Consider the following 56,291-nt stretch of genomic DNA (forward strand, 5'->3'; position numbering starts at 1 on the left):
TCCCCATCGTCTAGAGGCCTAGGACACCGCCCTTTCACGGCGATAACCGGGGTTCGAATCCCCGTGGGGACGCCAAGACAAAAGCCCGCTGCTACCGCAGCGGGCTTTTTGCATTTCGCCAGCCACGCATTGCCCATCCACCCCGCCTGCCGCTAAGCTGCAGCCCTATCCTTTCGTTTCGATAAGCCACCACCATGCAGGGCGTGCCGCAGCAGTTTGAGTTTGCCAGCGACCGCGCGGAGTTCTTCCACCCGCCGGCGCGGCCGGGTATCGAGCTGTACCGGGCGCACATCGTGCGCCATGCCTTCGAGCCGCACACCCACGCCGCCTACGGCTTTGGCGCAGTGGCCAGCGGTGTGGAGCGCTTTCGTTACCGTGGCAGCGAGCACCTGGCGGCGCCGGGCGGCATCGTCACCATGAACCCGGACGTGCTGCACACCGGCCGCGCCGAAAGCGATGGCGGCTGGCAGTACCGCATGATCTACATCGAGCCGCAGGTGCTGGACGACATTGCCGGCCAGCGCGGCTGGTGGTTTGCCGACGCGGTACAGCAGCAGCCGGCGCGGGCGCAGCAGCTGTCGCAGCTGTTGGCCGCGCTGTGGCAGGCCGACGACGCGCTGGCGTTCGATTGCCTGCTGGCGCAGCTGGTGGCCCTGCTGACTCCGCTGGCCGGCAGCCGCCCGCCCCACACTGCCACGCAGCGCTTCGACACGGTGATCGATTACATGCAGGCCCATCTGGCGCAGCGCATTGCCCTGGAGCAGCTGGCCGCCGTGGCCGGGCTGAGCCCGTTCCACTTTTTGCGCCAGTTCCAGGCGCAGCACCACGCCACGCCGCAGCAGATGCTGATGGCGCTGCGGCTACACCGCGCCAAACAGCTGCTCACCGCCGGGCTGGCGCCAGCACAAGTGGCCGCCGACTGCGGCCTGAGCGACCAGTCGCACCTGAACCGCTGCTTCGTCAAACGCTACGGCACCACGCCGGCACGCTACCAGAAGGCGGTGCGCGGCTAGCCTCCGTCCCTCAGACCCAGTAAGCCCCCCTGCGGCCAACCTTGCCGCACCGCAAGCTGGTACAAGACGCCGCCTGCACCGCACCGCATACTGGCCGGCCACCCTATGGAGACACCCATGCTGACCGGTATTGCCTTTGCCCTGGCCGCCGGCACGCTGTGGGGGCTGGTTTTCATCGCCCCGCTGCTGCTGCCCGACTACCCCGCCGCCCTGCTCAGCGTTGGCCGCTATCTGGCGTTTGGCCTGATTGCGCTGCCGCTGGCCTGGCTGGACCGCCGCGAGCTGGCCCACCTGACCCGTGCCGACTGGCGCGAGGCGCTGCAGCTGTCGCTGGTGGGCAATGTGCTGTACTACCTGTTTCTGGCCAGCGCCATCCAGCGCACCGGCGGGCCGCTGCCCACCATGCTGATCGGCACGCTGCCGGTGGTGATTGCCATCAGCGCCAACCTGTTCAACCACCAGCGCGACGGCCGCCTGCCGTGGGGCCAGCTGCTGCCGCCACTGCTGGTGATGCTGGCCGGCATTGCCTGCGTCAACCAGGCCGAGCTGGCCAGCCTGGCGCAGCAGCCGGGGCGCGACATGGCGCGCTACGCCAGCGGCGCGTTGATGGCACTGCTGGCGGTGGCGTGCTGGACCTGGTACCCGATTCGCAACGGCAACTGGTTGCGCGCCCACCCGCAGCGCAAGCCGCGCGCCTGGGCCACGGCGCAGGGCCTGGCCACGCTGCCGCTGGCGGTGCTGGGCTACGCGCTATTCTGGGCCTGGCAACACTACCAAGCACCGGCGTTTGCCATGCCGCTGGGCCCGCGCCCGCAAACTTTCATGCTGATGATGCTGGCGGTGGCGGTGTTGGCGTCGTGGCTGGGCACGCTGTGCTGGAACGAGGCCAGCCAGCGCCTGCCCACCAGCCTGGCCGGGCAGCTGATCGTGTTCGAAACCCTGGCCGCGCTGACTTTTGCCTACCTGCTGCGCGGGCAATGGCCGGACGGGCTGACGCTGCTGGGCATTGGCCTGCTGTTGGCCGGCGTACTGCGCGCCATGCACATTCGCCCGGTACACGCTGGCGACGAAAAAAAGTTGGCCGAGGCGTAAGCAGCGCTTCTATAAAAATCAGTCACTTGCAAAAAAGGTGCATTTTTCTTTGCAAAAAGTGCTGCAAAGCGCTTGACGCCCCCAGGGTGGCTTGTTAAAGTGCGCACCTCTTCAGCGCTACAGCGATGCAGCAAACGAAGAAACCTGTGGGGGTATAGCTCAGTTGGGAGAGCGCTTGCATGGCATGCAAGAGGTCAGCGGTTCGATCCCGCTTACCTCCACCAGGACTAGGTCCCCATCGTCTAGAGGCCTAGGACACCGCCCTTTCACGGCGATAACCGGGGTTCGAATCCCCGTGGGGACGCCACCACAGCGTGGGGGTATAGCTCAGTTGGGAGAGCGCTTGCATGGCATGCAAGAGGTCAGCGGTTCGATCCCGCTTACCTCCACCACCGATCAGAAAAAACCGGCCTTTTGGCCGGTTTTTTCGTTTCTGCCGCCTGCCAAGCGCAGCCGCGCTGCCAGCCCCCGGTAGGCTACCCTACCCCGCATTGCCGCATCCGCGGCACACCCAACTCAATGAAAAACTGCTCTCGCGGCCTACAGTGGCAGCAGCAACGCCGCCTCGTGCTCGGCCCACAGCCGGCTTTGCGCCTGCCAGTCCACCGGCTCGGCGCTGTGCGCCAGTACGCGCAGCAGGAAGTGCACGGTGCCGAACAGCAGCCGCAGGCGGTCGCCGGCCTGGCGGCACACCTCGGGCATTTCCTGATGCAGCCGTTGCCACAGGTGGCGCAGCCGCGCCACCACGTCGCTGATTTGCACCAGTTCGTTGAACAGGCCGTGCGAAGGTTGGCCGCCAGCCATCAGCGCGCGCTCGCGCATGTCGGCCAGCCGCTCTTCCAGCAAGGCCAGCAGCTGCCACAGCGCTTGCGCCAGCTGCTGCGGCGTGGCTTTGTCGCCGGCTTCGCCGTCCGGGTCCAGCTGCAGCGCGTGCTGGCTAAGCAGGCTGGCGCTGAAGGTGGTACCGGCGTCGGCCGCCGCATGGCCGTGCGGGTGGCCGTGGCCGGGTAGCTGCTGCGGCAGGTGCTGGCTGATGGCATCCGGGCCGCCTACCGGCGCAATCTTGATCATGGCGGGGTCCTTGTGGCGGGCGATCGTGCCCTACCCGTTTTATCGCCCGCCATAGCGGCGGGCTTGAGGGCGGCGGGCTAGAAACCGAACAGATGGCCCAGCTTGGCGCGCTTGGTGTTCAGGTAGTGGTCGTTGAACTCGTTGCGGCCAACCTGCAGCGGCACGCGCTCAGCCACGCGAATGCCGGCCTGTTCCAGGGTGGCGATCTTGCGCGGGTTGTTGGTCATGATGCGCACCGCGTCCACGCCCAGCAGCGCCAGCATCTCACGGGCGATGCGGAAGTCGCGCATGTCGGCGGGAAAGCCCAGCTGTTCGTTGGCTTCCACGGTATCAGCACCGCCGTCCTGCAGCTTGTAGGCGCGTATCTTGTTGATCAGGCCAATGCCGCGGCCTTCCTGGCGCAGGTACAGCAGTACGCCACGGCCTTCGCGGGAGATGGCTTCCAGCGCGGCTTCCAGCTGAAAGCCGCAGTCGCAACGCAGCGAAAACAGCGCGTCACCGGTGAGGCATTCGGAATGCACGCGCGCCAGCGGCGCGTCGCCGGCGGCGACCTCGCCCAGCGTCAGCGCCACGTGCTCGCGGCCGCCGTGTTCTTCAAAGCCATGCATCTGGAACACACCCCACGGCGTGGGCAGCTTGCAGCTGGCGACCAGGTCTACGCGAGGTTGGGTGTCGGCTTGACTCAAAATAAACTCCGATTCAGTTAGCAGGGCGTGGCCAGCTTAGCCGGCCATGCCCGCAGGGAAAAGTGCAAAGCGGCGAACAGCTTGCTCAGTTTTTTTCAACAACACCCGACAGCGCGCTGAACGGCGCCGACAGCGCCAGCGCCAGGGCGGCCAACGTGGCTTGCTCGGCGGCGCCAAAGAAACCGGGGCGCGCGTCTTCGGCGTCCAGAATGCCTACCACGCGGCCGTCGGCGGCCAGTACCGGCAGGCACACTTCGCTTTGCACCTTGGGGTCGCACTCGTAGTAGGCGCCGCCGGCAGCCTGCCAGGCGGCCACGTCGGCCACGATGGCGGCACGGCCGCTAAGGCCGACGCGGCTGTTATTGCTGAACAGCGCAAAGTCTTCGGTCAGCGGGAATTCCGCGCGGCTGGGCAGGCCCCGGTAGGCCAGTTTCACCAGCCGCGGCAGGCCGTCTTGTTCAAAGCGGCAGTACACCCCCAACCAGTCGGCCGGCACCGTCTGCAGCGTGGCCTCTACCAGCGCGTTGAGCTGGCGCAGCGCCGCGTCGGCAGCCGGGCTTTTACCACCCAGCCACGGCGACACGTCGTACGGCTGCTCCTCCAGCTCGTCCACCAGCGAACAGCTGCCGCCCTCGCCCAGCTTGGGCACGCGGTAGCGGTACAGGTCGTCGGGGGCGGCCTTGGGCAGGCCGGGCAGGTTGGCGTGCAGCACGGCGCTGGCGGCGGCGACGGCAGTGGCGGGCAGGTCTAGGCCGGTGGCAGCCAGATAGGCCTGAGGCATGGGGCAAACTCCGGGGTGGTTAATAAAGTAATTTAGTCGGGTATTATTACCCTTTTATTCCGGACACTCCAGCCATGACCGCCATTATCGTGCGCCACGGCCCGTTGCTGACGCTGCGTGCCGGCGCCGGTGCCCGCCACCACCTGCAGCAGCACGGCCTGCACGCCCGCGACATCACCGCCCTGCCCGGCGCCGCCGGCGGGCCGAAGGCGCTGGGCCTGGCCGGACTGGACCAGGCCGTGTTCCAGTGGCTGGCCGGCAGCCCGCAAGTGCGCGATCTGGTGGGCGCGTCGATCGGCGGCTGGCGCTTTGCCTGCGCCATGCAGCCCGACCCGGTGGCCACGCTGCAGCGCTTTGCGGCCAACTACGTGGCGCAGGATTACAGCCGGCAGACCACGCGCCAGCTGATCTGGCAAAACTGGCAGGCGCTACTGCACGACACGCTGGGGCCGCACGGCCAACAGGCCATCCTGCAGCACCCGCACTACCGGCTGAGCCTGATTCTGGTACGCAGCCGCGGCCTGCTGCGCCGCGAACAGCGCGCGCCACTGCTGGCGGGGCTGGGGCTGGCGGCGGCCTGCAACGCCGCCGGGCGTCGCCAGCTGCGCCACGTGTTCGAGCGACTGATCTGCCACGACGCACGCAGCGCACTGGCGTTTGTGCCACAGGACGGCCTGCCCACGCAGCGGGTAGCGCTGGATGCGGCCAACCTGGAGGCGGCGTTGCTGGGCACCACCGGTGTGCCGGGGCTGTTTGACGGCGTGGCAATACCGGGCGCCACCCCAGGCGTGTACCGCGACGGCGGACTGCTGGACTACCACCTGGACTACCCGTGGCAGCGCCAGCCGGGCATCACGCTGTTCCTGCATTACCAGCCGCGCATCGTGCCGGGCTGGTTCGACAAGCTGCTGCCGTGGCGGCAGGCGCAGGCCAGCCACCACCACAATACGCTGCTGGTCACGCCCAGCCCGGCCTACCTGGCCACGCTGGGGCTGGGCCGGCTACCCGACCGTGGCGACCCGAAACGCTTTGCCGGCCGCGATGCAGAACGGCGCCGGCTGTGGGCCGACGCCGTGGCGGCCAGCCAACGGCTGGGCGACGAATGGCACGAGCGGCTGCTGCGCCAGCAGTGGCACGACGTCAGCGCGCTATGAGACCGGCAGTTGGCAAGCGTCCAGCGCTTTCAGTAGCGCCTTCATGCTGACCTCCACGTCCACGCCCTGCTCGCTGAGCAGCGTGCACTCCTCGGTCGCCGAGGCCAGCAGCTGCGCGATCATGCGCTCCTGGCCCTCGGTAAGGCCCAATCGCACGAAGGCGCGGTCAATGTTCTCGCGCAGGCGCAGCATGATGTCGCCGCTGGCCCACTGCTGGTAACGGAAGCGTTCGTCCACCACGCGCAGCGTGTCACGGGTACAGGCCACCAGCTCGGCCAGCACCGCCGCCTGCTGTTGCTGCTGCCAGGCCGCGTCCAGCGCGGCCAACCTGGCGGCGGCGCCTTCGGTCAGAAACGCCAGGTTGTCGCGCAGGCGGCCGTTGCGCTCCTCATCTTCGCGCGGCATGTTTTTCACCGCCAGCGATACCTGGCCGTAGCTGAACACCGTCACCCGGCCGGCGTCCACGATATGGCCGCGCCGCGCCAGCGTCTCGATCAGGCCGATTTCCAGTTGGCCGCACGGCCCTTCGGCGTTGACGGTACTGACCCCGCGCAGCGAGCGCAGCTGGATGCTGGCGTCCAACCCCAGGTCCTGCAGTGCCTGCAGCATGCTGTGCTGCAAGGCCGGGTTGTCCTGCAGCGCAAAGCTGCCCTTCATGAACTGCAACACCACGCCGATCTCGCTGGCGCTGCTCATCGCACTAAACGCCGCCTGCATGGCGTTGGCTACCTGGCCCTGCAGCTCGTGCTGCGCGTGCCGGGTCTGGCCGTTGCGCAAGGCCACGCCGATCTTGCTGAGCAGTTCGGCATTGACGTAGGGCTTGGCGATGTAGTCTTCGGCGCCGGCTTCGTAACCGGCCATGCGGTCTTCCAGCTCCACGCGGCCGGACAAGAAAATCACCGGCACGTGCAGCAAGCGCGGGTCTTGCAGCACATGGCGGCAAATCTCGTAGCCTTCCATATCGGGCAGCCCCACATCCAGCAACACCAGCTGCGGGCGCTGCGCCGGGCTGGCGGCCAGTGCCTCCAGCCGCGCCAGCGCGCTGGTGCCGTCGGCGGCCTCTTCAACTGCGTAGCCCTCCAGCTCCAGCAGCTGGCGCAGATTGCTGCGCAGCGTGGGCTGGTCTTCCACGATGAAGATGCGGGTAGGCTCGATGGCCGGCGCGTAGTCAGCCACGTCCGGCAGGGCGATGGTGTCCTCGTCAAACAGCATGATGTTCCCCTTTGCAAGCGACTTGCCAGTCGCCGATTTGCTGAACCACTTCCAATGCACTCAATGGCTGGCTGAACAGATAGCCCTGATAGGCGTCGCACCCCATTTCTTGCAGCAGGGTTTTCTGCGCCTCGGTTTCCACCCCTTCGGCAATCACCGCCATGCCGAAACTGCGCGCCAGCGAAATCACCGCCTGGGTAATGGCGCGGTCGCCGCCGGAGCCGAGAATGTTACGCACGAACGACTGGTCGATCTTCAACACGTCCAGCGGAAAGCGCTTCAGGTAGGACAGGCTGGAGTAGCCGGTGCCGAAGTCGTCCAGCGCCAGCTTGATGCCCAGGTCTTTCAGCCGCCGCAGCGTATCCACCGTGCGTTCGGCATCCACCATGGCGGTGCCTTCGGTAATTTCCACCTCCAGCTGCTCTGGCGGCAGGCCGCTGAAATCCAGCGCCGCTTCGATGCTGTACAGCAGCCCGGGCGAGGCAAACTGCCGCGCCGACAGGTTCACCGCCACGCGCAGGCCGGGTGCCATGCGTTGCCAGTCGGCCAGGCGCTGGCAGGCTTCGGCCAGCACCCAGCAGCCGATGGCGATGATCTGGCCGTTTTCTTCGGCCAGCGGAATGAAACGCAGCGGCGACACCCGCCCCAGCCGCGGATGATTCCAGCGCAGCAGCGCCTCGAAACCCACCACGCTGCCATCGTGCAGACACACCTGCGGCTGGTAATACACCTCGAACTCGTGGCGTTCCAGCGCACGGAACAGGTCGTTATTGAGGCGCAGGCGTTCGCCGGCTTCGGCGTTCATCTGCGCGGTATAGGCCAGCACCTGGCTGCCGCCCAGGTTTTGCGCCTGGTGCAGCGCCACCTCGGCCCGCCCCAGCAGCTGCTGCGCATCGTCGGCGTCGGCCGGGTACAGGCAATAGCCAATACTGACCGGAATGAACATCTCCTCGCCCAGCACCGTCATCGGTTGTAGCCAGGCCTGGTGCAACTGCTGCGCCAGCGCCTGCGCCTGTTCGCGGCCCGGCACCCGCGCCAGTACGGCAAAATTGGGGCCGATCAGGCGGTAGGCGCGGCCGGCGTCGCCCAGCACCTGCTCCAGACGTTGGCCGCATTCGCGCAGCGCGGCGTCGCCGGCCTGGTAGCCCAGCGAGTCGTTGATGCGCGAGAAGTGGTCCACGCCCAGCACCAGTACCAGCACCTGTTCGTGGTGCTGCTCGCCCAGTACGCCCTGGCCGGACAGCGCCTCCAGCAGCGCCATGCGGCTACCCAGGCCGGTTAGCTGGTCGAGGTAGCGCAAGCGGTGCGCCTCGCTTTGCAAACGCTGCGTTTCGGCCTGCTGCTGCGCCAGCCGCCCCAGCCGTGCCTCTACCGCCTTCAGCAGCTCTTCGCGCTGGAAGGGCTTGGTGAGGTAGTCGTCGGCACCCAGGTTCATGCCGTGCCGGTGGTCGTGCTTTTCGGCCAGCGCGGTCAGCAGGATCACCGGCAGCTGCACCGTGGCCGGCTGGCTGCGCAGTTGCTGCAGCAGCTGGTGGCCGTCCATGCGCGGCATCATCACGTCGCTGATCAGCAGCGAGTAACTGCCGGCGCGCAAGTATTCCAGCGCTTCCACGCCGTCGCCGGCGGCGTCGGCGTCGTAACCTTCCAGCCGCAGCAGGGCCATGATGTTGTTGCGGATGGCCAGGTCGTCTTCCACCACCAGGATGCGTCTCATGCCCCTCCCCCCTTCTGCGGTGCCAATAGCGGCAGCTGCACCCGGAAGTGCGTACCGGCACCCGGCTGGCTGGTGACCGAAATCTCGCCGTGGTGCAGCTCTACAGACTTGCGCACAATGCACAGCCCCAGCCCGGTGCCGGGAATGGCGCCCACGTTCTGCGCGCGGTGAAAGGCGTCAAACAGCTGCGGCAGGTCTTCCGGCGGAATACCGATGCCCTGGTCCTGTACGTCGAACACCACCTTGGCGTCTTGCTGGCGGGCGGCAAAGCGGATCACGCCGCCGTCCGGCGAGTACTTGAAGGCGTTGCTCAGCAGGTTGCCCAGAATCTCGCGCAGCAGCTTTTCGTCCAGCGGCAGGCACGGCTGCGCCAGGTCGATATCCATCTCCACACTGGCCAGCACCACGTCGCCACGCGCCTGCGAGGCCTGCGACACCTCTTGCACCAGGTTGCGGCAAAAGCGCGCCACGTCAAGCGGCTGGGGCACGAACTCCACCCGCTCGGCCTCCACGCGGCCGATCAGCAGGATGTTGTCCAGCATGTCGGTCATGCGCTGTACCGAAATCTGGATGGTGTCCAGCAGCTCGTCGCGCCGCTCCGGCGTCAGGCGGTCGCGGTAATGGCGCAGCAGCTCGGCCGACGACAGCACCGTGGCCAGCGGGGTGCGGAATTCGTGCGAGGTCATCGACACGAAACGCGACTTCAGCACGTTCAGCTCTTGCTGCTTGGCCAGCGCATCGCGGATTTCCTGCTCGGCAAAGTGGCGTTCCGAGACGTCCACCAGCGTCCAGATGGTGCCTTTGTCCGGCTGGCCCTTGACGATGCTGGTGCCGTTCATCTGCACCCAGATCTGCTTGCCGCTCTTGGTTTGCAACTGGCGCTCGGTGGTAAAGATGTTGCCGGCGGCCAGGCTGCCGTAAGCGTCGCGGCCGAAGTTGTCGAAGTCTTCGTCGCTGCGGAAGTATATGCGGCTGCTCTTGCCGATCAGCTCTTCCTCGCTGTAGCCCAGCAGGGTGGAAAAGGTGCGGTTGATCCACAGCAGGCGGCGGTTGGTGACAAAGGCCATGCCCACCAGCGCCGACTGCAGGATGGCTTCGCGCTCGGTATGGGTTCGCATCAGCTCGAACTCCAGCTCCTTGCGGCGGCTGATGTCCATCATCACCCAGACCGTACCCTGGCCGGGCTGCTCCGGGTTGATCGGCTTGCCCGACAGCTGCACCCACAGCAGTTGGCCGCAAGCGGTGCGCATGCGCATCTCGCTGGCAAAAGCACGGCCGGAAGCAAAAGCCTGCCGTGCATCGCGCGTGGTGCGCAGGAAGTCTTGCTGGATATCGTAGTAACGCTCCAGGCTGCCGCCCTGCATGCGCTCCGGTGTGGTCTGGAACAGCTCGGCGGCGGTGCGGTTCACCCAGCGCACAAAGCCCTGGCCATCCACAAACGCCATGCCGGCAATGCTGTTGTCGAGGATGGATTCGCGCTCGCGCAGGGTGCGGGTCAGGTCGTCTTCCAGCCGCTTGCGGCGGGTGATATCGGTAAAGAACACCAGCGCGGCGGTGCGGCCGTGCCATTCGATCATCACCACGCCGCTGTCCACCCAGCGCTCTTCACCCTGCTTGGTCAGCACCCGCAAGTCGTCGCGGGCATCCACCTGCTCGCCCTGGCTACGGCGTTGGTGCGCGCCCAGCACCCGGTCGCGGTCGTCGGGGTGGATCAGGCTGGCAAAGTCCAGCGCGGCCAACTCGTCGGCTTGGTAGCCGCTGATCTCGCAGGCACGGGGGTTACTGAGCACGATGCGCATGCCCTGCACCACCACGATGCCGTCGCGAACGTTATCGATCACCAGCCGGTAGTGCTCCTCCGATTCGCGCAGCGCATTGACCGCGGTCTTGCGGGCGGTGACATCGCGAAAGAAGGCACCAATAAACCCTTGCTGGCTGGACGAGAACGGCCAGAACGACGCGTCCACGTGCTGCGGGCCGTCAGCGCGCTGCAGCACGAACTCCAGCGACGCCTCCGCCGCCAGCTGCAGGCCGTTATCGCCCACGCTCAGGCCGGGCGGCAGCTGGTCCGGCCCCAGCTGCAGCACGTCCAGCAACGGGCGGCCAACCGCATTTTCGCCGCGCAGGCCGAAGATCTGCTCGGCGTGGATGTTCCAGTCGATGATGGTGCCGGTATGGTCCAGTACCACCATGGCGATGCTGGCAAACTCGAACAGCATGCGCGCCCGTTCCATGTGCTCGTACAGCACCTGCTCGGCCACGTGCTGGCGCGTCATGTCGCGCAGCGTGATGCCACGGTACGGCAGGCCGGACAGCACAAACTGCCAGCCGGACAGCTCCAGCGGCACCCGGCTGCCGTTGGCGTGCACCGCCGGCATTTCCAGCGGCCGCATGGTGTGCGCCAAGGCGTCGCTGCCGTCGGCAAACAGCCAGTCGTGGAAACGGTTTTGCAGCTGGGGCGGCACGATCAGTGCCGACAGCGGCCGCCCCAGCGCGGCATTGTCGCGCCAGCCCAGCAGGCGTTCGGCTTCGGCGTTCCATTCGCAAACGTAACCCTCGGCGTCCAGCACGATGACGGCGATGGCCGAGTGGGCAAACAGGTGGCGCAGGTTGTCGTCGTTGGTAATGCTGCGCTGGTACAGCTCGGCCAGTTCGTCCACGATGCCCTCCTTGCCGGCCAGCCAGTCGCCGCCCAGCGTCGCGTCGTTGTCCGGCAGCGCAAAGGCTACGCCAGCCAGACGCGGCTCGCCGCCGAACGGGGAAATCATGGTGAAGGTGCATTCGCCGATACGGCGGTAGCTGCCATCCGGCTGCCGCACGCGAAAGCAACGTTGCTGCCGGCCGCCAGCCAACGGCTGGCCATGGCCGAACACGGCAAGATCGTCGGGATGAATGGCCTGCAGGTAGCGTGCCGGCTGCTCGTGCAGTGACGCCAGCGAACACCCCCACAAAGCCTCGAAACCCGGCGACATGAACAGGAAACGGCTGCGCCCCATATCGGCCAGCCAGTAGGCGGTATCCGTGACCAGCGCTGCCGGCAACAGTGCAGGGGAAGACAGCGGGGACTCAAGCGGCATGAATGACTCCAAGCAAACGGGGTTGCCAGGTTCATTCTTTCTTCATGCAGATGGGGTTTTCAAGTACAGATTTATTAATATAACCAGCTATTTAACAATCAAAACTTATTGCAACCTGCTAATAAGGGCGCTAAGCCGCCTCGGTGCGGCCGCCGTACTCCACACGGTCGCGCCCGGCGGCCTTGGCCTGGTACATGCGCGCATCGGCCACGGCCAGCAATTGGCGCCAGTCGCCGGCGGCGTCCTGCTGCCACTCCGCCACCCCCATGCTGGCAGTCAGCGGCTGCTTGTCCGGGCGCTCGCCCAGCCCCAGCCGCCGCAAGCGGCGCAACAGCGCCCGCGCCTGTACCAGGCTGGTATTGGGCAGCAACAGCAGGAACTCCTCGCCCCCCCAGCGGCACAGGATGTCGCTATGGCGCAGCAAAGCGTCCAGGTGGCTGGCCAGCCGTTTCAGCGTCTGGTCGCCGGCGGCGTGGCCGAAACGGTCGTTGATGGTTTTGAAATGATCGAGGTCGATGAACACTACGGTCAGCGGCATGGCATTGCGCGCAGCCTGGCCGGCCAGCAGCTCCAGCATTTCCTCGCCGCTGCGGCGCGAGAACACGCCGGTGAGCGGGTCGCGCACCGCCTGCTGCACCAGCGCCATCATGAAAGCCAACTGGGTGGTACAGGCCAGCGCCGCCACCGCGGCAATCAGCACCTGCAACCAGAATGCGCCCCAGAACGACGGCGCCAGCAACGGCTGCCACAGCAGGTAACCGGACAGCAGATGTGCCAGCAAGGCAGGCAAGGCAAAGGCCGCACATTCCAGCAGCGTCAACGGAAAAATGGCCAGCCCGGCCAGCAGCACAAAGGGCAGGAAGCTGTAGCCGGCACTGATGATGCCGGGCACGCCAGCCAGCGAATACTGCATCAGCAACAGGTGCGAGCACAGATAGAACAGCGACGGGATGGCAAACAGCAAGGCCATGCCACGCCACGCTTGCCACAGGGTGCCGTCCGGTTTCAGGCGGCGGGTCAGCGCCAGGAAGGCAGCCGAAGTGGCCAGCCGCAACGCGGCCAGCTGCCACCACAGCGGTGATGGCAGCGTGTAGCAATCCACCACGATCCACAGCGGCGTGAGGATGGAAAACAGGCAGGCAAACAAGCGCACGCGCCCGACCAGCATGTGCGCACGGCGGCTGGCCAGCAGCGACATATGATAGCCGGGCGACAGCAGGCTGGCGGCGTCGGCGTGGCTCACCTCCCCCGGCAGCATTCCCAGCACCTTCACCCAGAACAGGGTGGATAGTCGGCTCATGGTTTCCCTAGATTCATCGGCAAGGCGCGTATTATCAAAAGTCGGCGCCTGGTGCGGCTTGTGAAAAATCAAGCTCCTGCGGCATTTTGTCACAAAAAAAGCGGCAAGCCATTGCTTGCCGCTTCATGCCATACGAATTGAATCTTACTCGTAGCGGAAATGCGCCCGCTTGACGTTGCACAGCACCTCGTAACCGATGGTGCCAGCGTGGGCGGCCACGTCGTTGACGCTGATAGTGTCGCCCCACAGCTCGACGGTACTGCCTACGCCAGCCTGCGGGATGTCGGTGAGGTCTACCGTCATCATGTCCATCGACACGCGGCCGATGACGCGGCTCTTGACGCCGTCGATCAGCACCGGGCTGCCGGTAGACGCCAGCCGCGGGTAGCCGTCGGCGTAGCCACACGCCATCAGGCCAACGCGGGTGGGGCGCTCGGTATGGAACGACGCGCCGTAGCCTACCGGCTCGCCCGCGCCCAGCTCGCGCACGCCAAAAATGCGCGTGGTCAGCTGCATCACCGCTTTGAGGCCAACGTTGGCCGCATGGTCGGCCGGTAGCGGCGTGGCGCCGTACAGCATGATGCCGGGACGGCCCCAGTCGCGGCGGGCGTCGGCGTGGATCATGATGCCAGCCGAGTTGGCCAGGCTGGTGTCGCCGCCCAGGCCGGCGGTGGCGGCATCGAACGCAGCAATCTGCGCGTCGGTGGCCGGGCAACCCGGCTCGTCGGCACGGGCAAAGTGCGTCATCTTGACGATGGCGTCCACTTTGCCGCTGGCTGCCAGCTCGCGGTAGGCGGCGGCGTAATCGGCCGGGAAGAAGCCGGCACGGTGCATGCCGGAATCCATCTTCAGCCACACACGGAACGGTTTGGCGGCCGGTGCGGCCAACAGCATGGCCAGCTGCTCGCGGTTCTGCACCACCAGCCACAGATCGTGCGCCTGCACTTCGGCCAGCTCGGCCGGCTCGAACACGCCTTCCAGCAGCAGGATGGGCAGGCTGATGCCGGCGGCACGCAGTTGCAGCGCCTCTTCCAGGCAGGCCACGGCGTAACCGTCGGCCACGTCGGCCACTGCCTGGGCGCAGCGCACCGCGCCGTGGCCGTAGGCGTTGGCCTTCACCACGGCCAGCGCACGGCCACCGTGCTGCTGGCGCGCCAGCAGGTAGTTATGTCGGAAGTGATCCAGGCGGATCGAAGCAATCAATGGGCGCATGGCAGTCTCAGGCTTTGGCCGCAGCGGGCTGGAACATCGGCACCACCAGGGTTTCGCCTTGCTTGGCGTAACGCTGCATCGACAGGCCGTCTACCAGGATTTCCGGCTGCGTACCGGTAATCAGGTCGGCCAGCACCTTGCCGGAACCGGCGCACATCGTCCAGCCCAGCGTGCCGTGGCCGGTGTTCAGCGACAGGTTGGCAAAGCGGGTACCACCGATGATCGGCGTGCCGTCCGGGGTCATCGGGCGCAGGCCAGTCCAGAACTCGGCACGCGACACGTCGCCGCCGTCCGGGTACAGGTCGGTTACGACCATTTCCAGCGTGGCGCGGCGTTTCGGGTTCAGGCTGAGGTCGAAACCGGCCAGCTCGGCCATGCCGCCAACGCGGATGCGGTTATCGAAACGGGTAATGGCAATCTTGTAGGTCTCGTCCAGCACGGTGGACACCGGCGCGCCCTTGGCGTTGGTGATCGGTACCGTCAGCGAGTAGCCTTTTACCGGGTACACCGGAATGTCGATACCGATGGCCTTCACCATTTCGCGCGAGTAGCTGCCGGTGGCAACCACGTAGTGGTCGGCGCTCAGCAGTTCGCCTTCCACCACCACGCCGGTCACTTTGTCGCCGTAGGTCTGGATGCTGTCGATGCTCTTGCCCCACAGGAACTTCACGCCCAGGCCAGCGCACATCTCGGCCAGGCGGGTGGTGAACATCTGGCAATCGCCGGTATCGTCGTTGGGCAGGCGCAGGCCGCCCTTCAGCTTGTGCTTGGTCTTTTTCAGCGCCGGCTCGATGCGGGCGCAACCGTCGGCGTCCAGCACTTCGTAAGCCACGCCGCACTCTTTCAGCACCTCGATGTCCTTGCCCATGGCGTCCACTTGCTGCTGGCTGCGGAACAGCTGCAGCGTGCCGCCTTCGCGGCCTTCAAAGCCGAGGCCGGTTTCGGCTTTCAGCTCGCGGATCTTGTCGCGGCTGTACTCGGCCAGGCGCATCATGCGGCCTTTGTTGACGTTGTAGGCCTGCGGGTTGCAGTTGGCGAACATACGCGCCATCCATTCCCACTGGTAGGTGCTGCCGTCCACGCGGATGGCCAGCGGGGCGTGCTTCTGGAACAGCCACTTCACCGCCTTGGCCGGGATGCCGGGCGCCGCCCACGGCGCCGCATAGCCCGGGGAGATCTGGCCGGCATTGGCAAAGCTGGTTTCCAGCGCCGGGCCGGGCTGACGTTCCACCACGGTAACGTCGACGCCGGCTTTGGCCAGATACCATGCAGTGGAAATACCGATGACCCCACCACCAAGAACGATGACTTTCATGTTTACCTCCAGGCTACCCTGTTGAAACAGGACAGCGCGGGCTGTCCTGTCGTGTGTGCAATCGGCGGCTATTACCGCTCAGTGAATTTGCGTAGTATATTGATTAAAACGCAGTTTTTTTCACTTATATTTAATAACAACGCAGTGCATACCACTGCAAAAAAAGGCCAAAACAGTGAAACCGCAACGCACAATGGACAGAATGCGCCAGCTGGACAAAGTGGACGTCAAGATCCTGCAGCAACTGCAGGCCAACGCACGCATCGCCATGACCGAACTGGCCGAAAAAGTGGGCCTGTCCACCACCCCCTGTACCGAGCGCGTGCGCCGCCTGGAACGCGAAGGCGTGATCGAGGGCTACCACGCGCGCCTGAACCCGCAGGCGCTGGGCGCCAGCCTGCTGGTATTCGTGGAGATCAAGCTGTCGGCCAAGTCCGGCGACATTTTCGACGCCTTCCGCCGTGAGGTGCAGAAGCTGCCCGACGTGCAGGAGTGCCACCTGGTGTCCGGCGAGTACGACTACTTATTAAAGGTGCGGCTGCCGGACATGTCGATGTACCGCAAGATTCTGGGCGACATCCTGCTGAAACTGCCGCAGGCCAACGAGTCGCGCAGCTATGTGGTAATGGAAGAAGTAAAAGAAACGCTGCTGCTGAATCTGGATAGCTGAAAGCGTGATGCCGCGTGACTTGACGGCCATTCCTGACTAAGCTGCCGGCAATGACAACCGACTCCAACAGCCCGTTATGAATACCCTGATCCTGCTGGACCGACTGCCAGACCCGTTACCGCAAGACGGCTTTGCCCAGCGCGAAGCGCTGAAAACCCTGGGCCGCCAGCTAGCGCTGCAAGCGGCGTCGCAACTGATGTCGCTGCCCTTGCGCCACTTTGCCATGGATAGCGACAAGCCGCCGTGCCTGCTGCTGGAAGGCAGCCCGGCGCCGCTGGGCCTGTCGATCAGCCACAGCGGCCCGTGGGTGGCCGCCGCCGTGTCGGCTTGCCGCCCGCTGGGGCTGGACATCGAACAGGCCGACGCCGCGTGCAACCCCGACGAGCTGGCCGAACTGCTAACCCCGGACGAGGCCGCCTGGCTGGCCGCACTACCCGAAGGCAGCCTCAGCGGCCACCCGTTCTGGACGGTGTGGACGCTGAAAGAAGCGCTGGGCAAGTACCAAGGCCGGCGCTGGGAAACCCCGCAACAAACTCGCAGCATCCACCAACTGGACCACTACGCCGCCCACCTGGCGTTGCCGGACTGCGGTCTGCTGTTGGCCATTACCGCCCCGGCGCCGCTGGATGCCTCGCTGCAACGCGCCGGTGGCAAGGCTAGCCGCGTCACGCTGCAGCCGTGGCCCGGCAGCCGGCGCTAGCCACAGCCCCGCAGCCAGGCCGGTGGCAGGCTGCGGCCAACCATCGCGGTGCAATCTGGCACAATATCAGTGCATTTCAGGCATTGCGCACCAAACACTTGCACCACTTCGCACCGCAATCGACAACACCATGCGCATAAAGCCATCTTCCGCCTTAGCTGCACCGCGATAGCGCAATCAACCCTTTGCTTGGCACTGTTATTGCTCACCCTGCACCATAATATTTATCAGGGAATAAGAGATGCCTGCCACCACCCCCAACGACGTACTGTTTCTGCTGCTGGGCGCCGTGATGATCCTGGCCATGCACGCCGGCTTTGCCTTTCTGGAGCTGGGCACCGTGCGCAAGAAAAACCAGGTCAACGCGCTGGTCAAGATCCTGACCGACTTTGCCGTCTCTACCATCGCCTACTTTTTCATTGGCTACAGCATCGCCTACGGCGTCAACTTTCTGGCGGACGTGAAGCACATCAGCCAGGCCAACGGCTATGAGCTGGTGAAGTTCTTCTTCCTGCTCACCTTCGCCGCCGCCATTCCGGCCATCGTGTCCGGCGGCATTGCCGAGCGCGCCAAGTTTCACCCGCAGTCTGCCGCCACCTTCCTGCTGGTGGGCCTGGTGTACCCGTTCTTTGAAGGCATTGCCTGGAACGGCCACTTCGGCGTGCAGGACTGGCTGGCGGCCAACCTGGGCGCGCCGTTCCACGACTTTGCCGGCTCGGTGGTGGTACACGCGGTAGGCGGCTGGATCGGCCTGGCTGCCGTGCTGCACCTGGGCGCACGTCGCGGCCGCTACAGCAAGGAAGGCCGCATTGCGGCGCACCCGCCGTCGTCCATCCCCTTTCTGGCACTGGGGGCGTGGATCCTGATCGTGGGCTGGTTCGGCTTCAACGTGATGAGCGCACAGAAAGTGGCCGGCATCTCTGGCCTGGTGGCGATGAACTCGCTGATGGCAATGGTGGGCGGCACGCTGACCGCCATGTGGCTGGGCAAAAACGACCCGGGCTTCATCCATAACGGCCCGCTGGCCGGCCTGGTGGCAGTGTGTGCCGGCTCCGACATCATGCACCCGGTGGGTGCACTGGTAGTCGGCGGCGTGGCCGGTGCCATGTTCGTGTGGCTGTTCACCCTCACGCAAAACCGCTGGAAGATCGACGACGTGCTGGGTGTGTGGCCGTTGCACGGCCTGTGCGGCGCCTGGGGCGGCATTGCGGCCGGCATCTTCGGGCTGGAAGCGCTGGGCGGCGCCGGCGGCGTGACGCTGCTGTCGCAACTGGCCGGCACCGTGGCCGGTGTGGTGGTGGGTTTTGGCGGCGGCTATATCGTGTACGGCGTGCTGAAGAAAACCGTGGGCATCCGCCTGAGTGACGAAGAGGAATTCAACGGCGCCGACCTGTCCATCCACCAGATTACCGCCACGCCGGAACGCGAGAGCAACTGGTAAGGTTGGCCGCAGGGCAGCACGCCCGGTGCTATCAAAAACCGCCCGCCGGCGCTGCCGGACGGGCGGTTTCTTTACGGTGCGTGCCACCTCAGAACGCCAGCGACGCCTTCACCAGCAGCTCGCGCGGGTCGCCCACGCGGACGGTGAGGTTGCTGCCGGCCGTGGAGGTGTAGTAGGTCTTGTCGAACACGTTTTTCAGGTTGGCCTGGATGTCCAGCTTGCGACCCTGCAAGCGGGTCTGCCAGCCGACAAACAGGTCGGCCACGGTGTAGGCCGGCAGGGTGAAACTGTTGGCGCGATCGCCCTGGCGCTCGCCCACATAGCGCACGCCGCCGCCAGTACGCCAGGCGTTACCGAAACCGTCCACCCCCAGATCGTACGCCAGCGAGGCGCTGCCACTGTGGCGGGCCACGTTATACAGCTGCTTGCCTACGTAGGCAGCGGCGTCTTCCTTGACCACAGCGTCGGTGTAGGCCAAGGCCAGCGCTACCGACAAGCGGCGGCTCAGCGCGCCCGATACGTCCAGCTCCACGCCTTGCGAGCGCACCTTGCCGACGGCGCTGCTGACGCTGTTTTCGGTCACCAGCACGTTGCGCTTGTGCATGTCGAACAGCGCCAGCGTGGCGGCCAAGCCGCTACCGCCCCACTTCAGCCCCAGCTCGTAGGCCTTGCCGGTTTCCGGAGCAAAGCTGGTGCCATCGCTGGCGGCATTCGGCTCGAACGATTCGCTGTAACTGCCGTAGGCCGACAGCGACGGCGTCAGCTTGTACAGCAGGGCCAGCTGCGGCAGGCTGGTGCTACCGCTGGCACGGGTGCTGACCGCGTACGGGCGGCCAACCCCGTCTTCCTGGCGATAGTGCTGGTAGCGCACGCCCAGGCTGCTGCTCAGGCGCGGCGTCAGTGCCCAGTCGTCCATCAGCAGCAGCGCGGCGCTGTCAATCTGGCTACGGTTGTCGCTGACGCTGTTGCTGAGCGTGGTATTGGCCAGCGACACGCGGCCGTACACCGGCGCATAGGCGTTCAGCTGGGTCTGGCTGCTGGCGCTGCCACGGTAGGTATTCTCGCGCGCCTCGAGCGAACGGCTCAGGTCGATACCGGCCGTCAGGCGGTGCGCCTGGCCCCACAGCGCCAGCTCGCCACCCAGCTGGCTGCTGAGGCCGGCCTGACGGTTGTGCACCACGTTGCCGTCCAGGCGACGGGTCAGCACGCCAGTGCTGGCATTAAAGGCCGTTACCCGGGTTTCGTAGTTGCTGTACTGGATATCGCTCCACGCCAGTTGCGTTTTCCATTGCCAGCGCGCGTCCAGCTGGCGGGTATACACCGCGCTGGCCGACTGGGTGGTGCCTTCGGCCTGGTCCAGCAGGTCGCCCAGCCGGGTCTCGCGCGCCACATTGATGGCCTGGCCGCCGCTGAACACGGTGCCACGGTCCCACGGCTGCAGAAAGTCGGTGTACTGGTAGGCCAGCAGCAGACGGTTGTCACCGTCGTCCCACAGCAGCGACGGCGCCACCATGCTGCGGCGGATGCTGCCGAAATTGCGCCAGTAGTCGTTGTCCTGGTATTCGGCCACCAGGCGGTAGGCCAGGTTGCCTTCGCCCAGCGGGCCGGTCAGGTCCAGCGTACTGCTGCTGCCGCCCACGCTACTGGCTTGCACGCTGACGCTGCCCTGCGGCGTGAATTGCGGCTTCTTGCTGACCACGTTGATCACGCCGCCCGGCTCCTGGATACCGTACAGCAGCGAGGCCGGCCCCTTCAGCACCTCCACCGTCTCGGTGGTGGCGTCGAAGTTTTTCATCAGGAAGGAGCGCGCACCGTCGCGCAGCACGCTGCCGTCGTTACGCTCGCCAAAGCCACGGCGGGTAAAGCTGTCCTGCAGGCCGGCCAGGGTATTGCTTTCCTGCACCCCGCTGACGCTGCTCACCACCTCGGCCAGGCTCTGCGCCTGTTTGTCGCGAATCTGCTGCGCCCCTACCTGCTGCACGGCACGCGGGATATCCAGCACGTCCTGCTCCCGGCCGGCCACGCTGCTGCGACCAGGCTGGTAGCCGTCGGCGGCTGGGCTGGCCGTCACGGTGACGGTATCCAGCGTGGGTTCTTCTGCGGCAACAGCCGACAACGGCGCGGCTAACAGCACGGAGACACAAACTTGGCGCGGCAAAAACATGATCAACCTTATTGATAATAATTATCAGTATTATCAATATTGATAGCCACTGCCGTCAACGCCAGCGCCCTGCATCGCAACAATCCACCCTTATCCGCGCTGTTACCGCTATCAAGCCGGTGCTGTCTGCCACCCCGGGGCAGCTTTGTCTTGTTATCGGCTGTTGCCACAAAAGCAAATGCGAATTATTATCATCACAGGGGGTGACATCATGACGCCCACACCCGCAGCGCAAGCCAAACCGGCCGCCGACAAGCAACCGTACACGGTACTGGATACCCGCACGCTGTTCGTGCGCGACCGCCAGCTGCTGATCTGCCATCGCGGCGAGTACTACCGCCTGCAACTGACGCAGAACGACAAACTGATACTGGTGAAGTAACACCGCACCGCAACCACCCCACCGAGCCAGCCATCGCCAGCCACGGTGCCACGCATACAGGAGAAGATCCGTGTCCAAGGATCGCATTACCCTGGCGGGCATCTGTCTGACGACAGCGGCCCTGCCCGTCTTTGCCGACAGCCCCACCGTGCTGGAAACCACCACGGTCACCGCCAACCGCATCAGCGAGCAGCTGGCCGACACCGCGCCCAATATCTCGGCGGTTGGCCGCAAACAGCTGGACCGCCAGCACGCCAGCGACCTCGACAGCCTGCTCGCGCAAGAACCCGGCGTGTCGGTGTCTGGCGACCAGGGCCGGCGCGGCAACGCTGGCGTCACCATCCGCGGCATCGAAACCAACCGCATCCTGATGCAGGTAGACGGCACCCGCCTGCCCGAAGCGTACATGAGTGGCGGCGGCGCCATCTCCGGCCGTGACCTGGTAGAGCCGGACACCCTGCGCCAGATCGACATCATCAAGGGGCCGGCGTCGGCGCTGTTCGGCAGCGACGCCATCGGCGGCGTGATCAGCCAGCACACCTTCGAGCCGGCCGATTTCGTCGACCGCGACAAACCGCTGCACTTCGGCCTGAAGCAATCGTACGATGGCGCCCGCCACGGCAGCGCCACCACCGCCAGCGTGGCGGCGGCCGGCGACAATACCGCCGCGCTGCTGATGCTGACCCAGCGCCGTGCCCACCAGCTGGACACCCCGGCTAGCCGCGACATCGAAGGCGGCCAGCGCACGGTGGCCGACCCGCAGCTGACCGACACCCGCAACGTGCTGGCCAAAGTGGCGCTGGGCCAGGACGGCCCGCACCAGCTGCTGCTGGGCGTGGAAAGCTTCGACCGCCAGCGCCAGACCGAGCTGCTCAGCGCCCGCGGCGCCGCCACCGGCTATACCGTGCGCGACCGCGACAGTGACGACGACACCCGTCGCCAGCGTTACAGCGCCGAATACCGCTACCAGGGCGACGGCAGCCTGGCGGCGGCCAACCTCAAGCTGTACCAGCAAACGCTGCGCAACGAAGACAAGGCAGTAGAAGTGCGCAGCACCGGTACCCGCTACGAAAACCACCGCTTCGACCAGGACATCAGCGGGCTGGACGGCCAGCTGGAATGGCGCCTGGGCGAGCACCGCGTGCTGACCGGCGTTGAAGCCACCCGCACCGACACCAGCCGCCTGACGCGCACTACCAGCGGCAGCACCACCACCAGCAGCAAGACCTTCCCCGATAACCGCAGCGAGCGCCTGGGCCTGTTCGTGCAGGACCAGTTCCGCCTGGGCAGCCTCACCGTTACCCCGGCGCTGCGCTACGACCGCTACACCATGACGCCGCAAAGCGACGCCATCTACCAGGCCAGCAGCGGCGGCGCGGTACCGGTCAGCCGCTTCCAGGACAGCGCGTGGTCGCCCCGACTGGGCCTGAGCCTGCCGCTGGCAGACGGCATTACCGGCTTTGCCAACCTCAGCACCGGCTTCCGCGCACCGCCGTTCGACAGCTCGTTCATGACCTTCAACAACGCGCAGGCCGGCTACCGCATCATCCCCAACGCCAACCTGAAGTCGGAAACCTCGCGCGGCATCGAGCTGGGCAGCAAATACCAGCGCGGTAGCGTCAGCGGCCAACTCACCGCCTTCTACAACCGCTACAGCAACTTCATCGATACCGTCACCCTGGGCACCGACACCGCCTCGCCGCGCGGCATCTTCCAGTACCAGAACCTGGACAGCGTGCAAACCCACGGCGTGGAAGCCCGCGCCGGCTGGCAAGCCAGCGACGCGCTGCTACTGGACAGCAGCCTGGCCTGGGCACACGGCAGCAACCGCAAAACCGGCACCCCGCTGAACAGCATCGACCCGCTGAAAGCCACGCTGGGCGCGCACTACCAGCAAGGGCAATGGGGTAGCGACGTGCTGATCACGCTGGTAGCCGCCAAAACCCGCGCCGCCAGCGCCAGCCAGTTCAAGGCCCCCGGCTACGGCACGCTGGACGTGGGCGGCTGGCTGAAGCTGGGCAAGCAGACCACGCTGCGCGCCACCGTGCACAACGTGGGCGACAAGAAATACTGGCAGTGGGCCGACGTGAAGAACGTCACCGGCAGCGCTGTCGACTTCTACGCCCAGGCCGGCCGCAGCGTCAGCGCCAGCCTGGAAACCCGTTTCTGAAAGGACCGCCATGAACGCACCCGTTACCCTGCTGCAGCGCTACGAGGCGCTGAAAGCCGAACAGGCCCACCTGCGCCAGCGTGATGCCGCCACGCAGCTGGGCGTCAGCGAAGCGCAGCTGCTGGCCTGCCTGCCGGGCAGTACCCGCCTGCGCTGCGACCTGCCGGCGCTGCTGCCGCGCCTGGCCGAGCTTGGCACGCTGAAAGCCATTACCCGCAACGAACTGGCGGTTCACGAGAAGGACGGCCGCTACGACAACCTGACGCTATCCGACAAAGTGGGCCTGGTGCTCAACCCGGGCCAGCTCGACCTGCGCCTGTTCCCCGCGCACTGGGCGCACGCCTACGCCGCCGAGCAGGCCAGCCCGCGCGGCACGCTGCGCTCGCTGCAGTTCTACGACGCTGCCGGCCACGCCATCCACAAGCTGTACCTGAAAGAAGACAGCGCCGTACCTGCCTGGCAAGCGCTGGTGGCCGAGTTTGCCGATGCGGCCACCACGCCGCTGTTCGACAGCAGCAACGTCGACGCCGCCCCGGCCAGCCAGCCGCTGCCGGCCGGCTTCGACGCCGCCGCCTTTGCCGACGCGTGGCTGGCGTTGCAGGACGTGCACCACTTCCACGGCTTGCTGCGCAAACACGGCCTCACCCGGCAGCAAGCGTTCCGCCACGCGCCGGCCGGCCACGCCTGGCAGCTGGCCGGCGACGCGGTAGACCGCCTGCTGCGCGGCGCCGCCGACAGCGGGCTGCCGATCATGGTGTTTGTCGGCAACCGCGGCATGGTGCAGATCCATACCGGCGCGCTGCAGCGCGTGCAACGCATCGGCGAGTGGCTGAACATCCTCGACCCCGGCTTCAACCTGCACCTGCAAGACAGCCGCCTGCACGAAACCTGGCTGGTGCGCCGCCCCACGCGCGACGGCATCATCACCGCCATCGAAGCGTTCGACGCCGACGGCCACAGCATCGTCAGCTTCTTTGGCCAGCGCATCGAAGGCGAGCCGGAACTGGCCGGCTGGCGCGAGTTGGCCGCCGCCCTGCCGCGCAAGGAGGCCAACCATGTGGCGTAAACGCCTGCCGCTATTGCTGGCACTGGCGATGGCCCCCGCCCTGGCCGCCGCTCCGGTACAACCGGCGGCAGGCCCGCGCGTGGTGGCGCTGACCGCCGACGTGGCCGAAATCGTGCTGGCGCTGGACGCGCAACACCTGCTGGTTGGCCGCGACAAGCTGGCGCGCCAGCCGCAGCTGGCCCGTGTGCCGGAGATCGGCAGCTCGCGCGCGCTGACCCCGCAGCCGGTACTGGCCAGCAAGCCCGACCTGGTGCTGGGCAGCGACCAGGCGCAGCCGCCCGCCATCTACGACCAGTTGCAGGCATTGGGGCTGAAGGTTGGCCGCATCCGCCACAGCGAAGACCCGGCGGCCTTTGCCGACGGCATTCGCCAGGTGGGGCAGGCGCTGGGGCAAGCCGGGCGTGCCGAACAGCTGGCCGCAAGCTGGCTGAAGGCGCTGCAGCCGCAGGCCGGCAAGGGCAAGCGCGTGCTGTTCAGCTACGACGGCCGGCTGGTGGCCGGTAGTGGCACCGCCGGCGACGCCATCATCCGCGCCGCCGGTGCCGTGAACGCTGCCGCCGATGTGCAGGGCTTTCTGCCGATGACGCCGGAGGCATGGCTGCGCGCGGCGCCGGACGTGGTAATCGTGGCCGCGCACAACGCACCGGTGTTCGGCAGCCTGGCGGCGCTGAAAGCCCGGCCGGAGCTGGCGGGCAGCCCGGCGGTGAAGGCAAACCGTGTGCTGGCCTGGCCGGCGGCCGACTTCCTGCGCCTGGGCGTAGCCAGCCCGGCCACGGTGCAGAAACTGCGGGCGCTGGCGTCATGAGCGGCAGCCGCACGCTGGCCGCCCTGCCCGCCTGGCCGCGGCTGCCGGGGGTGGGCCTGGGGTTGGCCGCCGTCGGCGGGCTGGCGCTGATCTGGCTGCTGGCCGGCTTTGGCGGCGGGCAGTGGCAGGTGCCGGACTGGCACGACCCCATCGTGCGCCAGCTACGGCTGCCGCGCATCGTCAACGCGCTGCTAGTGGGCGCGGCACTGGCGATGAGCGGCGCGGCGCTGCAGGCGCTGTTCCGCAACCCGCTGGCCGACCCGGGGTTGATCGGCACTTCGTCCGGCGCCGCACTGGGGGTGATCGGCGTCATCGCGCTGGGCATCGGCGGCCTCAGCGTGCCGCTGGCGGCGTTTGGCGGCGGCCTGGCCATCACCGCGCTAATCCTGCTACTGAACCGGCTGCTGCAAGGCGGCCAGGCCGGGTTGCTGATCATCGGCGTGGTGGTGGGGGCGTGCTGCGGCGCCATCGTCAGCCTGCTGCTGTTCCTGTCCGACGACCTGACGCTGCGCGGCGCCATGAGCTGGCTAGCCGGCAGCCTGGCCGAAGCCCGTTTTGCCGAGCACGGCTACGTGCTGCCGGTGATGGCGCTGGGCGCGGCCATCCTGCTGCTGGTGGCACGCGACCTGGACTGCCTGCTGCTGGGCGACGACACCGCCCGCTCGCTGGGGGTACAGGTTGGCCGCACCCGCACCCTTACCGCTGTTGGGGCGGCGCTGCTGGCCGGCGGCGCGGTGACGCTGTCCGGCATCATCGGCTTTGTCGGCATGATGGTACCCAACGCCATCGCGCTGCTGGGCGGCGGCACCCGGCGCCAGCTGATGCTGTGGTCGGCCTGGGTCGGCGCCTTGTTTTTGCTGCTGATCGACACCCTGGGCCGCGAGCTGGCCTACCCGGTAGACCTGCCAGCCGGCGTGATGGCGGCCTTTGCCGGACCGGTGTTCTTTTTATGGTTGTTCCGTCGCTTGCAAGGAGGCCGCCATGAGCGCCCCGGCATTTGAGCTGGACCGCGTCGCGGTGCACGCCGGTAGCCGCTGCCTGTTCAGCGCCCGCCAGCTGCACATCCCCGCTGGCAGCCTGTGCGCCATCATCGGCCCCAATGGCGCCGGCAAGACCACGCTGCTGCGCGCGCTGGCCGGTTTTCATGGCGACTGCCACGGCCACAGCCTGGGGCAGCCGCTGCGCGCCGGCCAGCCGCGCCCGCTGGCCTGGGTGGGCCAGCACGAAGGCGCCGACAGCCCGCTGTGCGTGGCCGACTACGTGATGCTGGGCCGCCGCCCGCAGCTGGGCTGGCTGGGGCGCAGCAGCGCGGCCGACCAGCAGGCAGTGGCGCGGGCGCTGGACAGCATGGCGCTGCAAGGCCTGGCCGGCCAGCGGCTGGCCACGCTGTCCGGCGGCGAGCGCCAGCGTGCCGCCATTGCGCGGGCGCTGGCGCAGGACACGCCGCTGATGCTGCTGGACGAGCCGTGCAACCATCTGGACATCCGCCACCAGCAATTGCTGCTGCGCCAGCTACAACAACTGGCACGCCAGGGACGTACGCTGGTCTGCGTGCTGCACGAGCTGCAACTGGCGGCCAACTTTGCCGACTGGCTGCTGCTGGTGGCCGACGGCGAGCTGGTGGCGCAAGGCCGGCCGGACGCGATGCTGCACGGCGACCTGCTCAGCCAGGTGTACCGCTGGCCGATCCGCGCCGAACGCCAGCCCGCTAGCGGGCGCTGGCAGCTGGACGTCTACGGCCACGGCGCCGTGGCCTGAGCCAGCCCGGCTGGTATCGGCTGCACCATGACAAAGCCCCTGTCTGGCGACAGGGGCTTTGGCTTGCGTGCGGGGCCGCATCAGATCGGCGCGTAGCTGCCCACCCCGTCCGGCCAGCGCGTCAGCACGTCGTAGCCGTCTTCGGTCACCACCACCATGTGTTCCCACTGCGCGGACAGCGAGCGGTCCTTGGTCACCACGGTCCAGCCGTCGGCCAGCTGGCGGATGTCGGCCTTGCCGGCGTTGATCATCGGCTCGATGGTGAAGATCATGCCCGGCGCCAGTGTCAGGCCGGTGCCGGGGCGACCGTAGTGCAGCACCTCGGGCTCGGTGTGGTACACGGTGCCGATGCCGTGGCCGCAGTACTCGCGCACCACGCTGAAGCCTTCGCGCAGCGCCACCTGCTGGATGGCGTGGCCTACGTCGCCCAGGCGCGCACCGGGGCGCACGGCGCGGATGCCGGCGCACATCGCCTCGTAGGTGGTGTCCACCAGGCGCTTGGCCAGCGGCGACGGCTCGCCCACGTAGTACATGCGGCTGCTGTCGCCGAACCAGCCGTCCTTGATCACCGCCACGTCGATGTTGACGATATCGCCATCCTGCAGCGGCTTGTCGTTGGGAATGCCGTGGCAGATCACGTCGTTCACCGACGCGCAGATGGTTTTGGGGTAGCCGTGGTAGCCGATATTGGCCGGCTTGGCCTGCTGCACATTGACGATGTACTCGCGGCAGATACGGTCCAGCTCGTTGGTGCTGACGCCGGGCTTCACGTACTGGCCGATCATCTGCAATAGCTCGGCCGCCAGCGCACCGGCGCGGCGGGATTGTTCGATCTCGCCGGCATTGCGGCGGATCACGTGGCGTTGTCTACCGCTCATGGCGTGTCCTCTCGGGTAGCGGGGGGTAAGGGAATGCCCGGCAGCGGCTCACCGGCTTCGGCGCGGATCAGCAACTGGCAGATTTCGCTGTAGCTCAGGCGCGGGTTCAGTTCCGCCAGCATGCCGACGCGCAGCCAGTGCTCGGCCTGGGCATTGATGGAGCGGCACAGCGCACTACTGGTCTGGCGCAGCGTCTCGTGCATTTGCTCGGAAATCTTGACGATTCCCATGGCTACCTCGTTATACGGTTTATATATGGTTCATATATTAGCAGTTGGCCGCGCCGGCAGCCAGCGGCAGGTGGCTGTGTCGCCGCCACCACAAGCAGCCGATTGGCCGTCAAAGTCAGCACAAGGTTTCTATAAATGGCGAAAACACCGCGTGTTACACCCATGCCAAGGCACGACCACGTGCCCGCACACACACAGCAGGGAGATTGCCATGTTCGGATTTACCAAAAGACAAAACGGCAGCAGCGCCCAGGATCAGCAACTGCACCAGCTGCAGCAGATGCTGGACCATGTCGACAACCTGATCATGCTGGCCGACAGTACGCCCGACAACACCATCATCTACATGAACAAGACCGCGCGCGACGTACTGGCCCAGTACCGCAGCGCGATGAACCAGAAATTCCGCCCCGGCGTCGACGTGGCGCAGGCCCACCAGCACAGCATCCACCAGTTCCACCGCGACCCGGACCGCATTCGCGGCATCCTGCAAGACCTGGCCAGCAGCCGGCTGGACGTGCACAAGGCCACCATCCCGGTGGGTAACGTGATCTTTGAAACCAAAGTGTTCCCGATCTGGAAAAAGACGCGCCGCGCGAACTGCTGTGCTTCATGGCCAGCTTTCGTGACATCAGCGCGCAATACCGGGCCGACCAGCTGGGGCAGGAAGCTGCGCAACGCCATCAGCTGATGGAAAAAAGCGTGGGCGAGATCTCGTTCAACATGCAGGCGATGAGCGCCACCATCGAGAACGTGGCGGTGCAAACCGCGTCGGCGTCGGCTTCCGCCGACCTGATGCTGGGCGAGACCCGCCAGGGCGTGACCATCGTGGAGCAAACCAGCAAGAGCATGAAAAACGTGGCCGATATGGTACGCAGCACCGCCGACAGCCTGACCTCGCTGGGGCAGCGTTCGGAAGCCATCGGCAAGATCGTCAACGTCATCAAGGACATTGCCGACCAGACCAACCTGCTGGCGCTGAACGCGGCCATCGAAGCCGCCCGCGCCGGCGAGATGGGCCGCGGCTTTGCCGTGGTGGCCGACGAGGTACGCAAGCTGGCCGAGCGCACCACGCAGGCCACCCAGGAAATCGGCGGCATGATCGGCGACATCCAGCGCGAGGTGCAGCAGAACGTGGCGGCCATCGAGCAGGGGCGGCATCAGGTTGCCGCTACCGAGCAGGACTTCCAGCGCGCCGAAACCGCGCTGCAGACTATTGCCCAGGAAATCCAGCAGGTGCGCGACTTCGTGGTACAGATCGCCGAAGCCAGCGAACAGCAGGCCACTACCTCGCAGGACATCACCGAGCAGCTGTCGCGCATCGTGCAGCAAGGCCAGCAGCGCTGAGCACGTCGGCATTGGCAGGCCGGCGCGCAATATCGATAATGGCCTTTTTGCTGCAAGGGGACTGCAGATGAGCCTGCAATCGGTACGCGATTACCTGGCCTGCCACGCACCGGACATCTCCATCATCGAACTGGACACCAGCACCGCGACGGTAGCGTTGGCCGCAGAAGCCCACGGCGTGGTGCCGGGGCGCATTGCCAAAACGCTGGCCTTCCGCCTGGCCGACGACCGCAACGTGCTGCTGGTGGCGCGTGGCGACGCCCGCATCGACAACAAGAAGTTCAAGGCAGTATTCGGCAAGGGCCGCATGCTGCCGGCCGAGGACGTGCAACAGCTGACCGGCCACCCGGTAGGCGGCGTGTGCCCGTTCGGCCTGGCCACCGCGCTGCCGGTGTACCTGGACGTATCGCTGCGCGACTTCGACGAAGTGCTGCCGGCGGCCGGAGACGTGCACACTGCGGTGCGCATTACGCCCGCCAGGTTGGCCGCACTGGTGGGCGGCCAATGGGTGGACTGCTGCCAGGCCCAGACTGCCGAAGCCTGATACCGCCGCACCGCCCTGCACCAACAGCGGGTAGCCCGGCGTTGCCGGCCCCGCGCACCCACAAAACCAAAGCCCTGTCGGCCATGCCGGCAGGGCTTTGTGCTGGGGCAAGCCGGCGCACGGCCGTGCTTACACAGCCGGCACCGCCACGCCTATCGGCTGCATGCCGTCGCCACCACGGCTCTGGCCCAGTTGCGGCAGCGTGAAGAAGTCGATGCTGGCTTTCAGCTCGTGCGCCATCTGCTCCATCTGCTCGGCAGAGCTGGAGGTCTGCACCGCAGCGGTACTGGTTTCTTCCGACATCTGTGCCACCTGCTCCACATTGCTGGCCACCATGCCGCTGGCCGACTGCTGCTCGGCCAGCGCCACCGAAATGGCGGCGACCGAATCGTTGATGCGGCTCATATTGGCGGTAATGCCGGTGACCGCCTCACGCGCCTGCAGGGTTTGCTGCAGGCCGGCGTCCATCTCGTCTACCGTGGCGTGAATGGTTTGCACCACTTGCTGGCTGCTGCTGACCATCTCGGTAATGATGGTGCTGATCTCGGCGGTGGACTGCGCGGTACGCTCCGACAGCTTGCGCACCTCGTCGGCCACCACGGCAAAACCCCTGCCCTGCTCGCCGGCGCGCGCCGCCTCGATGGCCGCGTTCAGCGCCAGCAGGTTGGTCTGCTCGGCCACGTCGCGGATCACCTGCACCACATTGGAAATCTGCAACGACTTGGCGCCCAGCAGGTCGGCCTGCTGCTGCGAGCCGCGCGCCATGTCGGCCACGGTATTGATGGTGCCCAGCGTGCGGTCGATGATGCGTTCGCCGTCCAGCGCCAGTTGGCCGGATGCCTTGGCGTCCACCGCCACTTCGCGGGCGTTGTCGCTGACCGAGCTGATGCTGACCGACAGCTGCTCTACCGACGCCGACATCGCCGCCGCGGCGCGGGTTTGCTCCTCGGTACTGACCGCCACTTGTTCCGATGCGGCGGCCAACTCGCTGGCGTTGACGCTCAGGCGAGAAATAATGCTTTCCAGGTTACGCACCAGGCCGATCAGCCCGCTCTGCATGGCGCTCATCGACGCTACCACGCTGTCCTTGTCACCCGGTTTCACCTGCAGCCGCTGGCTGAGGTCCCCCTGCGCAATGCGCTGCGCCAGCGCCACCACGTCGCCCGGCTCGCCGCCCAGCTGTGCCAGCAGGTTGCGGATGATCTGCCAGGCCAGCAAGGCCCCCGCCAGCAAGCCGGCCACCATCAGTACCACCGACAGCCGCGCCGCCAGCGTGGCGCTGGCTTCCGACTTCAGGTACTCCTCGGCGGCCACTTTCAGCTGCAGGTCGATCAGCGCCGAGATGCTGCCCGACACCGGGTCCAGCGCCGGGTACAGCTCGCGGTCGTTGAAGGCTTGCAAGGCGGCCTGGTCGCCACTGTCCACCAGGCTGCGCAACCGGTCCACGCCGCTATCGGCCCGCTTCATCGCCGCCTCGGCCTCGGTGGCCAGCTTCAATTCGTCGTCGGTCAGGTAGGTGGCACGGTAGGCCTGCCAGTCGGTGCGGATGGCTTCACGGGCGCGATCCAATTCCTTCAGGAAGCTGGCTTTGTCCATACTGCCGGCGCGCACCTTGTGTGCGGCATCGACAATACTGATGGCGTAGCCGTCGCTGACTTTCTTCAGTTGCTGCAGCGGCACCACGCGATCGTGATAAGTAGTTGAAAAATCTTGAAGAATACTGGACTGCGTCACCATGCCATAGCCACCCAGGGTCATGGCAATCAGCAGTAGCACAGACACCAGCACTGTCAGGCGCTGGCCGATCGTCAGTTTGGACATGATGTATGCACCCACTAATTTTTATAAAACTGTATAAAAACACTACAGTTGTTGCTTATTGATATTTAGTGGGGGGCGTCGACAGCGTCAAGCCACAACATGTCGATTAGGTATTTATACCTAGTGCTGCCATGTAGGCATTTTACGGTACAAAACCGTACAAACTGCCTGCAAACGCCGCATTCATGCCCAAATCGTGGCAGCAAACAGCAAATCGCGACGGGAAATGGCCTGATGCCGCCAGCGGGCACTGGCCGTTGTAGGGAAAGACCACAGACAAACACGGCAACGGCATGACGCCGGCAAAATCTGCCCGGCCGGGGCGGCGGTCTGCGCCCTGTTACAGACACAAAAAAAGCCAGCCAGCGTTGGCTGACTGGCGCGACGGCAGCCGCTCGCGACTCAGGCGTAGTTCTGCGGGAACAGCGCGCGCTCTACCGATTCGATCAGGATGTGGATCACCTTGATGTGCAGCTCCTGTACGCGGTCGGCGTACTGGCCGCCCGGCGTGCACACGTCGATATCGGCCAGACCGCCGATGACCGAACCGGGGCGGCCGGTAAGCGACACCACCACCATGCCGCGTTCCTTGGCGGCTTTCACCGCCGCCAGGATGTTCTTGCTGGTACCGCTGGTGCTGATGGCCAGCAGCACGTCGCCGGCGCCGGCGTGCGCTTCCAGGTAGCGCGAGAAGATGGCTTCGTAGCCGTAGTCGTTGCCGACGCAGCTGATGTGACTGGGGTCGCTGATGCTGGCCGCCGGCAGCGCGCGGCGGTCGTTGCGGTAGCGGCCGGACAGCTCCTCGGCAAAGTGCATGGCGTCGCACATCGAGCCGCCATTGCCACAGCTGAACACGCGCCGGCCGTTGTTGAACGCATTGACCAGCGCATCGCCGGCCGCCTCGATGGCAGACAGCGCCTGCGGGTTGGACAGCAGGGCGTCCAGCGCGCTGCGGGCTTCGGTGAGGGTGGCAACAATATGCGGTTTCATAGGCGGGGCGTGTTCTGTCTAGCTAATCGATGCCGCATTTTACCCGTGCTTTGCCGCGCCATCACCCATCATCTGTACACAATCTGGCGGCAAAGCGGAAAAAACCGCCGGCCAAGGCTACCAGTACAGCACCTGGCGGCGGTCCAGCCCGATAGCCAGCTGCTGGCCCACGCTCGGTGCGCCCTGCCCGGCCAGCTCGCGTACGCCCAGCAACAGCTGCCAGGGTTGGCCGCCGTCACCAGCCACGGTGACGCGCCAGCCGTCGGCTTGCGCTTCGGCAGCCACGATGGCGCGGCGCGGCTGGCCGGCGCCCAGCACAAAGGCCTGCGGCGGGATGGCGTGGTCGTCAAATACATTATCGAGCCCGACAAAGCGCGCCACCCAGGCGCTGGCCGGCGCCTGCAGGATGGCTTGCGGCGTACCGTGCTGCACGATGCACCCGGCTTGCAGGATGGCCACGCGCTGCGCCAGCGCAAACGCCTCGTGGCGGTCGTGCGTGACCAGCAGCGCCGGCACCTGCAAGGCGGCCAGGTGGCGGCGTACGTCGGCCAGCAGCTGTTGTTTGAGATGGGTGTCGAGGCTGGAGAACGGCTCGTCCAGCAGCAATAGCCGTGGCTGGCACACCAGCGCCCGCGCCAGCGCCACGCGCTGCCGCTCGCCGCCGGACAGCGTATGCACTGCCGCCGCCTCGCGCCCGGCCAGCCCCACCGCCGCCAGCATCTGTACCGCCTGCTGGCGGGCGGCCAACTTGCCCGCACCGCGCTCTACCAGGCCAAACGCCACGTTGGCCGCCGCGTCCAGGTGCGGAAACAGCGCGTGGTCCTGGAACATCATGGCGATGTGGCGCTGCTCCGGCGGCAGCCGGGTGATGTCCTGCCCGCCCAGCCGCACCTGGCCACCGGCCGGGCGCTGCAAACCGGCGACCAGCGACAGCAGGCTGGACTTGCCCTCGCCGGACGGCCCCAGCAGGGCCAGCGTTTCGCCAGCGGCCACCTGCAGGCTGACGCCTTGCAGCACGGCGCGGCCGGCGTAGTACAGCGACAGGTCAATCAGCTCGAGCATGGTTTTTCTCCGGCCACTCGATGACCACGAAGGCCAGCAGGGCAAACAGCATCAACAAACAAGACAGCAGCAGCGCCAGCTGCAGGTTGGCCGCGCCGGGCCGCCCCAGGTGCTGGTAGATCAGCGTGGTGAGCGTGGCCCACTCCGGCCGCGACAGGAACAGGCTGACGGCAAACTCGCCCACCGCCGTGGCGGCGGCAAAGGCCAGGCCACGGCGCAGCGCCGGGCGCATCAGCGGCAGGCTGACGCGGCAGAAACTGCGCCATGGCGTGGCGCCCAGGGTGCGCGCCGCCTGCGGCAACTGCGGCGGCAGCGCGGTGGCGGCCGACAACACGCCCTTGGCCACAAACGGGTACGCCAGCAAGGCGTAGGCGGCGATCAGCAGCCCCACGCTGGCGCTGTACTGCGGGTACAGCAGCAGCAGGCCAAAGGCCAGACACACCGGCGACACCATGAACGGCAAAAACACCAGCGCGCGCAAGGCCAGCCAGCGCTGCGCCGCCCAGCCGTGGCACAGGCCCAGCAGCAGCGACAGCCCCAGCGCGGCGCCGGAAAAGCGCAGCGTATTGCCCAGCGCCGCCAGCACCTCTGGCTCGGCCAGCATCTCCCATACGACGGCATCGGCTTGCAGCGCGCGCCACACAATGGCCAGCAAGGGCAACAGGCAACACAAGGCCAGCACCGTCAACGCACTCGCCAATAGCAGACGTTGCGGCCAACCCTGTGCCGGGGTACGCAGCGTCGGCACCAGCCGCTGCGGCCGCGCGAGGCCACGCTCCAGCGCAGCGTAAGCCAGCGCCACGGCAGCGCCGACGCCCAACGCCAGCAGCGCCAGCACGCCGGCGTCGGCCAGGTTCAGCTCGTAGGCCACCAGCGTATAGATCTCGACTTCCACCGTGGCGTAGCGCTGGCCACCCAGCAGCAGCGCCAGGCCAAAGCCGGCAAAGCAGTACAGAAAAATCAGGCACAGCGCCGACGCCAGCCACGGCCGCACCACCGGCCACTCGACCCGCCAGAAGGTACGCCATGGCGAGGCACCCAGCGTACGCGCCACCGCCAGCCGGCTGGCCGGCACTTGCTCCAGGCCGTCCACGCCGGCGCGCACCAGCAGCGGCAGGTTATAGAACAGGTTGCCGTACAGCAGCAGCCACGGCGTGTCCTGCAGATTCACGCCGGCCACGCCATGCGGGCCGAACAGCGCCAACACCCCCATGCCGGCCACCAGCGTGGGCATGACAAAGGGCAGCATCAGCAGGCGCAACAGCAGGCGGCGGCCGGCAAAATCGAAACGCGCCAGCACCCAGGCCAGCGGCAGGCCGATCAGCAACGCCAGCGCGCAGGTAGCCAGCGCCTGGCCGGCCGACCACAGTAGCCGCCACTGGATATAGCTATCCTGCAGCAGGGCCAGGCTGAAACCGGCGTGCCCTTCCTGCAGCAGGCGCGCCAGCGGCGCAGCCACCATCAGCAGCAGGAAGGCCAGCGGCAACAGGGCTGGCAGGGCAAGGGAACGATTCATGTGCAAGACGGGTGCCGGTAAAAGGTGTCGGTCATTTAATGAGGCGTTGTGTCACAAAAGCGCAAGGGCGCCGCAGGCGCCCTTGCCACGCCGTGCTGCGGCCAACGTTGGCCGCAGCGGCGATCAGTTGGCCTGCTTCACCACCAGGCGGTTCCAGCGGCTGACCCAGCCGGCCGTCTTGCCGTTCATCGCAGCCAGGCTGGGGTTGCTGAACTTGGTCGGCTTTTGCGCGTGGGCAAACACCGGGTCGATGGCGGTGCCGGCCACTGCCGGGTACATCCACATCTTGGTCTGCAAGCCGGTCTGCACGCCGTCGCTGCGCAGGAAATCGACAAACGCCTGCGCCGCCTGCGGCTCCTTGCCGCCCTTCAGCAGCGCCACACCTTCCACTTGCAGGAACACGCCGCCTTTCAGCAGCAGGTTGGCGGTGGGCGATTCGCTGATTTTTTCCTTGCTGTAGAACACTTCTGCCGCCGGGCTGGTGGCGTAGCTCACCACGATCGGGCGGCTACCGCCGTTGCGGCTGAAATCGGTGTAATACGCCTCGCTCCAGCCCTTGCTCACTTTCAGGCCGTTGTCGCGCACTTTCTCCCACCATTTGAAGGCGCCGTCTTCACCACGGTCGGCGATGGTAGCCAATAGGAAGGCCAGGCCAGTACTGGACGTGGCCGGGTTTTGGACCACCAGCAGGTCCTTGTAGGCCGGTTTGGCCAGATCGTCCAGCGTGGCCGGCAGCGGCAGCTTGGCCTTGGCAAACCAGGCTTTGTCGTAGTTCAGCGTTACGTAGCCGTAGTCCACCGCTACCGCGCCCGGCAGCTGCGCGTCTTTTTCAGTGCGGCCAACCTTGCTGCTGGTAGGCGCCAGAATGCCGGCGGCCGTGGCCTTGGCGATCAGCGTGTTGTCGATGCCGTACACCACGTCGGCGATCGGGTTGGCGCGGGTCAGGATCAGCTTGTTCAGCATTTCGCCGGCGTCACCGCCCTTGACGATGGACAGCTTGACGCCGCTTTGCTTTTCGAACTCGGCAATGCGCTCTTTGGGCAGGCTGAACGAGCTGTGCGTCATCACGCGCAGCTCGGCGGCCAGGGCAGACAGGGACACGCCAGCCAGGGCCAGCAGCAGTACAGACTTCTTCAACATTTCAGACATCCTCTTTTGGTGATGACGCTACCAAAAAAGAAAGCGGGACACGGGCAGACGCCCATCACGCTCCCTCCGCTGGCATTATCCAGATCAGGTTCTGGGGTATGTCTCAGCCCGCACGCGCAGGCACCCCCGGTGATCGAGCCGCGAGTATAGAGCTTTGTGTCACATTCGTTAACACCTGCCGGCCGCTCCTTCACATCCAACCAACAAATCAGCGCCATACTTGATAACGGTATCTATCAGGAGAGCGCCATGTTTCTGCTGCGCAAGTTTGCCCCCCTGCTATGGCTGTTGCCGCTGCCGGCGCTGGCCGCCCCCATCGGCGAAGCCGGCGCCCGCCTGCTGCTTAGCCGCTCCGGCTTTGGCGCGCCGCCGGCGCAGGTGGCCGCACTGGCCCCGCTGGAACGCGAGGCTGCCGTAGACCGCATTCTGGCGGGCAGCCGCACCGAGCCGGCCAACGCGCCCCCGCCGTGGACGGCCGAGGCGCTGCTGCACCCGCCGCACAAGCAACTGAGCGAAGACGAAAAGAAAGCCCTGCGTGATACCGAAACGCGGCGCGGCCTGGCCCTGCGCGGCTGGTGGCTGCAGGAAATGGCCACCACCCCCAGCCCGGTGACCGAGAAGCTCACCCTGTTCTGGCACGGCCATTTCGTGTCCGGCCAGAGCAAAGTCAAAAGCGCGCAGCTGATGTACCGCCAGAACGCACTGCTGCGGCGCGAAGCGCTGGGCAACTTTGCCACCCTGCTGCACGACATCGCACGCGACCCGGCCATGCTGCGCTACCTCGACACCGCCGGCAGCCGCAAGGGCGAGGCCAACGAAAACTTTGCCCGCGAAGTGATGGAGCTGTTCACGCTGGGCGAAGGCCATTACAGCGAACAGGACATCCGCGAAGCCGCGCGCGCCTTTACCGGTTGGCAGCTGGACCCGGCCAGCGGCGAGCCGGTGTTCCGCCCGCGCCGCCACGACGACGGCGCCAAAACGGTACTGGGCCGCAGCGGCACACTGGACGGCGACGCGGTGCTGGACACGCTGCTGGCGCAGCCGGCCACCGCCCGTTTCATTACCCGCAAGCTGTGGCTGTACCTGGTATCGCCCACGCCGGACGAGGCCACCGTCAACCGGCTGGCGGCAGGCTTCGGCCGCGACTACCAGATCAAACCGCTGCTGCGTGCGCTGCTGCTCACCCCGGCGTTCTGGCAAAGCAGCGGCCAGCAAGTGAAGTCGCCCGTAGAACTGACGGTAGGCACGGTGGTGACCTTCGGCGCCACGGTGCCCGATTGGCAAGCGCTGGCCCAGTTTAACCGCCGCATGGGGCAAGACCTGTTCGACCCACCCAATGTGCGCGGCTGGCCCGGCGGTGACGCCTGGATCAACAGCGACAGCCTGCTGCTGCGCAAGCAGTTTCTGGACAGCCTGACCCGCCCCGGCGGCAACAAGCCACGGCCGCAGATCGCGCCCGACTGGCTGCAGCGCTACCCGGACGCGCGCCAGTGGCTACCGGCACTGGCCACCGCCAGCCCGCTGCCCTCCGCACCACTGCCGGCGCTGCGCCAGCTGCTGCAAGACCCGGCCTACCAGCTGCAATAAGGAGCCTGCCATGCAACGACGACAGTTTCTCGCCACCCTGGGCGCCGGCTTGCTGACGGTACAGCTGCCCGGCCTTGCCTACGCCGTGGCGCCCGCCGGCTACCAGCGCCTGCTGGTGCTGGTGGAGCTTAAGGGCGGCAACGACGGCTTGAACACCGTCATCCCCTACGCCAGCGCCGACTACACCCGGTTGCGGCCAACCCTGGCCATCGCCCGTGACCAAGTACTGCAGCTGGACGAACAACGCGGCCTGCACCCGGCGCTGGCACCGCTATTGCCCTTGTGGCAAGGCGGCCAACTGGCCATCGTGCAAGGCGTCGGCTACCCCGAGCCCAACCTGTCGCACTTCCGCTCCATCGACATCTGGGATACCGCCAGCCACAGCACGCAAACGCTGAGCAGCGGCTGGCTGACCCGGCTGCTGCAGCAGTACCCAGCCGGCGACGCCTTCGCCAGCGACGGCCTGATCCTGGGCAGCCAGACGCTGGGCCCGCTGGCCGGCGGCGCCCGCGCCGTGGTGCTGCGCGACGCCGCCGATTTTGCCCGCCAGGCACGGCTGGCGCAGGCCATGCCCGGCCAGGCCGGCAGCAGCGCGCTGGCCCATGTGCTGAAAGTGGAAGCCGACATCCGCCGCGCCGCCAGCGACATCGGCAAGATGCCCGCGGCGCAGCAGGCGATGGGCAATGCGCAAGACCCGGGCCGCATCCCGGATGCGCCGGGCAGCTTCGGCCGCGCCGTACGCACGCTGCTGGAAACGCTGGCCGGCGGCAGCAAGGTGGTGGTCGCCAGGCTGACGCTGACCGGCTTTGACACCCACGCCGGCCAGGCTGGCACCCAGCAACGGCTGCTGGCCGAGCTGGCGGAAGGGTTGGCCGCACTGCAGGCAGGCCTGGCGGCACAAGGGCGCTGGGACGACACGCTGGTGATGAGCTACGCGGAATTCGGGCGGCGCCCGAAGGAAAACGGCAACCAGGGCACCGACCACGGCACCGTCAACAGCCATGTCGTGCTGGGTGGCCGCGTGGCCGGCGGCTTTTATGGCCAGGCACCGCAGCTGGCCGGCGTCAGCGACGGCAACCTGCCGTACGCGGTGGACTTCCGCCAGCTGTACGCCACCGTGTGCGAACGCTGGTGGGGCAAACCGGCAGCCGGCGTACTGGGCGGCCAGTTCCGCCCGCTGCCGTTGCTGCGGGCCTGAGCCGGCACCGGCTTCAGTCCAGCATGCCCCAGCCGCGCAGCAGCGGCAGCTCCTGCGTCAGGAAGCGCTGCGCTAACCCTTGCAGGTACTGGCGTTGCTCTTGCTGGCTGGGCAGAACCTTGCCGTCTACCTGCGCCCGCTCGCCGTTGGCTTGCAGGCTGTGATCCAGCGCAGCCGCCAGCACCGCCGGGTCGCGCTCGCCCTGCAGGTACTGCGCCAGGAACGCCTGGCTAAAACGCGACACCGGCACCCCGCCCCCCAGCTGCGGGCTGGCCAGCGCACCAAAACGCGGCGAGCTGGCCGCCTGCTGTACCAGGGCGTGATTCAGCTGCCGGCAGCGCTCTGTATTGCCCGGGCCTTGGGCCGGCATCGGCAACACCATGCGCGCGCCCACCAGCACGCGGATCACCTCGCGGAACTGGCTGCCACGGCAGCTGCGCTGCACCTTGGCGGCCAGCTCGCTCAGCGTGTGTGGCTGGCCGTCGGCCAGGCAATCGAGCACCGGGTCGTACACCGCCGGGGTCAGATTGATGGTGCCACGCGGCAGTGCCAGCTTCATTTTCACCTCGCTACGCGGCAAGGCCAGGGCTACCCGTTGCTGGCACCAGCGCGCATCCTGCTCGGCCGGCTGCAGCCGGCGCGGGCCTTTGATCCAGTAATCACGGCGGAACTGCTGATTCAGGATGTAATCGCGCACCGTTTCGCGGAACAGCGGGTCGGCGGTGCCGTCCAGCAGCGCCTGCTGTTCCGGCGTGTAGTGCAATACCGGCACCTGCTCCAGCGTGCTGGCCTGGCAGGCGTAGCCCAGCTTGGCCGGCGCCAGCGCCGCCGCCATGTCGGCAAAGTACATCGGCGTCCAGTCGCGGTTGAAATACTCGTGCGCCAGATAGTGCGGGTCTTGGCCGGCAATGCGCGTCAGCCGCTCGCGCAGCTTGTCGTCGGCCAGCGCACGCGGTGCCACCGCCAGCAACTGCTGGCTGAACGCCAGCGCATTCTTCACCTGCGCCTCTACCCCCAGGCCCGGTGCGCTCATGCGTTCGGCGTGCTGCACGAACAGCTGGCGCAGCGGCGCAAAGGCGGCCCAGCCGGGCAAGGTGTTGTAACTGATGTACAGCACGCCGCCGACACGCAGCTTGCGGCGCACGAAATCCACAATTAGCGCCTGGTTTTGCGGCGAGATCCAGCTCCAGATACCGTGCAGGCCGATGAAGTCGAACAGTGGCAGGTCGTCGCGGGCGCAGAATTCAGCAAACGATTCGTCGCTCAGCTGCGCACCGTTGCCGCAGTCGGCGGCCAACTGCTGGGCAAAGGCCGCGTGCTGCGGGTTGAAGTCGTTGCCGTACCACTGGGTACTGCCCGCCGCAGCGTGCAGGTTCACACTCATGCCCTGGCCAAAGCCTAGTTCGCAGGCACTTTGCCACTGCGGGACGGCAAAGCCGGCGTCCAGCAGCACGAAGCCGGCGTAGTGCGGGTTGAGCTCGCTGTAATAACCGTAGGTGTAATCGAGTTCGGTGACGTAACCGGCAGTCCAGGACATGGCAACTCCACAGTGAAAGTGAATGACGGTGCGGCTTTCACCTTAGCCCAGATCACCCCCCGCGCGCAGCTTGCACGCGGCATGGCGACAGGCACACAGCACGCGGTTGCGGCAATGTCACCACGCATAGTCGAATCAAAACTATTGGATAATAAATATCAATTTAACATTGCTATCAAAAACCGCGATACTGCCAGCATCCACCCACAAGGAGCCCGCCATGAAACGCCTGCTGCAATACCGCGTCAGCCTGGAAGAAATGTGGTCGCACCTGGTGTGGCTGCAGTAACCCCGTGCCGGGCAGCCAGCCACGGCGCCCCGCTTGCAGATTTTTTGCAAGCAGGGCTTGCCAAAGCGCCATGCCTTGTCTAATATTCGCGTCCTACGCCGGTGTAGCTCAGTTGGTAGAGCAGCTGACTTGTAATCAGAAGGTCGAGGGTTCGACTCCTTTCTCCGGCACCAAGCATTTAGGCCCCTGTCGCAAGACAGGGGCCTTTTGCGTTTGCGGCCGGCCGCACAGCTGCAGCTGTCACATTGCCGTGCTATGGTGCGGCAAACCGTTGCTACCCCGTACCCGCATGAACAAACGCCTTAGCCGCCCTGCCGGCACCCCGTTGTGGCTGCAAATCGAAGCCACCCTCAGCCAGGAAATCCTCGCCCGCACCCTGCAAGGCCGCCTGCCCAACGAGCAGGCGCTGGCCGAGCGCTTTGCCGTCAACCGCCACACCGTACGCCAGGCCATCCAGCAACTGCTAGCCAAAGGGCTGGTACGCATCGAACGCGGCCGTGGCACCTTTGTGCAGGAAGAACTGATCGCCTACCGCCTGGGCAAGAGCAGCCGCTTTTCGCACAGCCTCAGCGAACAGCACCTGGTCAGCGACGTGGACATCCAGTCCTGCCACTTCGAGCCGGCCAGCGACGCCGTGGCCCGCCTGCTGGGCGTGGCAGAAGGTGCGCCGCTGCTGCGCGTGGAAGCGCTGGACCTGGCCGACGGCAAGGTGGTCAGCGTCTGTACCCAGTACTTTCCGCTGCCGCGCTTTGAAGGCTTTATCGAACACTACCGCCACAGCCGCAGTACCAGCGAAGCGTTTGCCCGCGTCGGCATTACCCGCTTCAACCGCACGCTCAGCCGCATCAGCGCCCGCCTGCCGCGCCCGGAAGTGGCCGCCGCGCTGGGCCTGGGCAAGCAGCAGCCCATCCTGTACGTGGAAAGCGTGTACGCCGACAGCGACGGCCAGCCCATCGAATACGGCATTACCCGCTTTGGCGGCGACAGCGTGCAGATCGAGATCACGCCGGACAGCCTGTAGCTGCCGCACCACAAAGTCATCTAGACATCTAGATGTAAATCGCATGTAACCTTGGGTCGCTACAGTGGCGCCTGTCACCCAACCCGACTCAAGGCTCACGACATGCACTCCTCCCGCACCCTGCTGGCCGGCGCCCTGGCGCTGTGCAGCCTGGCCGCCCTGGCCGACACCACCCTCACCGTCTACACCGCGCTGGAAGCCGACCAGCTGAAGGCCTACCAGCAGAAGTTCGAGCAGGAATACCCGGACATCAAGCTGCGCTGGGTGCGCGACTCCACCGGCATCATCACCGCCAAGCTGCTGGCCGAAAAAGCCAACCCGCAGGCCGACGTGGTGATGGGCGTGGCCGCGTCGTCGCTGCTGGTGCTGGAAAAGGAAGGCATGCTGCAGCCTTATGCGCCGAAAAATGTGGCCAAGCTCAGCAAGGCCTACGTGGATGACAGCAACCCGCCGGCCTGGGTAGGCATGGACGTATGGGGCGCGGCCATCTGCTTCAACACCGTGGAAGCGGCCAAGCTGGGCCTGAAAAAACCGGAAAGCTGGAAAGACCTGCTGAAGCCGGAATACAAGGGCAAGATCGTGATGCCCAACCCGGCCTCCAGCGGCACCGGCTACTTCGACGTCAGCGCCTGGCTGACGCTGTTCGGCGACAAGGAAGGCTGGTCCTACATGGACAAGCTGCACCAGAACATTGCGCAGTACACCCACTCCGGCTCCAAGCCGTGCAAGCAGGCCGCCGCCGGCGAGTTCCCGATCGGCATTTCGTTTGAATACCGCGCCGCCAAGCTGAAAGACGGCGGAGCGCCGATCGACGTGGTGTTCCCCAAAGAAGGCCTGGGTTGGGACGTGGAAGCCACCGCCATCCTGAAAGGCACCCGCAACCTGGCCGCCGCCCGCAGCCTGGCTGACTGGTCGGCGTCGCAGTCGGCCAACGAGCTGTACGAGAAGAACTTCGCCATCGTGGCCATGCCGGGCATTGCCAAGCCCAACCCGCACATCCCCGCCGACTACGAAAAACGCCTGGTGAAGCAGGACCTGCGCTGGTCTGCGGCCAACCGTGACCGCATCCTGGCCGAGTGGACCCGCCGCTACGACGCCAAATCCGAACCCAAGTAAGCCCTTGCGCGCGGCGGGCCCGGCCCGCCGCCGGAGCCTGCCATGCACGCACCGCTGAACACCCTGGACGAACTCGCCGCCGTGCTGGCCGATAGCGGCAACCGCCTGTACGGCGGCGAAGCCGTCAGCCAGCTGGCACACGCGCTGCAAGGCGCCCAGGCCGCCGAACAGGACGGCGCCAGCCCGGCGCTGATCGTGGCCACCCTGCTGCACGACCTGGGCCACCTGGTGTGCGAGCAGGGCGACGACGATATCGCCAACGGCATCAACGATCACCACGAAGCCGTGGCCGTGCAGGTACTGCGACGGCTGTTCGGCGACGAGGTACTGCAGCCGATTGCGCTGCACGTGGCCGCCAAACGCTTTCTGTGCGTGACCGATCCGGCCTATCTGGCCGGCCTGTCGCCCGCCTCGCGCGCGTCGCTGGCACTGCAAGGCGGGGCGATGGACGCCGCCGCCTGCCAGCGCTTCTGCCGCCACCCGCACGCTGCCGACGCGCTGCGCCTGCGCCGCTACGACGACGCCGCCAAGACGCCGGGGCTGGCCACGCCACCGTTGGCGCACTACCTGGCCATCGCCGCCACCCTGCTGAAAGACACACCATGAAACACGACCCTGCCGCCCTGCTGCACCGTGCACCGCCCGGCGCCACGCCGGCCACCGGCACCCCCTACCTGCGCCTGGCCGGCATCAGCAAACGCTTTGGCCAGCAGCAGGTGCTGCGCCAGCTGGACCTCGATATCGCCAAAGGCGAGTTTGTGTGCCTGCTGGGCCCGTCAGGCTGCGGCAAGACCACGCTGCTGCGCCAGATCGCCGGCCTGGACGCGGCCGACAGCGGCAGCATCGAGCTGGCCGGCCGCGACATCACCCGGCTGCCGCCGGCCGCGCGCGACTACGGCATCGTGTTCCAGAGTTACGCGCTGTTCCCCAACCTGACCGTGGCCGACAACATCGGCTACGGCCTGGGCGGCAGCCGTGCCGCCCGCCGCCAGCGGGTGCAAGACCTGCTGGCGCTGATCGGCCTGGACGGCATTGCCGAACGCTACCCGGCGCAGCTGTCCGGCGGCCAGCAACAGCGCGTGGCGCTAGCGCGCGCGCTGGCCACCTCGCCCGGCCTGCTGCTGCTAGACGAACCGCTGTCTGCACTGGACGCCCGCGTGCGCGAGCACCTGCGCCGCGAAATCCGCGCCCTGCAGCAAAAACTGGGCATTACCACGCTGATGGTGACCCACGACCAGGAAGAAGCGCTGACCATGGCCGACCGTGTGGTGGTGATGAACGGCGGCCGCATCGAACAATGCGACAGCCCGTTTGCCGTTTACCGCCAGCCAGCCAGCCGCTTTGTCGCCGGGTTTGTCGGCCAGGGCAACTGGCTGCCGGCGCGCAGCTGCGGCGTGCAGCAGGTACAGCTGGGCGAGCAGCGCCTGCTGCTGCCCACCCCGCACGGCGTGGCGCACGGCGACACGCTGGACCTGTTCATCCGCCCGGAAGACATCGTGCTGCACCCGGCGTGGCCGGCCGCCGGCGACGCCACGCTGGCCGACGTGCTGAAGCTGGAACTGCTGGGGCCGGTGTACCGGCTGAGCCTGCTGGTGCCGGCCTGGGGCGGGCAGCGGGTACTGGCCGATGTTGGCCACGCGCAGTTGGCCGCACTGGGCTTGGACAATGCGCGGCGGGTGCCGGTGTCGCTCGACCTGGCGCGGCTGCGCGCCTTTGCCCGCGAGGAGGCCGCACCATGCGCCTGAGCCTCGCCCCGCGTTTGCAAGCCAGCGCCGACGAGCGGCTGGTGAAGTGCCTGCTGTGGCTGCTGCTGGCGGTGCTGGTGGTCGCCATCCTGCTGCCACTGGGCGCCATGCTGGGCCAGGCCTTGCCCGCCGGTAGCCAGGGCCACACCACGCTGGCCCCGCTGCTGGCCACCCTGGCGCAGCCGGGTCTGGCACGCGCCACGCTGGGTAGCGTGCAGCTGGCCGGCCTCACCACGCTGCTGGTGGTGCCGCTAGCCTACGCCTACGCCGCCGCCCTCACCCGGGTGGCGCTGCCGGGCGCCGGCCTGTTCCGCCTGCTGGCCCTGTTGCCGCTGCTGGCGCCGTCGCTGCTGCCGGGTATTTCGCTGGTTTACCTGTTCGGCAACCAGGGCCTGCTGCGCCACTGGCTGCCGGACGGCGCGCTGTACGGCCTGCCCGGCATGGTGATGGGCGAGGCGTTCTATACCTTTCCGCACGCGCTGATGATTCTGCTGACCGCGCTGAGTATCGGCGACGCACGCCTGTATGAGGCCGCGCGCACGCTGGGCGCCGGGCCGCTGCGCCGCTTTGTCACCATCACGCTGCCGGCCACGCGCTACGGCCTGGTATCGGCAGCGATGGTGGTGTTCACGCTGGCGGCCACCGATTTTGGCGTGGCCAAGGTAGTAGGCGGCCAGTACCCGGTGCTGGCGCTGGAGGCCTACAAGAAGGTGGTGGGGCAGCAGGACTTCGCCCACGGCGCCGTCATCGGCCTGCTGTTGCTGCTGCCGGCGCTGCTGTCGTTTGGCGTCGACCGCTGGCTGCAGGCGCGCCAGCGCGGCCAGGCCGGCGCCCGCGCCGTGCCGCTGCAGCCCTTGCGCGGCTGGCTGCCGCGTACTGCCGGCCTGCTGCTGTGCACACTGGTGGGCGCTGCGCTACTCGCCCTGCTGGGCACCGCCATCGCCGCCGCCTTCATCAAACAGTGGCCGTACCAGTTGCAGTTCACGCTGCAGCATTTCGACTTCGACCTGGTAGACGGCGGCGGCTGGCTGGCGTTCGGCAACAGCGTGCAGATGGCGCTGTACACCGCGCTGGCCGGCACTGTGGTGGTGTTTGGCGGCGCCTGGGCGGCCACCCGCCTGCGCAGCGCCGGCGTGGCAGGCCAGTGGCTGCACGCGGTGGCCATGCTGCCGATGGCCGTACCCGGCCTGGTGCTGGGCCTGGGCTACATCTTCTTCTTCAACCATGCGGCCAACCCGCTGCACGGCCTGTACGGCACGCTGGCCCTACTGGTGCTGTGTTCGGTGGCGCACTTTTACACCACCGCCCACCTCACCGCCTGCACCGCGCTGGCGCAGCTGGACGCCGACACCGAGGCGGTGGCTGCTTCGCTGAAAGTGCCGCTGTGGCGCACGCTGTGGCGCGTCACCCTGCCCGCCTGCCTGCCGGCGGTGCTGGAGATTGCCCGCTACTTTTTCGTGTCGGCGATGACCACGGTGTCGGCGGTGATCTTCCTGTACACCCCCGACAGCGTGCTGGCCGCCGTGGCGGTGCTGAACATGGACGACGCCGGCGACACCGCCGCCGCCGCCGCGATGGCCACGCTGATCGTGGCCACCTCCGGCGCCGCCTGCCTGCTGTTTGCCTTGCTGTCCCGCGTCTGGCTGGCACGCAGCCAGCGCTGGCGACAACCCCGTTAACGCTTGCCTGCCGGGCTGTGGCCCGGTTTTTCTGACCCCGCAAAGACATCTAGATATCAAGGAACATCATGCGCGAACCCATCCTGCTCACCCCCGGCCCGCTGACCACCAGCCTGGCCACCAAAACCGCCATGCTCACCGACTGGGGCTCGTGGGACAGCCGCTTCAAGGCGCTGACCGCCAGCGTCTGCCACGACCTGCTGGCCATTGCCGGCGGGCTGGACAGCCACGTGTGCGTACCGCTGCAAGGCTCCGGCACCTTTGCCGTGGAAGCCGCAGTGGCCAACCTGGTGCCACGTGACGGCAAGCTGCTGGTGCTGGCCGGCGGCGCCTACGGCCAGCGCATGGCCGACATCGCCCGCTACCTGGGCCGCCCGTACAGCGTGTACGCCACCGCCGATGACAGCGCGCCGGACGCCGCCACGCTGGCGATGCTGCTGCACGACGACCCGGCCATCACCCACGTCGGCCTGGTGCACTGCGAAACCAGTACCGGCATGCTGAACCCGCTGCCCGAGCTGGCCGCCGCCGTGCACGCTGCCGGCCGCCGCCTGATCGTGGACGCAATGTCCAGCTTCGGCGCGCTGCCCATCGACGTGGCCGCGCTGCATATCGACGCGCTGGTGGCCAGCAGCAACAAGTGCCTGGAAGGCGTGCCCGGCATGGGCTTCGTCATCGTCAACCAGGCCAGCCTGGCACAGAGCGCCGGCAACAGCCACTCGCTGGCGCTGGACCTGCACGCGCAGCAGCAATACCTGCACGCCAGCGGCCAGTGGCGCTACACGCCGCCCACCCACGTGGTAGCGGCGCTGCGTGCCGCGCTGGACCAATACCTGGCCGAAGGCGGCCAGCCGGCGCGGCTGGCGCGTTACGCGGCCAACGCCAGGCTGCTGGCCGACACGCTGCAGGCCGGCGGCCTGCGCCCGTTCCTGCCGCCGGCGCTGCAGGCGCCGATCATCCTTACCTTCCACGCGCCGGCCCACCCCGACTACCGCTTTGCCACCTTCTACGAGGCGGTGCGCGAACAGGGCTTCGTGCTCTACCCCGGCAAGCTCACCACGCAGGAAACCTTCCGCGTCGGCTGCATCGGTGCCATCGACCACGCCGAAATCGGCCAGGCCGGCCACGTCATTGTTTCCATCCTGCGCCAGCTCGGCTGGCTGGCTTGAGGACTTAGCCCATGCATAACTACCAACACCTTGAAGCGCTGATCCTGGACTGGGCCGGCACCGTCGTCGACTTCGGCTCCTTCGCCCCCACCCGCGTACTGCTGGACGTGTTCGCCAGCGTCGGCGTGCCGGTCACCCTGGCCGAAGCGCGCGTGCCGATGGGCCTGGCCAAGTGGGACCACATCCAGGCGCTGGGCCGCCTGCCCGCCGTGGCTGAACGCTGGCAGGCACGCTTTGGCCGGCCCATGCAGGACAGCGACGTCGACGCACTGTACGCCCAGTTCATGCCACGGCAGGTAGCGCTGGTGGGCGAGTACTCCGCCGCCATCCCCGGTGCGTTTGCCACCGTGGCCAGCCTGCGGGCGCGCGGTTTGAAGATCGGCAGCTGCTCCGGCTACCCGCGCGTGGTGATGGACCAGCTGCTGCCGCTGGCCGCCGCCGCCGGCTACGCCCCCGACCACACCGTGGCCACCGACGACCTGCCGGCCGGCGGCCGCCCGGGGCCGTGGATGGCGCTGGCCAACGTGCTGGCGCTGGGTATCGGCGACGTGCGCCACTGCGTGAAAGTGGACGACACCGCGCCGGGCATTACCGAAGGCCTGCGTGCCGGCATGTGGACGGTAGGCCTGGCCGCCAGCGGCAACGCGGTGGGGCTGAGCGCCGCCGAGTGGGCGGCGCTGACGCCGGCGCAGCAGGACGAATACCGCCGCCCTGCCGCCGCCATGCTGCGCGAGGCCGGTGCCCACTACGTGGTGGACACGCTGAGCGAGCTGCCGGCGGTGCTGGACGCCATCGACGCCCGCCTGGCCGCCGGCGAACGGCCATGAAGCAGCATGCGTTCTGGCTGCAGCAGGCGCTGGCCAGCGCAGACCAGCCGGCGCCGGTACCGCTGCAAGGCGAGCTGCAGGCCGATGTGTGCATTGTCGGCGGCGGCTTTACCGGGCTGTGGACCGCCATCATGACGCAGCTGGCGCAGCCGCAATGGCGCATCGTGCTGCTGGAAAAAGACCTGTGTGGCAGCGGTGCTTCCGGCCGCAACGGCGGCTGCATGCTGACCTGGAGCACCAAGTACCTGACGCTGTGCCGGCTATACGGTGCCGAAGAAGCCGGCCGTCTGGTGGCCGCGTCGGAACAGGCGGTGTTCGACATTGCCGCCTTCTGCCAGCAATACGGTATCGACGCCCAGCTGCGCCTTGGCGGCGCCGTATACGCCGCCAGCAACGCCGCGCAAGTTGGCAGCCTCACTAGCGTGTTGCGGGCGCTGGACCAGGTTGGCCGCAACCGCTGGCAAGCGCTGGACGCCGCCGGCACCGTGGCACTGGGCGGCAGCGCGGCCTTGCAGCACGGCGTGTACAGCGCAGCAGCCGGCAGCCTGCAACCGGCGCTGCTGGTACGCGGCCTGTTGCGGGTGGCACGCCAGCTGGGCGTGCGCGTGTTCGAGCACAGCGCGATGACCACGCTGCAGGAAGACGAATACGTGCACGTGCACACGCCGCACGGCCGGGTGCGGGCACAGCAGGCAGTGATGGCGTTAAACGCGGCCATGCCGCGCCGTTTTGGCCGCCTGGCCGACAGCGTGGTACTGGTGTCGTCCGATATGGTGATCACCGAGCCGGCACCCGCGATCATCGCGCAGCTAGGCCTGCAGCGCGGCCAGGCGGTGTGCGACCTGCGTACCTTCGTGCACTACTGGCGCAGCACGCCCGACGGCCGGCTGATGCTGGGCAAGGGCGGCAACCGCATTGCCTGGGGCAACCGCCTGCACGATTATTTCGACCAGCCCAGCGCCTACCGCGGCCAACTGCAAGCCGCCATCGCGCGCTTCTTCCCGGCGCTGGCTGAGGTGCCGCTGGCGCAAAGCTGGACTGGCGCCTCCGACCGCTCGGCCACCGGCATGCCGTTCTTTGGCGTGCTGCCCGGCTACCGGCGCGTGTGGTACGGCATGGGCTATTCCGGCAACGGCGTGGTGCAATGTCACCTCGGCGGCCAACTGCTGAGCAGCCTGCTGCTGGGGCAAGACAACGCCTGGACGCGCAGCCCGCTGGCGCAAGGGCCACTGGCGCAGTTTCCGCCCGAGCCGCTGCGCTGGCCGGGCGCCATGCTGGTGCGGCAGGCCATCCGCAGCGTCGAGGCCCGGCAGGACGTCGGCCGGCAACCGGCATGGCTGGCTACCCGGCTGGCGGCGCTGGCCAGCATGGCCGGCAAGGCCGACCGCTAAGGCTCAGCGCTTAGCACTTAGCGACGGCACAAGGCAGCGCAGGGAATGCCGTCGTTATTGCCGTCCAGCTTTTTGACGCCGCACTGCTGCAGGTAAAACTGCGCCTCGGCGCAGCTGGCCATCTGGCTGCAGCGCTGCTTGCTGCCGCACTGGAACGCCGGCGCCGGGCTGGCTGGCGTGCGTTGGCCAGGGTTGGCCGCAGGCGGTGCCGCCGGTGCATCGGGCGGCGGCAACGGCGTGGCGCGGCGGCTGCCACGGCGCCAGTCTTGCGGCCGCACCGGCCCGTCACCGGCCCACAAACCACGCCCGGCCGCCCGCGCCGCATTTTCGGCGGCCACATAGTGCGGCTCTTTCAGGTAGTCGCGGTAGGCCCAGGCCCAGCCGTCCTGTACCTGCGCCAGGTTGATATCGACGCCGTCCAGCCACAGCCGCACCACCTGGCGGCCGTATTTGTCGGTTTCGTGGCGCTCCACCTCGACGCTGCGGCCGAACACCCGCGCCGCCAGCGCCGCCCTGGCCCGTTGGCCGTAAGGCTGCGCCCGTTCCGGCGCGTCGATCTGCGACAAGCGCAACGTGACCTCGCGCCACCCCTGCAAACACTTGACCGTATCGCCATCGCTAACCGCGGTTACCCGGCAACTGGCGGCCATGCCCGCCAGCAGCCAAGCCATCGCCAACGCTCCTGCAAGCCATCGCAACACGACGCTCCCCTTCGCAGACCAAAAAAGCCATGTAAACACGTTGCGATCATCGCGTAAATTGACCATCGCATACCATTGCCATAGGGTGTCCGCATCGCCACCTGCGAGCCACACCCGATGAAAAAGACCGTTCTCGTCGCCAGCGTCACCGCCGCCCTGCTGGCAGCCCTGGCCGGCGCCAGTGCCTACGGCGCCTGGCGCGTGCACCAGCAGCTGAACCGCATTCACAACGCGCTACCGGATTACCCGATCCTGAAACCGGTTACCCGCAGCAAAACCTACAGCCTGCTGCAAAGCGAAGAGCGCGTCAGTTACCAGCTGGGCTGCGACAACCTGTTCAGCAGCGAGATGTTCGGCGGCCAGCGCCCCAGCCTGACACTGCGGCACGTGGTGTCGCACAACCCGCTCAACCCTGGCGTGCACACCGAGATCGTGTGGTCGCCACAGTGGCAGGAAAAACTCAAGACACTGTACGGCGAACAGCCGCCGCTGGCCATCGACACCCGCCTGCGCTGGAACGGCGACGTGGAAACCACGCTGCACAGCCCCGGCGTCAAGGTGGACCGCGACAGCCGCCACGTGAACTGGCAAGGGCTGACGCTGGTGCTTCAGTACGACCAGGCGCTGACGCGGCTGCACAGCCGCCTGACGCTACCCGGCCTCGCCCTGGCCGACGACGCGCAGCGCTGGCAGATCGAACTGCAAGCCAGTGAATACAGCAGCCAGCTGGTGCGCAGCCCCAGCGGTCTGCTGCTGGGCAAGGATAGCTGGCGTACAAGCGGCCTCACACTACAGCAAGGCAGCGGTACCAGCGCGCAGGGTTTCAGCAGCGGCCCGCTGCAGGCCAGCCACGACAGCCGCGAGCAAAGCGGCATGGTGGAGACCAGCGGCAAGTTCAGCTGGGTAGGCTTGCACCTGAACAACAAACCGCTGGGTGACCTAAGCAGCAGCGGCAACCTCAGCCGCCTGAACGCCGCCGCGCTGGCCGAATCGCAACGCCAGACACTGCACCAGGGCCTGCTGCAGTGCCAGCTCAACAACGACCTGCTCCACCCCGACCAACGCGCACTGCTGATCAAGCTGCTGGCCGGCAACCCGGCGTTGGCGGTGGCCGTGGCACTGGCCACACCGGACGGTGCGGCCAACCTGCAGCTGGACGCCGCACTGAAAGGGGTAACCGAAGCCGACCTGGCGCAGGAAAAACTGCAGGCACTGCAAGACAAGATCAGCCTGCAAGCGCGGCTATCGTGGCCGCAAGCGCTGCCCGAGCGCTGGGTGAACGACTTTGCGCCGGAACACCAGCGTGACGCGCTGGTACAGCAATACCGGCTGAGCGTGGCGCCGCTGCTGCAAAGCGGCCACCTGCGCCAGAACGGCAACCGGCTGGAAACGCGCTTTGACCTGGTAGGCGGCAAGCTGCTGCAGAACGGCCTGCCGATGGCCGGCCTGTCGCCGCTGTCCCCGCCACCGGCCGCCGCCGCAGCGGCACCGGAAGCCAGCGCCCCGGCGTTTGAGGAAACCAGCGGCGCGCCGCAGTAGGCCCAGTCTGGCTGTTTTCTGCCGGCACAAGGCCCCGCAACAGACGTAATGCCAGTCAGTTAACGCTGACTGGCATTTTTTGTTTAGAGGTTTGTGGCGTTGAAGTACGCTAGTGTGTCCGCTACGCGGACGATGATTAGATGCCGGTTCCGCCCGGCACACGGGAAAGGGGGCGGATTGCCGCCCCCTTTTCATTCCCCCGCAACCCGGGGCTGCTCGAAACCCCGGTCAAAACGGCACGCCCCAGGCGCCGCCGAACTCGCTCCTCGCTAACGGCTCGGAGCTCAAACAAATCGGCGACTTAAAACCTGGAGCGAACCATTTTGACCGGCTCGCGCCAACGGGATGGGGTGCTTCACTCACGTCCTGCTACTTGAAAACCAAGCACATTCGCCTAACTGAATGGCATTACGCCACAGGCGGGGCCTTGTGCCATTACGGCAGCACCTTGCCAGCCAGCAACTGGCGGCGGTAGCGCTCCGGCGTCATGCCGGTGTGGCGCGAAAACATGGCGATGAAGGCCGACGGCGTGGCGTACCCCAGTTCGGCGGCGATATCGGCCACGGTACGGCCGGCTTTCAGCCAGGCCAGCGCCTGCAGCAGGCGCACCCGGTTGCGCCAGGCGGCAAAGCTCATGCCCAGTTGCTGCTGGAAACGGCGCGCCAGCGTGCGCTCGGTGCTGTGTACCTGCGCCGCCCACGCGGCCAACGTGGTGTTGTCCCCCGGCTGCGCCCGCACCGCGCGCAGCACCGGCCGCAGCAGGCGGTCGTCGCTATCGGGTAGGTAGTCGTCCACACTGCCGGCCTGCACCAGCCGGTGCAACAGCAGCTGCGCCTGATGCTGGTCCCAGGCGTCGGCCATCGCCGTCACGCCGCGCTGGCAAAAATCGTCCAGCAAGGCACGCAACAGCGGCGTTTGCGGGATCAGGCACGGGCGCTGCGGCAGGCTGGCGGCCAAGGCGGGCGCTACGTACACCGACACGTAGTCCAGCGCCTGGCGGATATGCGCCGCGTGCGGCAGGTCGGCCGGTATCCACACCAGGTACTCGGCCGGTGCGGCCAACGTGCGCTCCGGCAGCTGCAGCTCCAGAATGCCCAGGCTGATGCGGTTGATCTGGCCCCACGGGTGGATGTGCCACTCGAAGTCGGTATTGGCCAGGTACTGCTCGTGGCGGAAGTGCAGTGGCGCCGGCGGCGGCAGGCCCAGGTCGGTGCTGCTGTAGTGGTAGGCGGGCATGTTGTCGGCAATGGCGTATCGGATTGTCTGTTTCGAAGTATAAGCCAGTAAACAGACAACGCTACACTGCCGGCATTCCTCTGTAAGGAGCCTGTCATGGCCAGTCTGTTTCCCATGCTGGCGGTGCTGATCTGGGCCGCCAATACCGTTGCTTCCAAAGCTGCCGCCAGCGTGCTGGACCCGGCCGCGGTGTCGTTTTACCGCTGGCTGGTAGCCCTGCTGGTGCTCAGCCCTTTCATGTGGCGCCCGCTGCGCCGGCAGTGGCCGGCTATCCGCCCCATGCTGCCGCGCTTTGCCGTGCTGGCCCTGCTGGGCATGGTGGCGTACCAGTGCCTGGCCTACTACGCCGCCCACCTGACCACGGCTACCAATATGGGCGTGATCTGCGCGCTGATTCCACTGCTGGGCCTGCTGCTGAATGCGGTGGTGTTCCGGCAGCGCATCAGTGCAGCCGCCGCGGCAGGGGTGGCGGTGTCGCTGGCGGGCGTGCTGTACCTGCTGGGCGCCGGCAACCCGCTGGCGCTGCTGGCCGGTGGCGTGAACGGCGGTGACGCGCTGATGCTGCTGGGTTCGGCCAGCTACGCGCTATACGGCATTCTGTTCAAGCGCTGGGCGCCGCCGTTCGGCCAGTGGCTGAACCTGTACGTGCAGGTGGGCCTGGCGGTACTGATGCTGATACCGGTCGCCGCCACAGCACACAGCATGGCCATCCCGCCGGCCGGGGTGCCGCTGGTGCTGTTTGCCGGCATTGCCTCGTCCATTCTGGCGGCCTACTTCTGGATGCGCGGTATCCAGACGCTGGGCAGCGACCGCACCGCCATCTTCATGAACCTGCTGCCGCTGTTCACTGCGCTGCTGGCCAGCGTGACGCTGGGCGAGACCATCCACGGTTACCACTGGCTGGGCGGCGGCCTGATCCTGCTGGGCGTCAGCCTCAGCCAGGGCGTCTTGCGGCTGCCGCTATGGAAAAAACAACACGCCTGAGGCGGGCCGCCTGCGTAAGTTCTGCCGCAGGCGGCTGATTAAGGTCAACTTAAGGCAACGGCGGCAGGATGGCGCGCATGTTTTCTCCAGCAGGCGCCATCATGCAAGGGAGCATTCTCAGCACCACGCGGGCCACCCGCCCCGTTTCCCTGGCCAGCCGCGTGCTGCGCCGTGCCGGCTGGCAGCTGGTGGTCAGCACCACACTGGCCCTGTTGTTTCTGGTACTGGAATACGACACCAGGCTGGACGACAGCGTCACCCGCCTGTTCTACAGCCCCAGCCTGCTCGGTTTTCCGTTGCAGGACAGCGTGTGGCTGGAATGGCTGAACCATAGGCTGGCCAAATACGCCGTCGCCACCTGCGGGCTATGGCTGCTGGCCAGCGGCCTGTACCGTCGGGATAGCCGCCGCACCTTCACCGCCGGCATGATGATGCTGGGGGCGGCAGCGGTCTCCGCGCTGAAGGCCCGCAGCGCCCATTCCTGCCCGTGGGACGTCGCTGCCTACGGCGGCAATGCCGAGCACTTTCCTACCCTCGCTACCATCCCGTTGAATGCCGGCCCCGGCCATTGCTTTCCCGGCGGCCACGCCTCGGCCGGCTTTGCCCTGATGGCGTTGTATTTCTACTGGCAACCGGCACACCCGGCCCGGGCGCGCATGGCGCTGTGGGGTGGCGTGCTGGCCGGCATGCTGATGGGGCTGGGCCAGATTGCGCGTGGCGCCCACTTTCTCAGCCACAACCTGTGGAGCGGCTGGGTGGTGTGGGTAGTCTGCGTGCTGGGCTTTGCGCTGTTCGACTACCGGGCTGCGCGCCGCCACCAAGCCTGATCACCCGCGACGGATGTTGTCGCTGACCCGCCCTGTTTGCCACGCAAACAGGATTTTTTTGTTATGCCGGGCCCGATTTACGCTGGCTGCCGGGCACGTCCGCTTGCCGCAGGCACCCGCGCTGCGCCACCACGCACACCAATCCGACAGGCATAAGGAGGCGTTAAGGCTGGTTTGCTTTAATCACCCTGTACCTGCACTCCAGCAGGGGTCTACACGGAGCGTCACCATGAAAAAACTGTTTGCTGTTGCCCTGATCGCCGCCTTTGCCTCCAACGTTGCCCTCGCCGGGGCCGAGTGCAAACCCCAGCCGAAAGACAAATGGCAGAAAGAAGCCGACTTCAAGAAAAAACTGACCGCCGAGGGCTACCAGATCAAGAAGTTCAAGGTCTCCGGTAACTGCTACGAGATCTACGGCAAAAACAAGGACGGCAAGAAAGTGGAAATCTACTTCGACCCGGTAAGCGGCGCGCCGGTTAAAACCGACATCGAAGACTAAACGGTCCTGGCCTGGCCTGGCCTGCCGGCCTGCCCGGCAGGCGTTTTTATTGATGGAGATCACCATGGAAAACCTCACCGCTACCCCGCGCCGCCAATACGTGTGGGACCCGCTGGTGCGCCTGTTCCACTGGAGCCTGGTGGCCTGCGTACTGGCCAACTTCCTGCTGCTGGAAGAAGGTGACCCGCCACACCGTTGGGCCGGCTACATGGCCAGCGGCCTGGTGTTGTTCCGCCTGGTGTGGGGCTTTGTCGGCAGCCGGCACGCCCGCTTTGCCAGCTTCTTCCCCACCCCGTCGCGCCTGCGCCACCACCTGCAGCAGCTGCGTGCCGGCACCCTGCCGCACAGCGTTGGCCACAACCCGCTGGGGGCGCTGATGATGCTGGCGCTGATGGCGCTGGTGCTGTCGCTGGGCGCTACCGGCTACCTGATGGGCACCGACACCTACTGGGGCGAAGACTGGCTGGAAGAACTGCACGAAGGCCTGGCCAATACCCTGATGCTGGCCGTAGGCCTGCACGCGGCCGCCGCCATCGTGATGAGCAAGCTGGAAAAGGTGAACCTGGTACGCGCCATGGTCACCGGCTACAAGACCTGGCGCCAGTGACGCAGTACACTGCCGCCAT

The 56,291-nt window shown here is 66.8% G+C and carries 50 protein-coding genes, 4 tRNA genes, 1 pseudogene and 1 riboswitch; of the genes and pseudogenes, 35 read left to right on the plus strand and 20 right to left on the minus strand.

Going from position 1 to position 56,291, the window contains the following annotated elements; genetic code table 11:
* The first annotated feature begins 203 nt into the window (after positions 1-203).
* The 5 genes from FLQ03_RS00290 to FLQ03_RS00310 all read left to right on the plus strand — a co-directional run bounded on the left by FLQ03_RS00290 (position 204) and on the right by FLQ03_RS00310 (position 2,497).
* Positions 204-1,013 (plus strand): AraC family transcriptional regulator, encoded by an 810-nt coding sequence (locus FLQ03_RS00290; protein ID WP_206210808.1) that lies wholly within the window; start codon positions 204-206, stop codon positions 1,011-1,013.
* Between the two features lie 117 nt (positions 1,014-1,130).
* A complete protein-coding gene (locus FLQ03_RS00295; protein ID WP_144373467.1) occupies positions 1,131-2,105 on the plus strand; it encodes a DMT family transporter in 975 nt (324 codons plus the stop codon).
* A 148-nt stretch (positions 2,106-2,253) separates the two neighbouring features.
* A tRNA-Ala gene (locus tag FLQ03_RS00300) sits at positions 2,254-2,329 on the plus strand.
* 7 nt (positions 2,330-2,336) lie between these two features.
* Positions 2,337-2,412, plus strand: a tRNA-Glu gene (locus tag FLQ03_RS00305).
* A gap of 9 nt (positions 2,413-2,421) precedes the next feature.
* Positions 2,422-2,497 (plus strand) — tRNA-Ala (locus FLQ03_RS00310).
* A 148-nt stretch (positions 2,498-2,645) separates the two neighbouring features.
* Here FLQ03_RS00310 and FLQ03_RS00315 read toward each other — a convergent pair.
* From FLQ03_RS00315 to FLQ03_RS00325, 3 genes are all read right to left on the minus strand, one after another.
* Positions 2,646-3,176 (minus strand): hypothetical protein, encoded by a 531-nt coding sequence (locus FLQ03_RS00315; RefSeq protein WP_144373468.1) that lies wholly within the window; start codon positions 3,174-3,176, stop codon positions 2,646-2,648.
* Positions 3,177-3,253: 77 nt separating this feature from the next.
* On the minus strand, positions 3,254-3,862 hold the full coding sequence (gene ribA / locus FLQ03_RS00320) for a GTP cyclohydrolase II (RefSeq protein ID WP_144373469.1): 609 nt from the start codon (positions 3,860-3,862) through the stop codon (positions 3,254-3,256).
* Between the two features lie 85 nt (positions 3,863-3,947).
* Complete coding sequence (locus FLQ03_RS00325; RefSeq protein WP_144373470.1) at positions 3,948-4,643, minus strand: GAF domain-containing protein; 696 nt, start codon at positions 4,641-4,643, stop codon at positions 3,948-3,950.
* 74 nt (positions 4,644-4,717) lie between these two features.
* Here FLQ03_RS00325 and FLQ03_RS00330 point away from each other — a divergent pair, with 74 nt between their 5' ends.
* Positions 4,718-5,797 (plus strand): hypothetical protein, encoded by a 1,080-nt coding sequence (locus FLQ03_RS00330; protein WP_144373471.1) that lies wholly within the window; start codon positions 4,718-4,720, stop codon positions 5,795-5,797.
* Here FLQ03_RS00330 and FLQ03_RS00335 read toward each other — a convergent pair.
* The 6 genes from FLQ03_RS00335 to FLQ03_RS00360 all read right to left on the minus strand — a co-directional run bounded on the left by FLQ03_RS00335 (position 5,792) and on the right by FLQ03_RS00360 (position 15,639).
* Positions 5,792-7,009, minus strand: a complete 1,218-nt coding sequence (locus FLQ03_RS00335; RefSeq protein ID WP_144373472.1) for a response regulator transcription factor — start codon at positions 7,007-7,009, stop codon at positions 5,792-5,794. The two genes, FLQ03_RS00330 and FLQ03_RS00335, sit on opposite strands and share 6 nt — an antisense overlap.
* Positions 6,999-8,723: a putative bifunctional diguanylate cyclase/phosphodiesterase gene (locus FLQ03_RS00340; RefSeq protein WP_144373473.1), complete on the minus strand. Its 1,725-nt coding sequence runs from the start codon at positions 8,721-8,723 to the stop codon at positions 6,999-7,001. The genes FLQ03_RS00335 and FLQ03_RS00340 overlap by 11 nt, the downstream gene beginning before the upstream one ends.
* A complete protein-coding gene (locus FLQ03_RS00345; RefSeq protein WP_144373474.1) occupies positions 8,720-11,800 on the minus strand; it encodes a PAS domain S-box protein in 3,081 nt (1,026 codons plus the stop codon). Before FLQ03_RS00345 ends, FLQ03_RS00340 begins: the two co-directional genes overlap by 4 nt.
* A 130-nt stretch (positions 11,801-11,930) precedes the next feature.
* Entirely contained in the window at positions 11,931-13,100 is a 1,170-nt protein-coding gene (locus FLQ03_RS00350; RefSeq protein ID WP_144373475.1) for a GGDEF domain-containing protein, read from the minus strand.
* Positions 13,101-13,244: 144 nt separating this feature from the next.
* Positions 13,245-14,312, minus strand: coding sequence for an alanine racemase (gene alr / locus FLQ03_RS00355; RefSeq protein WP_144373476.1), 1,068 nt, complete (start codon positions 14,310-14,312; stop codon positions 13,245-13,247).
* Between the two features lie 7 nt (positions 14,313-14,319).
* Complete coding sequence (locus FLQ03_RS00360) at positions 14,320-15,639, minus strand: D-amino acid dehydrogenase (RefSeq protein WP_338116351.1); 1,320 nt, start codon at positions 15,637-15,639, stop codon at positions 14,320-14,322.
* Positions 15,640-15,829: 190 nt separating this feature from the next.
* On the opposite strand from FLQ03_RS00360, the gene FLQ03_RS00365 reads away from it, so the two are divergent.
* The 3 genes from FLQ03_RS00365 (at position 15,830) to FLQ03_RS00375 (ending at position 18,438) form a co-directional block, all read left to right on the plus strand.
* Positions 15,830-16,297, plus strand: a complete 468-nt coding sequence (locus FLQ03_RS00365; RefSeq protein WP_206210811.1) for an Lrp/AsnC ligand binding domain-containing protein — start codon at positions 15,830-15,832, stop codon at positions 16,295-16,297.
* Between the two features lie 76 nt (positions 16,298-16,373).
* Positions 16,374-16,997: a 4'-phosphopantetheinyl transferase family protein gene (locus FLQ03_RS00370; protein ID WP_144373479.1), complete on the plus strand. Its 624-nt coding sequence runs from the start codon at positions 16,374-16,376 to the stop codon at positions 16,995-16,997.
* 241 nt (positions 16,998-17,238) lie between these two features.
* Positions 17,239-18,438, plus strand: a complete 1,200-nt coding sequence (locus FLQ03_RS00375; RefSeq protein WP_144373480.1) for an ammonium transporter — start codon at positions 17,239-17,241, stop codon at positions 18,436-18,438.
* 88 nt (positions 18,439-18,526) lie between these two features.
* Here the strand turns inward: FLQ03_RS00375 and FLQ03_RS00380 are convergent, their stop codons facing one another.
* Entirely contained in the window at positions 18,527-20,572 is a 2,046-nt protein-coding gene (locus FLQ03_RS00380) for a TonB-dependent siderophore receptor (protein WP_240802169.1), read from the minus strand.
* Positions 20,573-20,813: 241 nt separating this feature from the next.
* On the opposite strand from FLQ03_RS00380, the gene hemP reads away from it, so the two are divergent.
* The 6 genes from hemP to FLQ03_RS00410 all read left to right on the plus strand — a co-directional run bounded on the left by hemP (position 20,814) and on the right by FLQ03_RS00410 (position 26,783).
* A complete protein-coding gene (gene hemP, locus FLQ03_RS00385; RefSeq protein ID WP_144373482.1) occupies positions 20,814-20,984 on the plus strand; it encodes a hemin uptake protein HemP in 171 nt (56 codons plus the stop codon).
* A 70-nt stretch (positions 20,985-21,054) separates the two neighbouring features.
* Entirely contained in the window at positions 21,055-23,154 is a 2,100-nt protein-coding gene (locus FLQ03_RS00390; protein WP_144373483.1) for a TonB-dependent hemoglobin/transferrin/lactoferrin family receptor, read from the plus strand.
* 10 nt (positions 23,155-23,164) lie between these two features.
* On the plus strand, positions 23,165-24,220 hold the full coding sequence (locus FLQ03_RS00395) for a hemin-degrading factor (protein WP_144373484.1): 1,056 nt from the start codon (positions 23,165-23,167) through the stop codon (positions 24,218-24,220).
* Complete coding sequence (locus FLQ03_RS00400) at positions 24,210-25,025, plus strand: heme/hemin ABC transporter substrate-binding protein (RefSeq protein WP_144373485.1); 816 nt, start codon at positions 24,210-24,212, stop codon at positions 25,023-25,025. The genes FLQ03_RS00395 and FLQ03_RS00400 overlap by 11 nt, the downstream gene beginning before the upstream one ends.
* Positions 25,022-26,026, plus strand: coding sequence for a FecCD family ABC transporter permease (locus FLQ03_RS00405; protein ID WP_144373486.1), 1,005 nt, complete (start codon positions 25,022-25,024; stop codon positions 26,024-26,026). The genes FLQ03_RS00400 and FLQ03_RS00405 overlap by 4 nt, the downstream gene beginning before the upstream one ends.
* Positions 26,007-26,783: an ABC transporter ATP-binding protein gene (locus FLQ03_RS00410; protein WP_144373487.1), complete on the plus strand. Its 777-nt coding sequence runs from the start codon at positions 26,007-26,009 to the stop codon at positions 26,781-26,783. Before FLQ03_RS00405 ends, FLQ03_RS00410 begins: the two co-directional genes overlap by 20 nt.
* 80 nt (positions 26,784-26,863) lie before the next feature.
* Here FLQ03_RS00410 and map read toward each other — a convergent pair whose 3' ends face one another.
* Together map and FLQ03_RS00420 are read right to left on the minus strand one after the other, a co-directional pair.
* Entirely contained in the window at positions 26,864-27,661 is a 798-nt protein-coding gene (map, locus tag FLQ03_RS00415) for a type I methionyl aminopeptidase (protein WP_144373488.1), read from the minus strand.
* Positions 27,658-27,891 (minus strand): ParD-like family protein, encoded by a 234-nt coding sequence (locus tag FLQ03_RS00420; RefSeq protein WP_144373489.1) that lies wholly within the window; start codon positions 27,889-27,891, stop codon positions 27,658-27,660. The genes map and FLQ03_RS00420 overlap by 4 nt, the downstream gene beginning before the upstream one ends.
* A 211-nt stretch (positions 27,892-28,102) precedes the next feature.
* Here FLQ03_RS00420 and FLQ03_RS19045 point away from each other — a divergent pair, with 211 nt between their 5' ends.
* The 3 genes and pseudogenes from FLQ03_RS19045 to FLQ03_RS00430 all read left to right on the plus strand — a co-directional run bounded on the left by FLQ03_RS19045 (position 28,103) and on the right by FLQ03_RS00430 (position 29,782).
* A complete protein-coding gene (locus tag FLQ03_RS19045; RefSeq protein WP_170252266.1) occupies positions 28,103-28,582 on the plus strand; it encodes a PAS domain-containing protein in 480 nt (159 codons plus the stop codon).
* A gap of 248 nt (positions 28,583-28,830) precedes the next feature.
* Positions 28,831-29,238 (plus strand): annotated as a pseudogene (locus tag FLQ03_RS19650) (methyl-accepting chemotaxis protein); the annotation flags it as partial.
* A gap of 67 nt (positions 29,239-29,305) precedes the next feature.
* A complete protein-coding gene (locus FLQ03_RS00430; RefSeq protein WP_144373490.1) occupies positions 29,306-29,782 on the plus strand; it encodes a YbaK/EbsC family protein in 477 nt (158 codons plus the stop codon).
* Positions 29,783-29,911: 129 nt separating this feature from the next.
* Here FLQ03_RS00430 and FLQ03_RS00435 read toward each other — a convergent pair whose 3' ends face one another.
* The 5 genes from FLQ03_RS00435 to FLQ03_RS00455 all read right to left on the minus strand — a co-directional run bounded on the left by FLQ03_RS00435 (position 29,912) and on the right by FLQ03_RS00455 (position 36,308).
* Positions 29,912-31,603, minus strand: a complete 1,692-nt coding sequence (locus FLQ03_RS00435) for a methyl-accepting chemotaxis protein (protein ID WP_240802170.1) — start codon at positions 31,601-31,603, stop codon at positions 29,912-29,914.
* A gap of 402 nt (positions 31,604-32,005) precedes the next feature.
* Positions 32,006-32,593 (minus strand): SIS domain-containing protein, encoded by a 588-nt coding sequence (locus tag FLQ03_RS00440; RefSeq protein WP_144373491.1) that lies wholly within the window; start codon positions 32,591-32,593, stop codon positions 32,006-32,008.
* Between the two features lie 117 nt (positions 32,594-32,710).
* Positions 32,711-33,655: an ABC transporter ATP-binding protein gene (locus FLQ03_RS00445; RefSeq protein WP_144373492.1), complete on the minus strand. Its 945-nt coding sequence runs from the start codon at positions 33,653-33,655 to the stop codon at positions 32,711-32,713.
* Positions 33,639-35,171, minus strand: a complete 1,533-nt coding sequence (locus FLQ03_RS00450) for an ABC transporter permease (RefSeq protein WP_144373493.1) — start codon at positions 35,169-35,171, stop codon at positions 33,639-33,641. The genes FLQ03_RS00445 and FLQ03_RS00450 overlap by 17 nt, the downstream gene beginning before the upstream one ends.
* Positions 35,172-35,294: 123 nt before the next feature.
* On the minus strand, positions 35,295-36,308 hold the full coding sequence (locus FLQ03_RS00455) for a thiamine ABC transporter substrate-binding protein (RefSeq protein WP_144373527.1): 1,014 nt from the start codon (positions 36,306-36,308) through the stop codon (positions 35,295-35,297).
* Between the two features lie 55 nt (positions 36,309-36,363).
* Positions 36,364-36,458, minus strand: a riboswitch (TPP riboswitch).
* Positions 36,459-36,569: 111 nt separating this feature from the next.
* Here FLQ03_RS00455 and FLQ03_RS00460 point away from each other — a divergent pair.
* Both FLQ03_RS00460 and FLQ03_RS00465 read left to right on the plus strand, forming a co-directional pair.
* Positions 36,570-37,907 (plus strand): DUF1800 domain-containing protein, encoded by a 1,338-nt coding sequence (locus FLQ03_RS00460; protein WP_144373494.1) that lies wholly within the window; start codon positions 36,570-36,572, stop codon positions 37,905-37,907.
* Positions 37,908-37,917: 10 nt separating this feature from the next.
* Positions 37,918-39,105, plus strand: coding sequence for a DUF1501 domain-containing protein (locus FLQ03_RS00465; protein ID WP_144373495.1), 1,188 nt, complete (start codon positions 37,918-37,920; stop codon positions 39,103-39,105).
* A gap of 13 nt (positions 39,106-39,118) precedes the next feature.
* Here FLQ03_RS00465 and FLQ03_RS00470 read toward each other — a convergent pair whose 3' ends face one another.
* Complete coding sequence (locus tag FLQ03_RS00470; RefSeq protein ID WP_144373496.1) at positions 39,119-40,642, minus strand: methyltransferase regulatory domain-containing protein; 1,524 nt, start codon at positions 40,640-40,642, stop codon at positions 39,119-39,121.
* 12 nt (positions 40,643-40,654) lie between these two features.
* On the opposite strand from FLQ03_RS00470, the gene FLQ03_RS00475 reads away from it, so the two are divergent.
* The 10 genes from FLQ03_RS00475 (at position 40,655) to FLQ03_RS00520 (ending at position 49,879) form a co-directional block, all read left to right on the plus strand.
* Positions 40,655-41,014 carry a hypothetical protein gene (locus FLQ03_RS00475; RefSeq protein WP_144373497.1) on the plus strand — a complete coding sequence of 120 codons (360 nt, stop codon included), beginning with the start codon at positions 40,655-40,657 and terminating at the stop codon, positions 41,012-41,014.
* Between the two features lie 14 nt (positions 41,015-41,028).
* Positions 41,029-41,104: transfer RNA gene (locus FLQ03_RS00480), tRNA-Thr, on the plus strand.
* 116 nt (positions 41,105-41,220) lie between these two features.
* Positions 41,221-41,952, plus strand: coding sequence for a phosphonate metabolism transcriptional regulator PhnF (gene phnF / locus FLQ03_RS00485; RefSeq protein WP_144373498.1), 732 nt, complete (start codon positions 41,221-41,223; stop codon positions 41,950-41,952).
* Positions 41,953-42,054: 102 nt separating this feature from the next.
* On the plus strand, positions 42,055-43,068 hold the full coding sequence (locus tag FLQ03_RS00490) for a putative 2-aminoethylphosphonate ABC transporter substrate-binding protein (RefSeq protein ID WP_144373499.1): 1,014 nt from the start codon (positions 42,055-42,057) through the stop codon (positions 43,066-43,068).
* A gap of 42 nt (positions 43,069-43,110) precedes the next feature.
* Entirely contained in the window at positions 43,111-43,674 is a 564-nt protein-coding gene (locus FLQ03_RS00495; protein WP_144373500.1) for a phosphonate degradation HD-domain oxygenase, read from the plus strand.
* Positions 43,671-44,813 carry a putative 2-aminoethylphosphonate ABC transporter ATP-binding protein gene (locus FLQ03_RS00500; RefSeq protein ID WP_144373501.1) on the plus strand — a complete coding sequence of 381 codons (1,143 nt, stop codon included), beginning with the start codon at positions 43,671-43,673 and terminating at the stop codon, positions 44,811-44,813. Before FLQ03_RS00495 ends, FLQ03_RS00500 begins: the two co-directional genes overlap by 4 nt.
* Positions 44,804-46,492, plus strand: a complete 1,689-nt coding sequence (locus FLQ03_RS00505; RefSeq protein WP_144373502.1) for a putative 2-aminoethylphosphonate ABC transporter permease subunit — start codon at positions 44,804-44,806, stop codon at positions 46,490-46,492. Before FLQ03_RS00500 ends, FLQ03_RS00505 begins: the two co-directional genes overlap by 10 nt.
* Before the next feature lie 68 nt (positions 46,493-46,560).
* Entirely contained in the window at positions 46,561-47,661 is a 1,101-nt protein-coding gene (locus FLQ03_RS00510) for a 2-aminoethylphosphonate--pyruvate transaminase (protein ID WP_144373503.1), read from the plus strand.
* An 11-nt stretch (positions 47,662-47,672) separates the two neighbouring features.
* Complete coding sequence (gene phnX / locus FLQ03_RS00515) at positions 47,673-48,488, plus strand: phosphonoacetaldehyde hydrolase (protein ID WP_144373504.1); 816 nt, start codon at positions 47,673-47,675, stop codon at positions 48,486-48,488.
* A complete protein-coding gene (locus FLQ03_RS00520; protein ID WP_144373505.1) occupies positions 48,485-49,879 on the plus strand; it encodes an FAD-dependent oxidoreductase in 1,395 nt (464 codons plus the stop codon). The genes phnX and FLQ03_RS00520 overlap by 4 nt, the downstream gene beginning before the upstream one ends.
* Before the next feature lie 17 nt (positions 49,880-49,896).
* On the opposite strand, the gene FLQ03_RS00525 is transcribed toward FLQ03_RS00520, so the two are convergent.
* On the minus strand, positions 49,897-50,550 hold the full coding sequence (locus tag FLQ03_RS00525) for a thermonuclease family protein (protein ID WP_170252268.1): 654 nt from the start codon (positions 50,548-50,550) through the stop codon (positions 49,897-49,899).
* Positions 50,551-50,697: 147 nt separating this feature from the next.
* Between FLQ03_RS00525 and FLQ03_RS00530 the strand changes: the two genes are divergently transcribed.
* Complete coding sequence (locus tag FLQ03_RS00530) at positions 50,698-52,119, plus strand: DUF945 family protein (RefSeq protein WP_144373506.1); 1,422 nt, start codon at positions 50,698-50,700, stop codon at positions 52,117-52,119.
* Between the two features lie 435 nt (positions 52,120-52,554).
* On the opposite strand, the gene FLQ03_RS00535 is transcribed toward FLQ03_RS00530, so the two are convergent.
* Positions 52,555-53,355, minus strand: coding sequence for an AraC family transcriptional regulator (locus FLQ03_RS00535; RefSeq protein ID WP_144373507.1), 801 nt, complete (start codon positions 53,353-53,355; stop codon positions 52,555-52,557).
* A 96-nt stretch (positions 53,356-53,451) separates the two neighbouring features.
* On the opposite strand from FLQ03_RS00535, the gene FLQ03_RS00540 reads away from it, so the two are divergent.
* The 4 genes from FLQ03_RS00540 (at position 53,452) to FLQ03_RS00555 (ending at position 56,272) form a co-directional block, all read left to right on the plus strand.
* Positions 53,452-54,339 (plus strand): DMT family transporter, encoded by an 888-nt coding sequence (locus FLQ03_RS00540; RefSeq protein WP_144373508.1) that lies wholly within the window; start codon positions 53,452-53,454, stop codon positions 54,337-54,339.
* 77 nt (positions 54,340-54,416) lie between these two features.
* Positions 54,417-55,166, plus strand: a complete 750-nt coding sequence (locus FLQ03_RS00545; protein WP_206210809.1) for a phosphatase PAP2 family protein — start codon at positions 54,417-54,419, stop codon at positions 55,164-55,166.
* Between the two features lie 229 nt (positions 55,167-55,395).
* Entirely contained in the window at positions 55,396-55,665 is a 270-nt protein-coding gene (locus tag FLQ03_RS00550; RefSeq protein ID WP_144373509.1) for a PepSY domain-containing protein, read from the plus strand.
* Positions 55,666-55,729: 64 nt separating this feature from the next.
* Positions 55,730-56,272: a cytochrome b/b6 domain-containing protein gene (locus tag FLQ03_RS00555; protein WP_144373510.1), complete on the plus strand. Its 543-nt coding sequence runs from the start codon at positions 55,730-55,732 to the stop codon at positions 56,270-56,272.
* Positions 56,273-56,291: the final 19 nt, after the last annotated feature.

This window comes from Vogesella urethralis (assembly GCF_007644045.2).
Lineage (GTDB): Bacteria > Pseudomonadota > Gammaproteobacteria > Burkholderiales > Chromobacteriaceae > Vogesella > Vogesella urethralis.

Bases quoted from the DNA above. Each gene is read 5' to 3' on its own strand.
- FLQ03_RS00430 (WP_144373490.1), top strand. From the start codon at position 29,306: ATGAGCCTGCAATCGGTACGCGATTACCTGGCCTGCCACGCACCGGAC.
- FLQ03_RS00500 (WP_144373501.1), top strand. From the start codon at position 43,671: ATGAAACACGACCCTGCCGCCCTGCTGCACCGTGCACCGCCCGGCGCC.
- FLQ03_RS00410 (WP_144373487.1), top strand. From the start codon at position 26,007: ATGAGCGCCCCGGCATTTGAGCTGGACCGCGTCGCGGTGCACGCCGGT.
- FLQ03_RS00405 (WP_144373486.1), top strand. From the start codon at position 25,022: ATGAGCGGCAGCCGCACGCTGGCCGCCCTGCCCGCCTGGCCGCGGCTG.
- phnX (WP_144373504.1), top strand. From the start codon at position 47,673: ATGCATAACTACCAACACCTTGAAGCGCTGATCCTGGACTGGGCCGGC.
- FLQ03_RS00465 (WP_144373495.1), top strand. From the start codon at position 37,918: ATGCAACGACGACAGTTTCTCGCCACCCTGGGCGCCGGCTTGCTGACG.
- FLQ03_RS00365 (WP_206210811.1), top strand. From the start codon at position 15,830: ATGCGCCAGCTGGACAAAGTGGACGTCAAGATCCTGCAGCAACTGCAG.
- FLQ03_RS00370 (WP_144373479.1), top strand. From the start codon at position 16,374: ATGAATACCCTGATCCTGCTGGACCGACTGCCAGACCCGTTACCGCAA.
- FLQ03_RS00395 (WP_144373484.1), top strand. From the start codon at position 23,165: ATGAACGCACCCGTTACCCTGCTGCAGCGCTACGAGGCGCTGAAAGCC.
- FLQ03_RS00505 (WP_144373502.1), top strand. From the start codon at position 44,804: ATGCGCCTGAGCCTCGCCCCGCGTTTGCAAGCCAGCGCCGACGAGCGG.
- FLQ03_RS00400 (WP_144373485.1), top strand. From the start codon at position 24,210: ATGTGGCGTAAACGCCTGCCGCTATTGCTGGCACTGGCGATGGCCCCC.
- FLQ03_RS00340 (WP_144373473.1), bottom strand. From the start codon at position 8,723: ATGAGACGCATCCTGGTGGTGGAAGACGACCTGGCCATCCGCAACAAC.
- FLQ03_RS00470 (WP_144373496.1), bottom strand. From the start codon at position 40,642: ATGTCCTGGACTGCCGGTTACGTCACCGAACTCGATTACACCTACGGT.
- hemP (WP_144373482.1), top strand. From the start codon at position 20,814: ATGACGCCCACACCCGCAGCGCAAGCCAAACCGGCCGCCGACAAGCAA.
- FLQ03_RS00545 (WP_206210809.1), top strand. From the start codon at position 54,417: ATGTTTTCTCCAGCAGGCGCCATCATGCAAGGGAGCATTCTCAGCACC.
- FLQ03_RS00520 (WP_144373505.1), top strand. From the start codon at position 48,485: ATGAAGCAGCATGCGTTCTGGCTGCAGCAGGCGCTGGCCAGCGCAGAC.
- FLQ03_RS00375 (WP_144373480.1), top strand. From the start codon at position 17,239: ATGCCTGCCACCACCCCCAACGACGTACTGTTTCTGCTGCTGGGCGCC.
- FLQ03_RS00555 (WP_144373510.1), top strand. From the start codon at position 55,730: ATGGAAAACCTCACCGCTACCCCGCGCCGCCAATACGTGTGGGACCCG.
- alr (WP_144373476.1), bottom strand. From the start codon at position 14,312: ATGCGCCCATTGATTGCTTCGATCCGCCTGGATCACTTCCGACATAAC.
- FLQ03_RS00460 (WP_144373494.1), top strand. From the start codon at position 36,570: ATGTTTCTGCTGCGCAAGTTTGCCCCCCTGCTATGGCTGTTGCCGCTG.
- FLQ03_RS00490 (WP_144373499.1), top strand. From the start codon at position 42,055: ATGCACTCCTCCCGCACCCTGCTGGCCGGCGCCCTGGCGCTGTGCAGC.
- FLQ03_RS00510 (WP_144373503.1), top strand. From the start codon at position 46,561: ATGCGCGAACCCATCCTGCTCACCCCCGGCCCGCTGACCACCAGCCTG.
- FLQ03_RS00530 (WP_144373506.1), top strand. From the start codon at position 50,698: ATGAAAAAGACCGTTCTCGTCGCCAGCGTCACCGCCGCCCTGCTGGCA.
- FLQ03_RS00295 (WP_144373467.1), top strand. From the start codon at position 1,131: ATGCTGACCGGTATTGCCTTTGCCCTGGCCGCCGGCACGCTGTGGGGG.
- FLQ03_RS00550 (WP_144373509.1), top strand. From the start codon at position 55,396: ATGAAAAAACTGTTTGCTGTTGCCCTGATCGCCGCCTTTGCCTCCAAC.
- FLQ03_RS00315 (WP_144373468.1), bottom strand. From the start codon at position 3,176: ATGATCAAGATTGCGCCGGTAGGCGGCCCGGATGCCATCAGCCAGCAC.
- FLQ03_RS00440 (WP_144373491.1), bottom strand. From the start codon at position 32,593: ATGAAACCGCATATTGTTGCCACCCTCACCGAAGCCCGCAGCGCGCTG.
- FLQ03_RS00495 (WP_144373500.1), top strand. From the start codon at position 43,111: ATGCACGCACCGCTGAACACCCTGGACGAACTCGCCGCCGTGCTGGCC.
- FLQ03_RS00420 (WP_144373489.1), bottom strand. From the start codon at position 27,891: ATGGGAATCGTCAAGATTTCCGAGCAAATGCACGAGACGCTGCGCCAG.
- FLQ03_RS00345 (WP_144373474.1), bottom strand. From the start codon at position 11,800: ATGCCGCTTGAGTCCCCGCTGTCTTCCCCTGCACTGTTGCCGGCAGCG.
- FLQ03_RS00540 (WP_144373508.1), top strand. From the start codon at position 53,452: ATGGCCAGTCTGTTTCCCATGCTGGCGGTGCTGATCTGGGCCGCCAAT.
- FLQ03_RS00350 (WP_144373475.1), bottom strand. From the start codon at position 13,100: ATGAGCCGACTATCCACCCTGTTCTGGGTGAAGGTGCTGGGAATGCTG.
- FLQ03_RS00535 (WP_144373507.1), bottom strand. From the start codon at position 53,355: ATGCCCGCCTACCACTACAGCAGCACCGACCTGGGCCTGCCGCCGCCG.
- FLQ03_RS00435 (WP_240802170.1), bottom strand. From the start codon at position 31,603: ATGTCCAAACTGACGATCGGCCAGCGCCTGACAGTGCTGGTGTCTGTG.
- FLQ03_RS00525 (WP_170252268.1), bottom strand. From the start codon at position 50,550: ATGGCTTGGCTGCTGGCGGGCATGGCCGCCAGTTGCCGGGTAACCGCG.
- phnF (WP_144373498.1), top strand. From the start codon at position 41,221: ATGAACAAACGCCTTAGCCGCCCTGCCGGCACCCCGTTGTGGCTGCAA.
- FLQ03_RS00335 (WP_144373472.1), bottom strand. From the start codon at position 7,009: ATGCTGTTTGACGAGGACACCATCGCCCTGCCGGACGTGGCTGACTAC.
- FLQ03_RS00325 (WP_144373470.1), bottom strand. From the start codon at position 4,643: ATGCCTCAGGCCTATCTGGCTGCCACCGGCCTAGACCTGCCCGCCACT.
- FLQ03_RS00450 (WP_144373493.1), bottom strand. From the start codon at position 35,171: ATGAATCGTTCCCTTGCCCTGCCAGCCCTGTTGCCGCTGGCCTTCCTG.
- map (WP_144373488.1), bottom strand. From the start codon at position 27,661: ATGAGCGGTAGACAACGCCACGTGATCCGCCGCAATGCCGGCGAGATC.
- FLQ03_RS00330 (WP_144373471.1), top strand. From the start codon at position 4,718: ATGACCGCCATTATCGTGCGCCACGGCCCGTTGCTGACGCTGCGTGCC.
- FLQ03_RS19045 (WP_170252266.1), top strand. From the start codon at position 28,103: ATGTTCGGATTTACCAAAAGACAAAACGGCAGCAGCGCCCAGGATCAG.
- FLQ03_RS00445 (WP_144373492.1), bottom strand. From the start codon at position 33,655: ATGCTCGAGCTGATTGACCTGTCGCTGTACTACGCCGGCCGCGCCGTG.